This window comes from Bifidobacterium cebidarum (genome assembly GCF_009193305.1).
Classification (GTDB): domain Bacteria; phylum Actinomycetota; class Actinomycetes; order Actinomycetales; family Bifidobacteriaceae; genus Bifidobacterium; species Bifidobacterium cebidarum.
On the sequence record NZ_WBVS01000012.1, the window covers coordinates 1 to 57,252 of the forward strand.

The window sequence follows — 57,252 nt, forward strand, 5'->3', positions numbered from 1 at the left end:
TTCCGAACCCGGAAGCTAAGGCCTGGCACGGCGATGGTACTGCACCCGACAGGGTGTGGGAGAGTAGCACACCGCCGCATTTAACGTTGAGGAAAGCCCGATACCACGAAGGTACCGGGCCTTCCCGCTATAACGGCACAGACATGACTAGGGATTGTTCGGAGACAACATCTCCGAACAATCCCTTTTTGTTATTGCCGCCATTTGGCAGACAAAATTACGCTTATCCCTCAATCACCGAAGCGATGAAGCTGCCTGAATCTCTACCGTTTGTGCGCGGTAAACGACAGGTTGTGTGATAGGGCCTGCACGCGTTTTGCGAACCTGATTGAATCAGACTAGCGGCGAGAAGTCTGAACGTCACAGTGGTGTCACATCAGATGCATCGTTAATGAATCAATGGTCGTGCACAGCGGTAATAGTGCGGCGACAGTGCAAGGAAGGACGAGTGCGAGATGGAACTCGAAGAACTTTCGGTAGGCGAGAAAGCGGCGATGCTTTCCGGCGGCTCCGAATGGGATTCGCGCGGCAATGAGCGTGCAGGCATCCCCAGCTTTGTAATGAGCGATGGCCCCCACGGTGTGCGCCGCCAGCTCGGTGAAGGTGATCACCTCGGTTTGGGCGCATCCAAGCCGGCCACCTGTTTCCCTACCGCAGGAACGGTGGCCAATTCTTGGGATCCGGCACTTGCAGAGGAAATGGGTGAGGCGTTGGGCAAGGAAGCCCACGATCTCGATGTGAACGTGCTGCTGGGCCCGGGCCTCAACATCAAGCGCAACCCGTTGTGCGGCCGTAACTTTGAATACTATTCCGAAGACCCAATCGTGGCTGGCCGCATGGCCGCAGGCCTGATTCGAGGCATCCAGTCCAACGGCGTTTCCGCATGCCCCAAGCATTTTGCCGTCAACAGCCAGGAGCTGCGCCGTCAAGCCTCCAACAGCGTGATTGACGAGCGCACCATGCGCGAAATCTACCTGACTGGCTTCGAAATCGCCGTGCGCGAGGCCGCGCCGATGACCATCATGACCTCGTACAACGAGATCAATGGCGTTTATGCGCACGAAAACAAGCACTTGCTGCAGGATATTCTGCGCGATGAGTGGGGCTTCAACGGCATGGTCGTCTCCGACTGGGGTGGCTCCAACTCCGCCGTGGCCGCAGTCAAGGCCGGCGGATCGCTGGAAATGCCAAGTCCCGGTTATACCTCAGTGCGCGAACTCGAAGACGCGGTCAAGGCAGGCACGCTGTCTGAGGCTGATCTCAATGCTCGTGCGGCGGAAGTGGCCAAAATCGCCCGTCTGACCCGTACTGAGGGCGTCGGCCGTGACGATCTGCTGGATGATGCCATCGCTGCCGCACACCATGAAGTGGCCCGCAAGGTGGCTGAAGGCTCATCCGTATTGCTGAAGAACACCAACGCCGCACTGCCGCTGAAGCCCGGCATGCATGTGGCTGTGGTGGGCGATATGGCCAAGACCCCACGATTCCAGGGCTCTGGCTCCTCCAAGGTGAACGCCACCCGTGAAGAAAACATTGTGGATGAACTGACCGCAGCCGCCGAATCCACCGGTGTTACGGTAACCGGTTACTCTCAGGGATACGACCGCCAAGGGGCTGCCAACCAGGCGTTGCTGAATGAAGCGGTTGCTCTTGCATCGCAACCTGGTACGGATGCCGTAGTTGCCGTAATCGGCCTCGACGAGCGCAGCGAATCCGAAGGTTTGGATCGCTCCACTATGGCCATTCCACAGGTACAGAATGATTTGATTGCTGCCCTGACCGCTACAGGCAAACCGGTGATTGTGGTGCTGGTGGCCGGCTCTCCGGTGGAACTGCCGTGGTTCGATGATGTGGCGGCAATCCTATACGTAGGTCTCTCTGGCCAGGCTGGAGCTTCCGCCACCGTGCGCGCGCTCACTGGTCAGATCAACCCGTCCGGTCATTTGGCTGAAACCTGGCCGATGCGCTATGAGGATTGCCCGTCCGCCGGCTGGTATCCGGCCGTGGGCCGTGACGCCATTTATCGCGAGGGACCGTTCGTCGGCTACCGTTACTACGAAACCGCTCAGGTGCCGGTGCGTTTCCCATTCGGCTACGGTCTGAGCTATTCCAGCTTCACCTACAGCGATCTCATCGCTGACGAAACCGGCGTTCAGTTCATCGTCACCAATGATTCCGATGTGCCAGGCGCCACTGTCGCACAGCTGTACGTCGCCGGACCATCACGATCGGAAGCCGACGCCGCGGGTGTGCTGCGCCCGGTCCGTGAGCTCAAGGGCTTTGCCAAAATTGAGCTTGGCGCACACGAATCGAAGACCGTGCACATCGAATTCGACCGGTACACCTTCCGTCATTTCGATGTCACGATGAACCGCTGGGCCACCGAATCCGGCATCTGGACCTTGTCTGTGGGCACAAACGCTGAAGATTTGCCGCTGAGCACCCCATTCGCCGTCGCTGGCGATGTGGACGCGGTCACTGCCAACCCGGCGCTGGGCCACTACCTGACTGGTGATGTCAAGCACGTCACCGATGCCGAGATGACCGCACTCTTCGGTCGTGAAGTCATCGCTTCCGGCAGGCCCACGACGTTCGGCGTGAATGATCCCATCTCGAGTTGGGTGGATTCGCGAGGCTTCGCTGCACGGACCATCGCCGCAACGCTGACCAAGCGTGAAGCTTCCGTACGGCAGAAGACCGGCTCTCCGGACCTCAACACCCTGTTTATTCTCAATATGCCGCCGCGGGCGATGAGCAAGATGACGCAGGGCATGGTCGATTCGGCCATGGTGGATGCCATCGTCGCCATCGCCAACGGTCACACGTTCCGCGGGCTCGGCGGCTTGATCGCCGGATTCTTCCGCAACCAATCCGTCAACAAGCGCACTGCAAAGGAGCTCAACAATGACTGATACCAACACCACTCCCGCTGCCGGAGAGAAGAAGCTCGGCCCTATCCGCCAGTGGATCAAGGATCACCCCACCATTTGGGAATTCATCCTGTTCAACGTGCTCTCGAACATCTCCACCATTTCACGTTTCGCGGTCACGTGGATCGGTACCGCGATTTTCGTGGCAGGCCTTGGCATCACCACGCCGTTCCACTTCCTCATCTTCAACTACCCGGAATCCGGTAATGGCCTCGGTGGCTTCCTCACCTTCCTCTTCGCCGAGGTCATCGCTCAGGTGGTGAACTTCTTCGTGCAGATGAAGTGGGTGTTCAAGTCCGACTCCAGCTTCAAGGATGCCGCTTGGAAGTACGCCATTCTGGCCGTGGTCATCGTGGTGGTGAACCTTGTGCTGCCGGGCTACGTGACTTCTCTGTGCCAGGGCTGGGGCATGAATGCCGGCGTGGCCGGCACCATCGCCTCCGTGGTGAACACCTTGCTGGCCGTGGTGGTGAGCTACCCGCTGCTCAAGTTCTGGATTATGCCCAAGAACAAGTGAGGTACGTACGGCGATAATCTACGATCATTCTTTCTGACCACTCCTTCCGCTGATTGGCCGGCGACGTTGCTCCTCGAACGTCGCCGGCCAATTTTTGTGATGCGCAACTGATGAGCAGTAGTGCAAATGTGAGCCACGCCACATCGCGGAAAACGATTCATGGGGCCGGCCGTCAATAAATGGCGGAAAATCAAGGTAAAACACTATATCTAGTGATGCAGTATGCAACACGCCACTACACATAGTGGCTTGATTGCAAACCACATGGTTGTAAGATGGCATTCGCTTTCATTCACATTGCTGCCAAAAGGGGAGTTGCCATGACCGTCACCGTGTTCACCAAGCCGCATTGCCCGCAGTGCGAGGCCACCAAGCGCCAGTTCACCAAGTTGGGCGTGCCGTTTGAAACCGTGGACCTGACGGAAAACCCCTCCACCCTTGAGCAGCTGCAGGCCGCCGGCTTCCAGCAGGCTCCAGTCGTCATTACGCCGGACAACTCCTGGACCGGCTACCGCCCGGATCTTATCCGTGAAGTCGCCAAGCAGGCTGCAGCGACCGCTCCGGTGGCCGCGTGACGCTGCGTGACGCAGTCGCAGTGGTTGCGCCCTCCGGCCAGACTGAGAGTGAGCATACCGCCAGCGCACCAGAATATGCTGCACAAGGCACTCCGATAGGCGCGCTGGTTTATTTCTCCTCAGCTTCCGAAAACACTGCACGATTTGTGGCAGGATGCCGATTCCAGGACGAAGGCATCAACGTGTACCGTGTGCCGCTGAAGGCTTCCGAGCCAGCGCTGAACGTACGCGAACCGTACGTCATCATGGTGCCGACGTACGGTGGTGGCGTCATCAAGAAGGCCGTACCGATTCAAGTTAAGCGCTTCCTCAACGACCCGGAGAATCGTGCATGGATTCGCGGCGTCATCGCATCTGGTAACACGAACTTCGGTGAAGCCTACTGCGCGGCGGGCGATATCATTTCTGCAAAATGCCACGTGCCGTTCCTCTATAAATTTGAGTTGATGGGCACCCCGGAAGACACCGCCGCCGTGAAAAACGGCCTTGTGAAATTCTTCACGACCAAGTAATCGTTGTTCTCAACCGTTCCGCAACATTGCAAGGACCACAACCTAACTATGACCGATTTCACCAACACCGAACTGGCCCTCGACAACACGTCGCATGCCGCTGAGCCCACCGATCCCGCGCACGATTACCATGCGCTGAACGCGATGCTCAACCTGTATGACGCCAACGGTCAAATCCAGTTCGACAAAGACAAGGCCGCCGAGCGTGCCTATGTGACCAACCATGTGGCCGCGAACACGGTGGCCTTCCCATCAACGGCGGAGCGACTGCAGTTCCTGATCGACAACCAGTACTACAACCCCGCGGTGTTCGCCCAGTATTCGGCTGAATTCCTCGACCGTTTCTACGCACACGTGGAATCCGCCGGCTTCGAATTCGGTACCTTCCTCGGTGCCTTCAAGTTCTACACTTCGTATGCGCTGAAGACCTTCGATGGCAAGCGCTACCTCGAGGATTTCCCGCAGCGCTGCGCCGCCGTGGCGCTGGAACTCGCCGCCGGCGACGAAGCCCAGGCCATCGAATACGCCGACGAAATGCTCGCCGGCCGCTTCCAGCCCGCAACCCCCACCTTCCTGAACCTCGGCAAGGCTCAGCGCGGCGAGCCGGTCAGCTGCTTCCTGGTGCGCATCGAAGACAACATGGAGTCCATCTCCCGCGGCATCAACGCGGCCTTGCAGCTCTCCAAGCGTGGTGGTGGCGTAGCCCTGCTGTTGAGCAACCTGCGTGAGCTCGGCGCTCCGATCAAGCACATCGAAAACCAATCCAGCGGCGTGATTCCGGTCATGAAGCTGCTGGAAGACGCATTCTCCTACGCCAACCAGCTGGGTGCCCGTCAAGGTGCCGGCGCTGTCTACCTGAGTGCCCATCACCCGGATATCCTGCGATTCCTCGACACCAAGCGCGAGAACGCGGACGAGAAGATCCGCATCAAGTCCCTGGCGCTCGGTGTGGTGATTCCGGACATCACCTTCGAACTGGCCAAGCGCAAGGAGCAGATGGCCCTGTTCAGCCCCTACGATGTGGAACGCGTCTATGGCAAGCCGTTCGCCGACATCGCCATTTCCGAGCATTACGAGGAGATGGTGGCGGACGATCGCATCAAGAAGACCTACATCGACGCCCGCAAGTTCTTCACTACCATCGCCGAACTGCAGTTCGAATCCGGCTACCCATACATCGTGTTCGAGGACACAGTCAACCGCGCAAACCCGATCGAGGGCCGCGTGACCATGTCGAACCTATGCTCCGAAATCCTGCAGGTGCAGGAGCCCAGCGAATTCAACGAGGACCTGACCTACAAGTACGTCGGTCGCGACATCTCCTGCAATCTCGGCTCCCTCAACATCGCCAAAGCGATGGACGGCGGGTTGGCACACACTGTGGAGACCGCCATCCGCGCGCTTACCTCGGTGGCCGAGCACACGAGCATCAACGCCGTGCCCTCCATCCGCCGCGCCAACGAGGAAGGCCATGCCATCGGCCTTGGCCAGATGAACCTGCATGGCTTCCTGGCTCGCGAGGGCATCATGTACGGTTCCGAGGAAGGCCTCGACTTCACCGACATGTATTTCATGACCGTGGCCTACCACGCCTACCGAGCCTCCCACAAGCTCGCCGTGGAACACGGCCAGGCATTCAAGAGCTTCCCGACCTCGGATTACGCCAAGCCGGCCGGCCAGGGCAACTATTTCGACAAGTACACCGATGGCCGCCGTTCCCTTGAGCCGCGTACCGCCCGCGTGCGCGAGCTGTTCGCCAAGTTCGGCATTGCCATCCCGACCGTGGCTGATTGGCAGGCGCTGCAGGCCGACATCATCAAGGACGGCATCTACAACCAGAATCTGCAGGCCGTGCCGCCCACCGGATCGATCTCCTACATCAACCACTCCACGAGCTCGATTCATCCGATCGCATCCAAGATCGAAATCCGCAAGGAAGGCAAGATCGGGCGTGTGTATTACCCGGCGGCCTACATGACCAACGACAACCTTGAGTACTATAAGGATGCCTACGAGATCGGTTGGAAGGCCATCGTCGACACCTATGCCGAAGCCACCCAGCACGTCGATCAGGGTCTCTCGCTGACGCTGTTCTTCCCGGACACCGCCACCACCCGCGACCTCAACAAGGCCCAGATCTACGCCTGGCGCAAGGGCATCAAAACCCTCTACTACATCCGCATCCGCCAGCAGGCGCTGGAAGGCACTGAGGTGCAGGGCTGCGTCTCCTGCATGCTCTGACAGTCTGATGGAGTGTCCTCGGCGTTGCTCCTCGGTCGACGTACCTTCGTACGCCTTCCCTCGGTGCGCCTAGAGGACACACGCATCAGACCATCAGAGTCTGTTACAACGTACATTCGATAATCATCTATGACCGGCAAGCGGTGGGTTGAAGGACGTGTTGTCAGACCGTAAAGACTTGGCCAGAGCGGCCTGGAGCGTGTCGGACAACACGTCCTTCAACCCACCGCGCCCATCGTAAAAAGGAACACAACATGCCACCGATTTCTATTCCGCGTAAGCCGTTGAAGCTTATTGACCGTGTTTCCGCAATCAACTGGAACCGTTTGGAAGACGAGAAGGACCTCGAGGTCTGGGACCGTCTGACCGGCAATTTCTGGCTGCCTGAGAAGGTCCCGGTTTCCAACGACATCCCATCCTGGCAGCAGATGAGCGAAGAGGAGCACACGCTCACCATGCGCGTGTTCACCGGCCTGACCTTGCTCGACACCATCCAGGGCACGGTCGGCGCAGTCTCCCTGATTCCGGATGCGCTCACCCCGCACGAGGAAGCCGTGTACACGAACATCGCGTTCATGGAATCCGTGCACGCCAAGTCCTACTCCTCGATCTTCTCCACCCTGTGCTCCACCGAGCAGATCGACGCCGCGTTCGACTGGAGCGAACAGAACGAGTTCCTGCAGAAGAAGGCCGAGATCGTACTCGACTACTACGAGGGCGATAATCCGTACAAGCGCAAGGTGGCCTCCACACTGCTCGAATCCTTCCTCTTCTACTCCGGCTTCTACCTGCCGATGTACTTCTCCGCGCACGCCAAGCTCACCAACACCGCCGACGTGATCCGCCTCATCATCCGTGACGAGGCCGTGCATGGCTACTACATCGGCTACAAGTACCAGAAGGGCATCGCCCAGCTGACCGATGCTGAGCGCGCCGATCTGCAGGACTACACCTACGATCTGCTCAACGAGCTGTACGACAACGAAGTGGGGTACACCGAGTCCCTCTACTCCGGCGTGGGCTTGGTCGAGGACGTTGAGAAGTTCCTGCACTACAACGCCAACAAGGCGCTGATGAACCTCGGCTACTCGGCGCTCTTCCCGGCTGAGATCTGTGACGTGAACCCCGCGATCCTCGCCGCCCTGAGCCCCAACGCCGACGAAAACCACGACTTCTTCTCCGGCTCCGGCTCCTCCTACGTGATGGGCAAGGCCGAGGAAACCGACGACGACGATTGGGACTTCTGACTGTCGGTTTTTGAACACTGACTGTAGGATTTCCAACGCTGACTGTAGGGTTTTGAACGTTTTTTGTAGAAAAACCTACAGTCTTAGTTCAAATTCCTACAGTCAGTGTTGGAAATCCTACAGTCAGGTTATTGGCGGGATTATCCGAGACCCTACGGGATCAGTACGGGATCAACGCGGGATTAATGCGGTAAGAATGAACCAGTGATCCTCGGTGCGAATCGTCACTTCGCCGCCGTACTGTGCGGCGATGTGACGAATCGACTTCACACCGAACCCATGCCGTGAGGCGTCGCGCTTCGTGGTACGCAGCGCGCCCGTCGAGTCCTTCTTCAGCGTGGAATCATAGTAATTCTCCACGCGAATCACCATGAACCGCCCTTGACCATACAAGGCCAAGCGAATCAGGCGCTGCTGCTTGTCCGGTAGTTTGCTGGTCGCCTCAATCGCGTTGTCCAGCGCGTTGCCGAACAATGAGGCGATATCCATTGACGACATGCCATCCAACAGTTTGCCGTCCGCCACAGCGGTGAGCGTGATGCCCCGATCCGCACAAGTGCGCATCTTCGAGGTCAGAATCACATCCAATACCGGATTGCCGGAGTGTTGCTGCGCGCTCGCCGCAGCAACCGAAGCTTCCAACTGTTCGAATCCGGCTGCCGCATGCTCAGGGTCCACTTCCGCGCGCAAGGCTGCGATCTGATGCTTCAGATCGTGAGCCAGTCGTCCAATGGATTCGATGTTCTCCTTGGATGCCAGATATTCCTGATGCTGGCTTGCCAATTGCGCGTTGATCGAGGCCAGTTCCGCGTTCGCGGCCATGCGTCGTGCCTGCTCCTGCTGCGCGTAGAGAATCGCGAATCCGCAGAAATCCACCAATGTGCGGATGTAGAACACCTCCTGGCCCACAGTGCCGGAAAATGGCGTGTTGGTGGAGATGAAGCTCAGGTTGCTCATGGCGAACGTCGTGATGGTAATGGCCAAGGTGCCCACCGACAGCTGCCATGTGGTGCTGGTCGGCGCATCATGCGCGAAATTGCCGCGTTCCACCAGCCATGCGGCGGCGAATGCGATTGCGTACGTGCCGATGAGTATCAACGTGGTGAATGGCTCCCGCGGTGGCAGGCTGAGCCCGTATTGCAGGAATGTCACCAACTGCCAATGCAGTGAAGCGACCAATTCCGCCAGCACAAATGCGCGAGCGGTAATATACAGGCCTTCGCGATTGCCGGTGCCTGCGGCGAATCGCACGATCGCCCACATGCCGCCGAACGCCAAGAGCATGCCGATCACCCAGAACCACAGAGGCATCACACCATCGAGGTATTGGATGGCGATCATGCCCGCCAGGCCAGCTGCGCTGACCGTGGCTGTGCGCTGCCAGCTCACGCGGCGATAGATGGCCATGATGTACACCATACAGGCCAGCCATTCGCACAAGGCGGTGTAAAGGCGTGGAATATCAGGCAGCGCGTTGGTTATCATGGTGCCGTCCATTAGAGCGCACCCATGCCCATGTAGTTGGTCAGCGCGGTGAGGAACGCCTTCTTGCGCGGGCGGCTTACGCGCAGCGCCTCACCGTTCGACATCACGCAATCCTGCCCATCCACGCCGGTCACATGGCGCAGATTCACCAGATAGCAGGAGTTCGAGCGAAAGAAGTTCTGACCGGCCAGCCGTTCCTCGAAGTCCTTCAATGTGCCGGTCACCGAAAGCTTGCCGCCCTGCGTATGCACGATGATTGTGTGACGAATCGATTCGATGTACAGCACATCGGCCAGTTCCACGCGCATCTGCTTGCCGCCGGCTTCGATGAGCAGCGCCTCATCGGTGCGACGGCGCACCATATCAATCGAACGCTTGATTTCCTGCCGGAACGCGAAATAGGGGACAGGTTTCAGCAGATAGGAGAGTGCCTGCACCTCGTAGCCATTGATGGCATATTGCGGGGCGCCGGTGATGAACACGATGACCACCGAATTATCGCGCTCACGAATCCTGCGTGCCGCCGCCATGCCGTCCATGTGCTGCATTTCGATGTCCAGCAGCAGAATGTCGTACGTTGGCGTATATTTCTCTACGATTTGCTCGCCATCATCGAACACGGAAATCGTGAACTGCGTGCCGGTTTCGCTCTGATACTGATTCAGATAATCAAGCACCCTCTGACAGGCTTGCGGATCATCTTCGACCACCCCAACCCTGATATCGCGCATGACCAAACCCTCCCGTCATGGTTCCTCTGCGTGCCATCTTATCCGGTGCTCTCGGCGGACTATCGAGAAGCGGGGGCTTTATGGGAACATCTCTCGGCCTGGGGTCACTCCTGTTCGAAGGTGACGCCGTTGCGGGCGGCGCGGCGCTCGGCCTTGCGCTCTTCGGCGGCCTCGATGTGCTGGATGCGCAGTTGTCGCCAATCTTCGCGCATATCGCGGAATCGTTCGGCCAAGGTCATGTCATTATCGGCAGCATCGTGCCCGTCGTGAGCGGTATTGGCCCATCGCTCGGCGATCTGCTCCTTGGTGAGTGGAAGCCACATGGAGGATTCGCTCGGCTCGGCATCAGGCGCTGCCGCCAGTGCGTCCGCGGCGCTATCCGCGAACTTGGCCACGCCGAGCTTCAGCAACCCCAGCAGTTCGCGCAGCGTATCCGGAATCGGTTCGTCGCTCTCGCTGGCGGTTTTGGACAGTCGATCGATGCGGCGGCGAATCGCATCCGCATCTTCAGGGTTGATGTTGAGGCCGGCGATCAGTGATTGGCGAATCGTCTCATAGTCGAGATTGGCGAAGAAGTTGAGCTGCTGCAATGTCATGAAGCCTTTGAGCTCGGGGAATCGCTCAATGATATATGCCTCGCGATCGTCGGCGGCTTTGGTCCAATCGCGGGTAAGCTTCGGATCCCAGCTGGCGGTGATCGAGCCTTCGCGCATCCGGTAGTGGTACAGCACTTTCGGAATGCGCACCACTCGTGTGGCTTCGCCGATCACATTGCAGATGCGGGAGAGATCCTCGATTTTGCGGCCCACCGGGAAAGCGAAGCCAGTGTCGCGATAGGTTGCGGCCGGGGCCAGGAAAGCCCAGAAGTAACCGTCGATCTCGGCCTTGACCTGTTTTTTGATGGCTTCCACTGGAGTGAGAATCTGGACTTCGTCAAAGTCGTTGTGGCGATAGTTGGAGAGCAGGGGCCTGCCGCTTTCGGAGATAGTGTCGAACTGGAACATCACGAGGTCGGCATGGTATTCGCTCATGGCGTTGAGGCAATCCTCGACCAATGTGGGAGCAACGGTGTCATCGGAGTCAGCGAAGTAGATATAGGAGCCGGTGGCTTGTTTGATGCCGGCGTTACGCGCATCCGAGAGACCTCCGTTGGTCTTATGGATGACGGTTATGCGTGGATCTTTCGCCGCCCATGCGTCGCACATGGTGGGACAGGCGTCGGGCGATCCGTCGTCCACGAGCAGGATTTCGAGATTGCGGTAGGTTTGCGCTGTGACGCTCGCCACACAGGCGTCGAGGAACTGCTCGACCTTATAGACCGGGATGATGATGCTGACCAACGGCTCATGTTCCATGGCTCAAGCCTAACGCCGGGTCTCGCCGGTTTTCGTCGTAGCATCGCTTCGTGCTGTGAAACATACTGTGAAACGCAAGATTCGCGACACGCGCTGCGAAAACTTTCGCACCTGTGGCCTTGTTTTTGTACCTGACCCGTGTATAGTGATTCTTGGCTCAACGAAGAGAACCTTCACTGAACCGGAAAAAGTAAACGCTGAAGCTTGCAGTTCCGAGAAGCGACGTTGTGTGTCGGTGTTGTGGGTAGAAGCAAAAGGAAACAAATCCCTTTACAACGGATCGTGAGGCACGTACCTGCCTCTGAAAGGATTGAAATTATGGCAGAAGTCGTATTCGACCACGTCACTCGTATCTACCCGGGCAACGACAAGCCCTCTGTGGATGATCTGAATCTTGATATCAAGGATGGCGAGTTCCTCGTCCTCGTTGGTCCTTCTGGCTGCGGTAAGTCTACGACCCTTCGTATGCTCGCCGGCCTGGAAGAGGTCAACAAGGGCCGCATCCTCATCGGTGGCAAGGACGTCACCACGATGCAGCCGAAGGACCGCGACATCGCAATGGTGTTCCAGAACTACGCTCTGTACCCGCACATGACCGTCGCCGACAACATGGGCTTCGCCCTGAAGATCGCCGGCACCCCGAAGGAAGAGATTCGCAAGCGCGTCGAGAAGGCCGCTGAGATCCTCGACCTGACCGAGTACCTCGACCGCAAGCCGAAGGCTCTGTCCGGTGGTCAGCGTCAGCGTGTTGCCATGGGCCGTGCAATCGTTCGTGAGCCGAAGGTCTTCCTCATGGATGAGCCGCTCTCCAACCTCGATGCAAAGCTTCGTGTCCAGACCCGTACCCAGATCGCCGCTCTGCAGCGCCAGCTGGGTGTCACCACCCTGTACGTGACCCACGATCAGACCGAGGCTCTGACCATGGGCGATCGCATCGCCGTCATCAAGCTCGGCATCCTGCAGCAGGTCGGCGCTCCGACCGAGCTGTACGATCGTCCGGCCAACGTCTTCGTCGCTGGCTTCATCGGCTCCCCGTCGATGAACCTGAACACCCACCCGGTGGTCAACGGCAAGGCAAAGATCGGCGAGGACACCGTGGATCTGCCGGCTGAGGCTGTCAACAAGCTCACCGCTGAAGACAACGGCCAGATCGTGGTCGGCTTCCGTCCTGAGGACGCAAGCCTGGCTGCTTCCGACGACCCGAACGCCTTCTCTCTGAAGGTTGTGAACGTCGAGGATCTGGGCTCTGACGGTTACATCTACGGCAACATCATCACCGATGGCTCCGCCGCCGAGGCTTCCCAGGTTATGTCCGACCAGAACAAGCTCACCACGATTCGTGTGAACCCGCGTGCGCTTCCGAAGGTCGGTGCAACCGTGAAGATCAAGATCGACCCGGCCAAGATGCACCTGTTCGCTCCGTCGACCGAGCTGCGTCTGAACTAGTAGATACTTGGCGAGGTCTAACCGCTTCGTCAACCATTAAACGAGGTTATTCTCTTCCTCTCTTATGACCTCGTTGGAAAAGCCCTGCACAGCTGCGGGGCTTTTCTTTTTGCCTATGCTGTGCCGCTTCTATAATGACAACTAGCCGTTCCCACGAATTCAGTACGATGGAGTGCTATGGAAGTAACTAATCTGCCCCAGATGGATCCGCGCGCGTTGAAGGCCACATCCGTGAAGGCCGAAGACGAACACGCCAACTCCGCAGAGCCGCAGGCGCTGAAGATTACCGCCGCCAGCTCGAATCCGAAGATGTTCACACTGCCGTGGCACAAGCCGCTGGCTACCTGGCCTGAGGATTTGCTCGCCAACCTGCCGCGAGGCATTTCCCGCCACGTGGTGCGCTTCGTGCACGTGGGCGATGAAGTCTACGCCATGAAGGAAATCACACGTCAGGTCGCCGAGCGAGAGTACGAGATTCTGCGCCGGCTGCAGAAGCTCGAACTGCCGACCGTCACCCCGATCGCCGTGGTCACCGGCCGCCATGATAAGAACGGCGAGCCGCTGGAGGCCATTCTGGTGACCCGTCATCTGAAGTTCTCCCTGCCGTACCGCGCGCTGTTTGCCCGCAACCTGCAGCACGACACCGCCGAGCGACTCATCGACGCGCTCGCCGTGCTGATGGTCCGCCTGCACCTGGCCGGTTTCTACTGGGGCGATGTGTCCCTATCGAACGTGCTGTTCCTGCGCGATGCCGACGCGTTCTCCGCCTTCCTGGTGGATGCCGAAACCGGTGATCTGCAGGTGCAGCTGACCGATGGCCAGCGTGAATACGATATCGATCTGGCCCGCACGAACATCATCGGCGAACTGATGGATCTGGCTTCCGGCCGCCTGCTGCCCAGCGATGTGGACGAGATCGAGGTCGGCAACCGTTTGGTCGACCGCTATCACTCGCTGTGGAGCGCCCTGACCGATACCGACAAGTTCGGTCCGGATGAGATGTGGAAGATCGAGCAGCGTGTCAATAAGCTCAATGAGCTTGGCTTCGATGTGGACGAGCTGGAGATGAAGACCGCCGAGGATGGCAAGCGTGTGCTGGTCCGTCCGCGCGTGGTGGACGCCGGCTATGCGAACCGCAAGCTGCTGCGCCTGACTGGTCTCGATGTGCAGGAAAACCAGGCCCGCCGCCTGCTCAACGACCTCGATGCCTACCGTGCCTCCACCTGGCGTGACGGCGAGGAACTGGAGATTGTGGCCACCGACTGGATGCGTGAGGTGTACGAGCCGACCGTACGCATGATTCCGCGCGATTACCGCTCGCAGATCGAGCCGGCCCAGTTCTTCCATGAGGTGCTCGACCATCGTTGGTTCCTGGCCGAGAAGGCCGGCCATGATGTGCCGATGGCCGAGGCTGTGACCAGCTACATCGACAACGTACTGCCCAAGTACAAGCTCGATAAGAAGGACCTCGACGAGCTCAACGCCGAAGCTGATTCCGGCGTGGTGGACGACGAATACACCTACGGCGACTACGACGACGGCTACAACCCGGACGACGATCCGGATGCGGCGGTCTGGAGCCACTGAGTCATCAATACGCAAGAAGCCCTCTCAGATGAGAGGGCTTCAATCATGTGCGGTAAGCAATGCTGCACGCTTACTTCGCAGCCTCACCGGCCTTACGGCGGGCATTGGCCACGGCGTACAGGCTGATGCCGGCAGCCACCGAAGCGTTGAGCGATTCGACGGTTGAGCTGATCGGGATGCCGGCGATGGCGTCGCAAGCCTCACGCACCAGTCGGCTCAGACCGCTGCCTTCCGAACCCAGCACCACGACGAGCGGGTCGGTTTCGAAACCGGTTTCGCCGACGAGCTTATCGCCGCCGCCGTCGAGCCCCACCACGTAGTAGCCACGTTCCTTCAGGCCTTCAATCGCCTTGGTCAAGTTCACCACGCGAGCCACCGGCATGTGGGCGGCGGCGCCAGCAGACACCTTCCAGGCCGCGGCGTTCACCGAAGCGGAGCGACGTTCCGGCAGAATCACGCCGTTGGCGCCGAACGCGGCAGCCGAACGGATCACGGCGCCGAGGTTCTGCGGATCGGTCACGCCGTCCAAAGCGATGAACAGCGGGCGTGCGGCGATGCGCGCGGCTGCGGAATTCGCGGCCTCCATGGCCTTCGCCTTCTTCTCCGCGCGCTCGACCAGCTCGTGCAGCGAGGAGTACTGGTACGGCTCCACCTTCAGAATCACGCCCTGATGGTTGCCGGAACGGGCGATGCGATCCATCTCCAAGCGGTCGGCTTCCATCATGTGCAGGCCATTCGCGCCGGCGATCTTCACGATCTCGCGGGTGCGATCATCATGCTCGATGCGAGACAAGATGTACAGCGTGGAGGACGGCACGCCCACGCGCAGCGCCTCCAGCACGGAATTGCGGCCGAACACCAGATCGGACGTATCCGCGGATGCGAACTTGTCCACGCGGCGGCGGGCAGCCAGTCGCGGATCGGAGCGCAGACGGCGCTCGGCGGCCTTCTTAGCCTTGTATGCCTTGTGGTAGACACGGTCCTCGGCCTTCGGCGTGGGGCCGTATCCCTTCAACTTATTACGATGTTTTCCACCCGACCCCTTGGTCGGTCCCTTTTTGATAGCCATAGGTGCCATTCTCCCAGCACCCCGCGCCAAATGCCGGACGTGGCGCCCGCCGTGCCCTGCCGCGCCCGCGAGTACAGTATTACCAATGAAACGGCAACGCGAGATATTCGGATTATCCCCGCTGTATTGGGGTCTCTGGCTGGCCATCCTGATTCTGTGGATGGGCCGCTTCGTCACCTCATTCCTCTCCATCTACCTGGTCTCCGCGTTGCACATCAACGAGGGCGTGGTGGGCGCGGTCGTCTCCATGTACGGTTTCGGTTCCATCATCGGCTGCCTGTTCGGCGGCACGTTATCCGACCGCTTCGGACGCCAATCGATGATCATCATCGGCGAAATCGGTGCCGCCGTGGCCCTGTTCGTAGTGTCGGTACTAGTTCATCCGATAGCCCTTGGCGCAGCGCTGTTTGTGTATGGCGCGTTCGCCTCGCTGCCCAGTCCGGCCATCGCCGCCTACATTGCGGATGTGGTGCCGATTGCCCGCCAGCAGCGCGCCTATGTGCTGCAATCCTGGGCCATCAACTTCGGTTATGCGATCGGCCCTATTGTGGCGAATCAGCTGGTCAAGGTCTCGTATTCGCTGATGTTCTATGTCGAGGCCGCTGTGATGATCGGCGTCACCGGCTTGCTCGTGGTGTTCTTCCGCGAAGTCAAGCATTTGGGGATTGCTGTGCCGGGCGCAGTTGCGCAGACGACTGCGACGGTAGCCGGCAGTGGCAATGGCGAACAGGACGGTCAAGTGCGAGTCGATGCGTCGTCGGCTGGGACTAATGCCCCTTCCATGCGCGACAGCTGGCGTCGCGTGCTTACCGACCTGCCATTCCTCGGCTTCTCCATGTTGATGTTCGGCTACTTCCTCGTCTATTTCCAGAGCACGTCCGGTCTGCCCATCGCCATGACCAATCTTGGTCTGGGCCTTGGCGATTATTCGGTACTGCTTACCATCAACGGATTCATGCTGTGCGCGTTGCAGATTCCGGCGATGAAACTCTTCGCGCGCATGGGCAATTCGCGCGTGCTCGTCACCGGCCTTGCCGTGACCGTAATCGGCTATGCCGTGCAGATTGTGGCTGATTCGTGGGCGGGCTTCGCGCTCGCCGTAGTGCTGTGGACGCTGGGCGAGCTAGGGACCTTCCCGATCGCCACCACCACGGTCGCCGCAATGGCGCCGGCCTCCGCTCGTGGTACTTATCAGGGTGTGTACAACGTACTGTGGTCGCTCTCGATTGCCTTGGCGCCCATGGTCGGCGGCTGGGTGATCAGTGATTTTGGCGGGCGCGTGCTCTGGATTGCCTGCACCATCGTGCTGATTGCCGTCACCATTGGTTTACGTATGACCAAAACTTCGCGTGACCGAGCCATGATGCGCAACAGCCTTGCACAGAATCAGGCGCAGTAATAACTATGCAAGGATTGCGGCCGGGCAATCGCACATAATCAGGATTCGCAACCCCAGAAATCGGCTAGTTTTCGGAGTTGCGATACTTTGTTCTATTGTGCACGAATGTTCATTTTCCCCGCACGTTTCTTATTGAGAACCATTCGCTGCGGGGTCATAATAAAAAGCATGCAGTACGTTGAACGCATAATTACCGGTATTGATGGCAGCGAAGCGCGATTCACCGGTTACATTGCGGACAATAGCCCGGAAATAGACCCCGACCGTACGCGCACGTCGATTCTGATTCTGCCGGGCGGTGGATATGCCATGACTTCCGACCGTGAAGCTGAGCCGGTGGCGTTGCGTTTTTTGGCCGAAGGATTCAATGTATTTGTGCTGCGGTATTCGGTGCGGGCTAGCCATTATCCGGTGGCGTTGATCGAAACCGCCGAAGCGATGCGGCTCATCCGCTCGAACGCTGACGAATGGCATGTGAATCCGCGTCAAGTCGCCGTTCTTGGATTCTCGGCCGGCGGCCATTTGGCGGCGAACCTGGCTACTTCTACCGGCGATGATGACATGCGCGAGCATGGTTACGATCCGGATGAGGTGCGCCCTGATGCGCTGATGCTCGCCTATCCGGTGATCACATCCGGCGAATACGCCCATCGCGGCAGCTTCCAGTACCTGCTGGGCTCTCATGTCCAGAATCAGCAAATGCGGGACAAACTTTCCATCGAAAAGCATATTGATGCCAAGACTCCGCCGGTGTTCGTCTGGCACACGATGACGGACCCCTCTGTGCCAGTGGAGAACACGTTGATGCTTATTCAGGCATGCCGTGCCGCTGGTGTGGGCATAGAAGCGCATCTATTCCCCGAGGGGCGGCACGGTCTGTCTTTGGCGGATGAGGAGACGGCTTACCGTGGAGCTTCGGATTATCTGGTAGAAGCCGTGCAATCCTGGCCCGACTTGGCTGCGCGCTGGCTCAAGAGCCTTGAGGGGAATCGTTGAAGATCGCGCGATATTCGAGCGGAGTCTGATGGTAACGCTCGGAAAATACCTTGTAGAAATAGCTCACGCTGGCATATCCGATTCGTTCTGCAATACGAGTCACGGGCATGTCAGTGCGGCACATGCTTCGGAATGGTAATGAAACACCGGCCTCCACCGCGTACACCTCGTGCGCGGTGATGAACGGCATGGAATCTTCCATTTCTTCGCGTTTGACGCTTGAAGATGAGGAGCATGACGGCAAGCTGGCCATTGATGTGGCATAGCATTGCCGCAGCGCATGGTTCTTATTGAGAATCATGCGCTGCGGTGTGGGTGGGCGATGTCACCGGATGCTTCGGAGCCCACGCAACGCAATCGAACCGGAAAGTTCACGCACGCTGAATTCAGTTGCAAAATCCGGACTGTCGAACTCATCGCAATCGAAAAGAATGCTGCCGGCATCCTCTCCGTTGTTGACGAATACCTCCGTTATTCCATGGTCGTAAAAAACCTCGATACGATCTATGCGATTCGTTTTAGACGTGTAATTGAAGCCGTCTGTAGGAAGCCCGGTCGTGGTGAGATGAACGGCTGACCCGTCGCTGCTTAGATGAAGCGAGGCGTCTGCCGTCGTGCCATCTGGCTGCCTGCGCTGTCCTGAAACTAGTATTGTCTCAAACGAAGTGCCGGGATCCGGCCGGATATCTGCGTAATAAGCATGCGATGGTATGAGCGCGTGAGCATCAAAGTCCTGATTGCAAGAATCGCTATATTCCGGCACGGGGGAGTTCGACATTGGAATGAGATGAATCTCTTCTCCGAGTAGGAGTTCATACACCTCATCAATGGGGTGTGAGGTGAGATGCCCATCGACTACGTGCAGCTCCCTTGGAAGTCCCATTGCTCCATTGGCGTAATCGTCACGTTCGATGCGAACGCCGTACCAGTCGCATAACCATCCAATCGCGATGCGGCGATTGATGAAAGTGCCGTCAGCGCCGCGATGCTGATCCCGGAAGGATTGCACTGCATAATAGCAGGATCCGAAATCGCACCAGCCAGTGTGGGATACGACGAGTTTTGGTGAATTTTGGACACTTGTTGTCTCGAGGGTGCCGGTGTACCAGCGGATTGGCTGAAAGCGGCCGCTGTCATCATGCAGGTGCATGAGTGACCCCACGGCTACTGCTGATCTGTCAAGTGTGAATATATCTGGACACTCATAGGTATATGACTCGGCCAATCCGGTTTCGAACAGTAGCGGCCCGGTGTATTCCCAGCGGGCTTTATTCAGATTGGCGTCAGTTGCCTGGAACAATGCGAGGGTCGGCGTGCGGCTGAAATCCGCGGATTCCTGTTGAGATGCGGAGAACGGTTCGGCTCCGAACCAGTAGTTATCATCATGGGGGCGTGGCGTGGTGCCTGGAGCTCCTAATTCAGGTGCGCAGGTAGATGGCATGTTGGTTGCCACTACGATTGCTGGAGTGCCTGCAACCGCAGTGCCGTCAAATAGCGTGGTATCGATTTTCGGGTCACGAAAATCTAGTCCGGTCTCCGTTGAAGGCCGTTCAATAACGATGGTTTCGGGGCCGAATGTCAGGCCATCAGTGCTGATGGTAGTGGTTTGTGTTTCTACAACAGATTCAGGGTGCCCAAGTCGTGCCCAGTGCCGAGTGAGATAAATGCGAAGGACGTCGGCCTCATCGCCTGGCACAATGTGCCCTTTGCTGTCCGTGGTAATGGCAGAACCGGAGAATGCGCCTCCTGTGAGTGCCTTGTCCCGTGAAAGTTCAGGTTGAGGAAGTAGTGCGATCGGCAGATCGATCCAATGGATAAGGTCCTTGCTGACTGCGTGGCCCCAGTGCATATCATCCCATTGCCATCCATATGGATTGAACTGATAGAACATGTGGTATCGCCCTTGGAAACGGCATAGTCCGTTGGGGTCGTTCATCCAATGCTGTGCTGGTTCGAAATGCGCGTTTGGCCTATGGCCAGAGATGCGCGTATCCGTGGTAATGATGCGAATCCCTCGGTCGAGTAGGTCTTTACCGCCGGTGAGGTAGCCGAAATCTATTTTCAGATTGTCGGATTCCAGCACATATTTTTCTTCGGGATTGATTGCGAGAATGAGTCGTGACCGGCGCTCTGCAGCAGACATGCATACTGTAACGGCACTTGTGTCTGAGCTCAGAGGGGTCAGACGAATAGTTCCCGGGTCGCCGTCTATTCCTGAATATTCAGCAAATATCTCAATTGTGGTGTAGCCATCGGCGTTGATGGTCATGGTCATTGTGGGTTCTCCCTGGGTTGATATATGGATGCCGGATGGGTGAAAAAGGGAAATCCCATCCGGCAAGTGTTATCGTGCGAAGTGCTTCATCCAGTGGTTTCAGCAAATTCCTGGTGCTGAAGGCGTTGGACGGAAAGCATTGACTGTGACATCCAAGGACACCTGCGATTCCGTTCCGGAATCGAGCACGGTATTGCGAGAGGATCCTGAATCAATATGCACGGCGACTACGGGAATGCTATGGGTCTTCGTCGTCGCGAGGACCGCCTCTACTTGAGTAGAGAAGCATGACCCTTCATCGGTCTCCTCATCGTGGTCGTTGCCTTCGGTGGTGGCGACAATGTGATTGCTCGCAATGTAGTTTCCCGTTCCGCGGACAAGGCGAATAATGACGGGGGCAGCACCTTCTGGGCGAATGTTGATTTCATCCACGATATCGGAGATGTGGTTGCTGATTACGGAGTTCTCGTTCCCTTCGATACGGATGATGCCGTAGAGATCATCGAGCCCATTGCCATATCGCTTCATTGGAGGCCAAGGTTCGCAAGCGCGATAAATATGGTTGGATGCGATGAGGTTTTCCGAACAACCCTTCTCAAGAACAATTACGCCTGGATAGAAAGCGTGGAATCGGTTGCTGGTAATGGATGAACGGGAAACGTTCCTGAAGAAGACAGTGCTGGCTCCGCGTGGAAATACGTTGTTGGCGGTAATCAGCAGTCCGCCGAAGTTTTCCGCAAAAATGGAATATCCGCGGTATCCGGCACCGATGAGATTGTCGGTGATTTTCGACGCTTGCCCGGATCCACGTAGTTCAATGCAGTTGCCACATTCGGCAATAAAGTTGTCATGGATGCTGAGCGCGTCAGCGTCGTGAATCACGATGCCATGTTCGAGATAGACGAATCCCATGCCATTGATGCGGAACGAATCCTGTGCATCAGTGATGTAGATGCCGGTTTTGCCGTTGAGATATGTATTTTCAGGGTCGCTGTTGCCTGAATCGTCATCGATGAAATGCAATCCGTCAATGCAGAAGTTAGCGAATTCCACCGAGCTGATTCGAGGATTTCCCTTACGTGAAACCACAAAAGCCGCGCCTTCTTGCTCGGAGCTGTGATTCGTCGCTGGCAGGTCGACGAGGATTCGGCTGCCGCCGGGCCATATTTCATGGAGATTATCCCAGTCTTCCTTGGGAGTATTGAACCGAATGCTGGAGGAAACGAATCCGTGCCCGGCGCCGACTATGCGTAGATAACTGATATCGATGCGTACTTGCGTGGTGAGGTGATAGTCACCGGAAGGGATGTAGATGGTTGCGCCAGGCTTGCCTTCGCCGTTGTTATCCGTATCTATTTGGTGAGCTTTTACGTCGGCGATAATGCTGTTGATGACTTCGCCTATATCGGTATGAGGGTTGCCTACCGGCCAAGTGGTGACGTCGTAGTAGTAGCTGCCCGCCATAACATCCTCCTTGAGGTTATGTGACTGATTAATTCAAATCAGCGGTGGTGCCAATATGTGTGCTGCTGCGCATCGTTATGGTCGCCGTCCGAGACTGGTTCCCATAGTAACGAGTATTCGTTTTTATTTCAACCGATAAACATAAAAATAAACTCATCGGCAAAAATATTTATTTTTCTAGCGTGTCGGCTATATGTTAATCGGTTGACATATAAACCGAGTTAATGTATCCTGACCTTGTCAAGGATGACACAATAAGGAAGTTCTGAAGATAAGAGAAAGGTTCGATGATGAATCGTTCATACAACAAGGGCATAGCTGTAATCGCCGCGATGGCCACCATGCTCTCTATGGCGGCATGCGGCTCCGCAGGTTCAAGCGAGGACGACAAGACATTGAGCTTGCTGGTCGAGGGGGGCGGACCTGCTGAGCAAGTGGCGCGAGATACCGCTGCCGAATTCGAAAAGCAGACCGGTTACAAAATCAAGATTGATACGTCTCCGTATTCTGGCCTGTACGACAAGTTGAAAGCCGAAACCGATTCCCGGAAAGCCACGCATGATCTGGCCGTAATTGATGTGCTATGGTTCCCCGCCTTGGCTAAGGGGTTGTCTTCAGTGGATGGGGTTCTTTCCAGCTCGGATGAAGATGATCTTATGCCCCAGCTTAAGGAAGGCGGCACCATCGATGGCAAGCTGTTGGGCATCCCTACCTGGACGAATTCCAAGGTGTTGTTGTACCGTAAGGATCTTTTTGAAAATGCTGATAATCAGAAGGCTTTCAAGGAGCAATACGGCTATGATCTGAAGGTTCCCACCACTTGGGATGAATACCGCGATGCTGCGAAATTCTTCACCAAAGATGATATGTACGGTACTGCGATGATCGGCCAGACCGGTGCCGATTCAGTGACCGGATGGCTGGAGTTCGCTACTCAGGCCGGTGCCGACAATCTCGTTCTCGATGAAGATGGTAAGCCGGATCTTGAGAACAAGGCGTATAGCGACGCGCTTGAGTATATGCAGGATTTGGTCAACGACGGGTCCATCCCATCCGACTATCTCTCGCTGGGCACCAGTGAGATTTCCAACTTGTTCAATCAGGGCAAGCTGGCGATGCAGCTTACTTGGGGACACTTCTATCTTTCCTCCGCGAAGGAGCTTGGTGATAAAGTCGGTGCCGCCCCGATGATTGGCGGGTCTGCAGGTATCGGTGCCATTCCCGGCCCTTGGTATGAGGTGGTACTGAAGAACTCCAAGAAGCAGGATATCGCAAAGAAGTATCTCAAGTTCATGTATGGCAAGAACGAAGGATACATGACCGCCCTTGGCGTGGCTGCCCGAAAGAGTGTGTTTGCCAAGTATGAAGACAATCCCGAATATGCGCATGTCAAGGCATTGGAAACCACTCTTGATGCCAAGCAGACTCAGAATCGTCCTGCAACCAAGATGTGGACGCAAATCGAGACCGAGGTGCTTTCTCCAATGGTGCAAAACGTGCTTAAGGGAGCTAATGCCAAAGACGAATTGGCAACTGCTCAGAAGAGCATTCAGGATCTCGTGGGCTGAACCGCATCCTTTCGTTGATGTGCCGAAAAAGACGATTGCCGGAAACCGCATGAATCAACAGGAACGAATTGCGGTTTGCGTTCGATGAAATAGAAAAACGATTGGTTGTGATCGCCGCTGTATACGGGCGACGATCACAACCAATCTCAATCACCGTGTTCTCACACGGGAGGTGACATGGAACAGAAAACAGTCACATCGGGAGATCGCTTGAATCAATACTCCTCGGGTAACATGCGCAAAACAAAGATGTTGAGTTCCACATTCAGCAAGAAGACGCTGTGCCTATTCTTCCTGCCGGCAGGATTGTTCATGGCGGCGTTCCTGCTGTTCCCCCTATTGAAGCTCGTTTACGATAGCTTCTTCGATGTCGGAGACCGCTATGACGGCAGAACGTTTGTCGGTCTGAAAAACTATATCAAGGCTTTTACGTCACATCAGTTCCAGATGGATTCATGGAACACATTGGTTTATGTCGTCGTGGCAGTCGGCGTGGAAACGATTCTTGGCTTGGCGCTCGCCGTCATTCTGACGAATAAATACAAGGGGTTCAAGGCCATTCGAACGTTCATCCTGTCCCCGTTGATGATTGCGCCGTTGGTGGCCGGTCTGGTATGGAAATTCATGCTGAGCGGTCAGTTCGGCATTGTGAATGTGCTGCTGGTGCGAATCGGGCTTTTGCAGTCCACGGACAGCATCTTGTGGCTTTCGGACTCGCGTTTTGCCCTCATATCATGCATCATCGCCGATGTTTGGCTGACCACGCCGTTCATGATGCTGATGTTTTTGGCGGGAATCCAATCGATTCCGGATAGTCTGTATGAGTCGGCGTCCGTTGAAGGTGCGAACAAATGGCAGGTTATCATCCACATCATCATTCCTAATATCAGGGGTGTGCTCTTTAGCGCTTTGGTCATTCGTGTCATTGACGCTGCAAGAACGTTCGACATCATCTGGGCCATGACCCAGGGCGGTCCGCAGGGGTCTTCAGAGCTGTTGAGCGTGCATATTTACAAGATGCTGCAGCGGTACGGCGATGTCGGCTATGCCAGCGCCATGGCCGTCATCTTCATCGTAGTGCTTATCGCTATCACCCTTATGACTCAGCTGAAGAAGGACAAGAGGTAGACGACATGTTCCATGAGAAATTTGGTCGCAATCGGAGCGACAATCTGTGGATTATTATCATGTACGTGTTGGCGGTAGTCTTCCTACTGCTGTTCATTTTCCCCTACTTGTACATGCTGTTTTCTTCATTCAAGCCTTCGCAGGATGTGATTTCCGTTCATCCCACATTCTTCCCGAAGACTTGGTCGGTGGAGAACTACATCAAGGTGTTCCAAACTTCTGATATCGGCATGTATTTTGGCAATAGCTTTATCGCCGCGCTGGTAAGTACGCTGATCTGCCTGCTGCTGGGATCTTTGGCCTCGTATGCGATTTCCCGCACTGCGGTCTCTCGGTTTAGCAACTTCCTGCTGATTCTAGTGCTGTGCCTCAAGATGATTCCGATGTCCAGCATCGTGGTGCCGATTTATAGTCTCGTCCAGCAATTTGGGTTTTACGATTACCTGCCGGTGCTCTGCATTGTGTATGCGGGTGTGAATATGCCGTTTGTGCTGTGGATGATGATCTCCTTCTTCAAAGACGTGCCCGTGGATCTTGATGAGGCCGCAGCTGTTGATGGTGCAGGTCCGTTCACCGCATTCATCAAGGTGATTTTGCCCGTAGTGGTTCCTAGCTTGATCTCCACTGGTATTTTTACCTTCCTGTTGGCCTGGAATGATTTCCTGGTTGCGCTGCTGCTCACCAGCAGTGAAGCAAAAACCGTGCCGGTGGCCCTGTCGGAATTCCTGACTTCATACAGCCTTGATCTGGGTCCGATGACCGGAGCGGCAGTATTGTTCTCACTGCCGGTCATCGTCATCTCCTTCTTCCTGCAACGGTATCTGGTTTCCGGCATGCTGGCCGGATCGGTCAAGGGATAAGGCCTTGGGCGCTGATGGTAAATCCTCCTACGTAAGATAGCTATGAGACAACCAACCGGATGATGAGATACAAGCCGGGTATGCTACAGGTCAAGTCTGCTAGTCTTGCGGCTAATAGACTTGACCTACGGCAATGTGGACGTACGGTTGGGCATTACAGCAAGGAAAAATGATGGTTACGATAACTGATGTTGCCCGGGTGGCCGGTGTCTCGAAAAATACGGTGTCTCGCTATCTCAACAACCGTGGATATATCTCCGAACAAACGCGAAACAATATACAGAAAACGATTGATTTGTTGCATTATCAGCCTAATCAAATCGCGCGAAGCCTGTATTCGCAGAAGACACAACTCATTGGTTTCGTGATTCCTGAGATCGCTCATCCATTCTTCTCTACAATGACCTCATACATCGAAGATGAACTCAACCGTCGCGGTTATAAGATGATTCTTTGCAGCACGATGCATTCTGAGGAGAAAGAGAAAGAGTGCATCGACTTACTCATGGCCAACAAAGTGGACGGCATGATTATCGGCAGTCATTCGCTTGATATTAACTATGCCGGTATTAGCTCCCCTGTAGTTGCTCTCGATCGTTATCTAGCCAGCAGTATCCCCGTGGTGAGCGCCGACCATGTTCAGGGCGGCATGATCGCAGCTCGTGCGGTTATTGAACACGGCTGCACTAATGTGGCGCAGTTTATTGGCTATTCCAAAGTGCGGTCCCCCTCTTTTGAACGCTATCGAGTGTTTGCCGAGCAGATGCACAAGCATGGCATTCGTTGCGTGTCTTTCGAGTTGGGACTGAACCAATTTGAGATAGAGCCGTATCTCAGGATTGCCGATACATTCCTCACGGATAATCAGGACATCGATGGCATCTTTGCCTCTGATCTGATTGCACTCGCGATTCAAAAGCGCGCACTCGAAATGGGGCGGAAGATTCCGGATGACCTCTTTCTGTTCGGATATGACGGATCGTATGTCTACAAGTTCGCCAGTCCCTCATTGCCGACTGTCATACAGCCGTATGCGAAGATAGCGGAAAAAGCTGTTGATGTGCTTATCCGCAAAATCGAAGGTGAAGAGGTCGATCAGATGGAATACACGGTTCCGGTGACGGCATATCGTCCTGAGCGGGATCAGTTGTCTGCGCAAACTCAGAACGGCATTGCGGACGACACCAGCACCATCTTTCATGAGGTCGCGTTGGGCATTTGATGGATTATGCGGAAACGCATCATCATTGGCGGGGAAGCAGGCGAGGCCGTAGTGCGCGAGACGATGCGACCCCGCCTGCTTCTGATTGACGAAGACCTCATTGAGCGTTTGTTCCGCAGACAATGACTGCAGAATCCCAATTACGCAAACCGCTGATGCGCAGTATGCCGTCGGAAACGGTGGCTTCCAGTCCGTTGCGGGCGAACATATGGATTGATCCGTCAGAGCGATGAGAGGCCATCATGGAGGCTGCATCGTCAGCATTCCAATCTTGTGGGGCTGCAAGAGGCAGCTCAATGGATGCATCTTCGTTCATGCCTGCAAAGGTGTGCAGGACAACCAATGTTTGTCCCGAAGCGCGATCCGTACCATGGCGCACGATGGCTTGCCATCCCTGCGGCCTGCGATAGCTGGTAATGGGCGTGCCGTAGAAAACGCTGACTCCGTGATCGATGACGGCTGATGCGGTGCCATAGAGCGAAAGCGCCTCATCGATGGTTCTCCATTGTTCGGCAGACAGCAGACCCATATCCCCCGACAGGCACAGTCGTCCCAAGAAGCCGGATGCCAGACGATATCGTTGCTGCGCTTCTGTCAGTTCGGCTCTCATAACGGCCCAGATTTGTGATTGCCTCGGTTCGATAATGCGGTGCATATTGGCGGCGATGAGCGGAATCTCATCACATTCATGAGCGTCAGAGAAACTGGCCATTGCACCGATTTCCATGAAGCTCTGCACCAGACGATGCCCACCTGAGGAACATATCTCCACTACCACATTCGGCAGTTCCTGGCGGATTTGGCGGAAGAACGCCTGCGAGGCCTGGATCACGTCATAGAGTCCGTCTCCCAGAGTGCTTTCCGGCTTGCCCGGCGTCTCGCATCCGATACCCAACGTTTCGTTATAGTCGACCTTGATGTAATCGAATCCGTTGTCGCGAAGGAAATCGATGACGCGTTCGTGCAGATAAGCCTGGACCTCTGCGTTGCGCATATCCCAGAATCTCCGCTGGTCAGAGGTGATCGGAATGCCGTCGCGTTTCAGCAGCCATTCCTCGCGATTGAAGCACTCGGTTTCCTGCCGGCCTACGACTTCGAATTCGAACCATACGCCGGCCTTCATGCCAGCTTGATGAATTGCGTCAACTACATATTTAATGCCGTGCGGGAACGATTCCTTACTGACCTGCCATGCGCCGAACCTGGTTCCCTCTGAGAATGGCTTATTGTCGAACCAACCGGCATCCATCACCACGTATTCGACGCCGTGGCCTTTAAGCTGTTCCACCTGTGCCAGCACGCTTTGTTCGGTGGGAAGTCCCCAAGTGGAACAGAATTCATTGAAGATGATAGGTAGCCCGGCGTCGGAGCCAGGCTGCTGCTGCTCAGAGGCCGGTAGTACGAGACGTTCGCGTACATGCCCGGCTAAAGCCTGCGAAGCTTCATCCACTCCGCCGTGTACCACAGTGAGCACGCCACTGGGTGCGACGAACCGCTCTCCTGGTTGCACGGTGTGGGTCCAATGTCCGAACTCGCGGTCTGCGATGCCTCCTGAGATGGCTAGCCCGTTATCTTTGCGATACGCCTCGATTTGCCAGCTGGAAGCGTGCGTGGTTGCGGCGGCCCATGTAATGTCATGAGCGCGATCTTCCACTGCGATAAAAGGCACCCAACCTCGTACGGGGAACGAACCGACGCATCCGAACCGCAATGAATTGGCCACGTGTTCCTGCCAATCCGGTTCCAGTTGAAGATCTTCGACGCTGCGCGAGTCCAGTCGACCTTCTGCGCTCCATGTGCTGCGCATGCGGTGCACCATAAGGGTGTTTTCGGCTATACCCTCCGAAAACGGGCTTAGCGAGCCCAAAGTAAAACTCGAAAGCATCTCGAAGGTGAATGGGGCATGTGACACATTCACGACCTCGGTGTCGATGCGGACCGAATGGCTATGCGCGCCAAACGTCAGGTTGTGTGTGTATTCGAGGCCTCGCTCATCGACGAATCGTGTTGTGACAATCGTCTCGCCCAGTTTGGTGTCGGTTTCTTCCTGACTTTGGAATCGCATGGCATAAGTGGTTGGCGAGTTTCGCATAGTGCGCCCCTGGGCGTATCCACCCGCATAATCATCGCCGATGATTTTGGCTTGGATCAATGGTTCAGGCGCGCAGTCACCGCGAATCACCTGGGCCAGCGAACCTTCCGGAACTAGGAGAAGATCGACGATTCCGCTATCGATATGCTTGCGATATTGAGCGGTGATGCCATTGCGCGAAACGGTGCGCAGGATCGTGGTGTTGGCGATGGATGCTGATGTGGTGGACTCGGCTGCGGTAATCGCATCGGTCGCGGTGAGCCCAGGGTATTCGGTGGTCTGCATAGTAGGTTCCTTTGCGCATGCGATGCTCCACACGCAGCCGTCCGCGATTGCCGACGGACTCGGGCAAACCGAGCGGGGCTAGATGAACTAGCTGCGCGGTGCTGCAGTGGATTCTCGCACGATGAGTTGATCGGCGTCGTCGCCGATGTAATACGGGATTTCGGATTCGAGTGGAGTGCCTTGGCGAATTCGATTCAGGATGAGATTCGTGGCGAAAGCTCCAATGCGTTCGAAATCTTGTCTCCAAGTGGTGAGGGATGGAATCGAGAGGCTTGCGATGGGATTGTCGTCGAATCCGGCGACGCTGACATCGTCCGGTACGCGCTTGCCAACCGCATGCAGGCCGCGGATGATGCCCAATGCGATCTCGTCGTTGCCGGCGAAAATCGCGGTCACTTCATCATCCTGGCCCAGTTTGCGGCCGATGGCTTCGGCGTCTTTCGGATCCCAACTGGTGCGGTACAAAGCGGGAATGCGTGCTCCTGCATCTTCCAAAGCTTTACGCCAGCCGGATTGCCGTGTCTGGGTTTCGTCTTCCTCGGGAACCGCCACATGGAACACGGTTTTGTGCCCCAGCCGCAGCAGATGTTGGGTGACGGCGTATCCGCCACGGTCATCGTATGTGAACAGCTGGCATTGCCCTTGGCGACGATTGCCGCCAATCAGCACAACGGGCACATCCTTATTGACTGATCGTAGAATCTCATCGCAGCCGGTGCCGTAGCGAGGCTGATCGATGATGACTCCCAGTGGGTTGGCGCTGAGTGTGGATTTGATGGTCTGTCGAAGCTGATCCGGCGATTGCCGTTCGTCCAGCAGTACGACGTTTACCACGATCCCCGCGGCGGACGCAGCGGCTTCCACACCTTGGATGCAGCCGGTGACACCATACAGCAGGCGTTGGCCGGAGAACAAGGAGATGGTGTTCGAGCGGCTCGCAGCCAATCCACGTGCCAACAGTGAGGGGTGATAGTCCAGCATTGCGATGGCCTGGGCTATGCGCTCTTTCTTGTCGGCCCGTAAGTGGGCACCGTTGTTCAGATATCTGGAGACGGAGGAGACGGACACCCCGGCCAATTGAGCAACGTCGTTGATCGACGGCGATTTCTTGGCTGTTGGCCTCGTGCTCTCGTTCACGATCTCCTCCTAGGTCGGTTTGGCTGGCACACCATAGTGCTTCAACGCGTGAATACTACACTTATTATGGCCGGTATTGACCTTCTTCGCACATGTGGTCATTTCACGGCGCCTCCTGTGATGCCGCTGATGATTTTACGTTGTGCCGCCGCGAAGATAATGAGCAGCGGAAGGCTCATCAAAATGATGTAGGCGAAGATTAGATGCCAGTTATTGAGGTACAGGCCGGCGCTTGCCACATTGTAGAGGTTAAGCGGCAACGTGCTCATCTTGCCGGAGAGAATGAACAATGCGTAGAACACGTCATTCCAGATGTAAAGAATGAGCAGGATTGTTGCGGTGGCGATGGTCGGACTGAGCAGAGGCAGAATCAAGGTGAAGAATATTCGTGCTGGTTTTGCGCCATCAACTCGCATGGATTCCTCCAAGGATGGTGGAATGGTGCGGATGAAGCCAGTCACGAAGAAAATCACGGTTGACAGATAAATGCCCACATACACGCAAATCATGCCAAGTGCAGTGCCGGAAAGCCCGATCATTTTCAGTAGCATCATTACGGTGACCACTGCTGGCGGAAGAATCAATCCGGAGATACCGAGTGCATACAGGAAAGCCATTGGCTTGGTGGTCCGTCGGGCCAGAATCCAGGAGGCCATGGAACCGAAAAGAATGGCGATGAGCACTGCTGGCACAGTGACTGCGATGGAGCCGAATAGTGCAGCCACCATTTTGCCGTCTTTGATGACAGTGGCGAAGTTCTCCAACAGCATCCATTTGCGTGGCAGGGACATGTCCAGTTTCAGGGCTTCGGCTTGAGTTTTTCCGGCGGTGACGATGAGCAGCCAGAAGGGGACTGCGAGCAGGGCCAGCATCGCGATGATGACAATGGCATTATGAAGGATACGCCGCCAACGAGGAGCATTGGATTTGAACGCTTGCTGCTCTTTATGGCCGTTGTATTGTGCGGTAACGCTACTCATCAGAAGATGTTCCTTTCCCTGCGGCGCAGGAAGTAGATGACCGGCAAAGCGATGATGGCGACGAGGATGAACAGAATCATGCTCATTGTGGTGGATTGCGAATAGAGGCCTTGGCCGAAAGTGCGCCACACGAAGATGTTGAGGATTTCGGTGGAGCCACCCGGTCCGCCTTTGGTCATGGCCTGCACCATGTCGAATCCGTTCAGTGATCCGAGCAGCGAGGTGGCCACGTTAAACGTGAAGGCGGGTGCCAGCAGGGGGAATTTAATGGTCCAGAACAGCTGGTGGCCGTTGGCGCCATCGATGCGGGCGGCTTCTATAACATCTGCGTCGATGGTTTTGAGGCCTGCCAGGAAAATCAGCATGGCCAGACCCATCCACTTCCAGCCTTGGATGGCGGAGATGACGACAATGGCCCAAGTGGTGTTTCCAAGCAGCCCGGTGGTGACGTGATGCCCGATAAGCGCACTGAGCATCTGGTCCAGGGCTCCGTCGGTTTTCAGCACGGCTTGCCAAATGTAGCCTACGGCTAGGGCGGACATGATGACCGGGATGAAGAACATCACGCGGGCAAAGCGATTGAGCCGGGTGTCTTCTTCGAGCAGTACGGCGAGGAGCAGGCCGAATGTGTTCTGGAAGACGGCGATGCATACGGCGTAAATCAGTGTGGTGCGGATATCTCGCAGCAGGGTGCCGTCTTGGAATAGGGTAACAAAGTTGTCTATTCCGTTGAAATCAATGGTGGTTTTGAATGCCGACCAATCGGTGAAGGCGAATACGAAGTTCATCACCGTTGGCACGATGAAGAACACTACGAGCATCGCCCCTGCTGGGATAAGGAATCTCAGCGGATAGTTTTGTTTCATCAAAGCTTTATGAGGATTCATAGTTATTTCCCTTGAAGCGCGATATTGCCGTTGTGCTGTGTGGGTGCAGAAGTTTGCGCGGAAAGTGTTTGAGGGCTCGTGGCCGGAGCGAAGCATGGAAGATGTTTCGGGGGTGAGGATTCCCCCGAAACATCTTGATGGAGGAGTAGGAGGAGGAGAAGTTTGGTTAGAAGCCTTTGGCGCCTTGTGCCTTGGCGATCTGTGCGAACTGGTTTTGAGTCGTTTCCGCCACCTGTTCCGGGGTCGCGGTGCCATTGATCATATTGGCCAGGTTGATGTACAGATCAGGATTGGCGATTGCTGCGGACTGCATGGAAGGTGCCGAGTTCGCGATGGAGGATGCGGCATCGAGCAAGGCCTGTGGCACGCTTGCCGGGGAGTCGACGGTCTTCAGCGCTGAGACCAAGGCGCGGTCATTCACGAAGTTCTCGTAGCCGTCGGACATCCAGAAGCTGAGGAACTGGCGTGCTGCGGCTTCGCGGGTGGAATCACCGGTCTTGAAGGCCACCACTGCACTTGAGGCGCCAGGGGAGAGGGAAGAGATGTTGCCCTTGCTGGAGATGGGGAAGAATCCGAGGTTCTCATCGATGGCGGTCTTGTCGTTGTCCGCGAGGGCTGCGGCCACATTGAATTGCGCATTATTTCCAATCACCATGCCGGTTTTGCCTTCCCAGAGGGCTGCTGCTTGATCGTCCAGTGTGGCTGAACCTGCATCGGAGTTGTAGTAACCGTCGTCGATAAGCTTCTTGTAATTCTCGATGGCGGTCATGATGGTGGAGTCGGTGAACTTCTCTTTGCCTGAATTGACGCGATCCCACAGGCCATCATTGGCGGCCTCGGCCAGTTGCACCTGAACGGCCCACTGTGTGCCCCACTGGGAGCCGCCCATTTCAAAGAATGCGGAGTCGGCGGCGTTGGAATCCTTGATTTTCTTCGCTGCGGCAACCAGTTCATCCCAGCCCTTAGGGGTTTCGGTGATGCCGGCTTTCTCGAAGACCTTCTTGTTGTACCAGACTCCCATCACGTTGACCGGAGAAATCAGTGCTGCATAGCGATGGCCCTTGGTTTGGCCGAGATCGGCGACGCCGTCAATGTAGTTGTCAACCCAAGGTGCGTTGTCGAGCTGCTGCAGTTTGCCTGTGGAGACAAAACCGGCGAGCATGGAGTTGGTGGGTTCCCACGTGGCCAGATCAGGCATGTCCCCTGTGGTGATCTTGGTCTGAACGTTGTTCTCGTAGCTGTCCGGAATGATTTGCAGATCGACCTTGGCGCCGGTGGCCTTCTCGAAATCGGAGATGACCTTAACCGGGACCTTGCTGTCGGATTGGCCTACCCAGAAGGTCAGGTTCACGCCGTCAAGGTTCTTGGTGGCGTCCGGCCAGTAATCCGCCGCTGTCGTGTCCACATTATCGGCGGTGCCGCCGGCGGTCGGGTTGCCGCAGCCGGCAAGAGATAGACCGGCAACCAAGGTCATTGCTACCGCTGCTCGTATGGCCGAAGTTCGTTTCATCATGATCTCCTTTGGTCTTTCTTCTAAAGCCGGACGCTACGAGTCTCTGCCTTGAGCCTTCCGCGTCAGGTGATTGCATAATAACACAAAATTGAAAGCGCTACCAAAAATAGTTTCAGGTGAGAGTGTTTGTTGAAATTACAATGTTTTGGGGGATATATTTTGGTTTTGAACATTATTACTGGTAGCGCTACCAAAAATAATGCAGTTCGCTTTTCGGATTGTGCCGCTGGCATAGACAAGTGCATGGAGCGGTTGCGATTTATTGGCTGCGCAGCGAACGCCACTAGGCAAAACGCCATTACGCTGTGCGACGAGCAATCTACCGCGCTATGCAATAATGGCAAGGTATGCATCGGCAGCAGTTGCGTCGGTGCCCACAACCGCGCAGTTCTGTCGCCGGGAGGGAGAGATAACCCGAACGCCACCGGAACTGACTACTCCGCGGCAATACCAAGGAGAACACCATGGTTGATCGCCAGAATGATCAATCCGCATCCGCGACCGCAACGAATGAGATCGTGGAATCAGAAGAAGTCCGCGCCCAAGAGGCATTACTTGGGGATGTCGATCCCAGCCTGACGAGCGCTGAGGATGTAGCCAAAGCCCTGAATGTCGATCCGAGCCAGGGCCTGAGTGATGAGGAAGCCAAGCGCCGACTGGCCAAATTCGGGCCGAACGAACTCGCCGGCGCACCGCCCGTGCCGAAGTGGAAGAAATTCCTGACCCAGTTCCAGGATCCGCTAGTCTACCTGCTGCTTGCGGCAACTGTGATCTCAGTAATCGCATGGTTCATTGAGAAAGTCAATGCCGTGCCCGGTGCCGAAGGCGGAGAAGCGCTTCCGTTCGATGCGCTGGTCATCGTATTGATTTTGATTGTCAATGCTGTGCTCGGCTATATGCAGGAAGCCAAAGCTGAGGCGGCAGTCGAGGCGCTCGCCCAAATGACTGCTCCGCAGACCTCGGTGTTGCGCGGCGGCAAAGTGCAGCGCATCAACACCGCCGACGTGGTTCCCGGCGACATTATCGTGCTCGCCGAAGGCGATTCGGTGTCCGCCGATGGTCGTTTGGTGAACGCGGCCAGCCTGCGCATCGCAGAAGCGTCGCTGACCGGCGAATCGGTGCCGGTGGGCAAGAAGCCCGATACCTTGGCTGCGGCCAAGGCGCTCGGCGACCGCGCCAACATGATTTTCAACGGTACTTCCGTGACCCAGGGCACCGGCCGCGCCATCGTGACCGGCACCGGTATGAACACGCAGGTCGGCAAGATCGCGGACATGCTTTCCGCCACCGAAGATGAGAAGACTCCGTTGCAGAAGGAAATGGATTACGTCTCCAAGATTCTCGGCATTGCGGTGTGCATTATCGCCGTCGTGGTGCTGGTGGCGCTCGCCGTGCTTGAAGGCTTCAATGACATTCATGATGTGATTGATTCCCTGCTGCTTGCTGTTTCGTTGGCCGTGGCCGCCGTGCCGGAAGGCTTGGCCGCGATCCTCACGGTGGTACTGGCGCTCGGCGTGCAGCGCATGGCCGCCCACAACGCCATCGTCAAGAAACTGCACTCGGTGGAAACGCTGGGCTCCGCATCCGTGATCTGCTCGGATAAGACCGGCACCCTAACCCGCAACGAAATGACCGTGGAGCGCGTCGTGACGCCGAGCGGTGAAGTGCAGATCACCGGCACCGGTTACGCGCCCGAAGGACGCATGGTAATGACCGGCGGTGTGAGCCCTGACTCCGAACAGGCCAAGACCGCGGCCGATGAGGTTGTGGCCACACTACTTGCCGGCACGTTGGCCAACGATGGTGAACTGCGCCAAGACGCCAACGGTCGCTGGGAGACCGTGGGCGACCCCACCGAAGTCTCGCTGATCGTGGCGGCCCGCAAGGTCAAGGCCGATCACAAGGCGCAGCGTTACACCCGCGTGGGTGAGATTCCGTTCACTTCCGAGCGTAAGCGCATGTCCATCATCGCCAAGGATGACACCGACTCCGGGAAACTCACGGTATTCGCCAAGGGAGCTCCGGATGTGCTGCTGAGCTACTGCACCCGCATTCGCGTGGGTGGCCAGGTCAGGAAGCTCACCGAAGGCGACCGCCAAACCATCCTCGCCACCGTGGAACGCCTTTCCTCCGAGGCCTACCGCACACTCGGTCAGGCGGCCCGCCCGCTCGAAACCAGCTCGCTTGCCGATGTGCCCGGCGTTACCGTGAACGCAGCCGGTCAGGTGGCGGATATCGCCGACCAGGCCGAGGCCATCGAAACCGATCTCATCTGGAACGGCATGGTCGGCATCATCGACCCGCCACGCACCGAGGTGCGCGACTCCGTGGCCGAAGCGCATCGTGCCGGCATCCGTACGGTGATGATCACCGGCGACCATCCGCTCACCGCCGCCCGCATCGCCTCCGACCTCGGCATCATCGCCAAGGATGGCAAGGCTCTGACCGGCGACCAGCTCGACCAGCTGGGCAGCGAAGCCGAACTCGACAAGGCCACCGCCGAAGTCTCCGTCTACGCGCGTGTGGCCCCCGAGCACAAGCTCAAGATCGTCGAATCCCTGCAGCGCCAGGGCAACATCGTGGCTATGACCGGCGACGGCGTGAACGATGCCCCGGCCGTCAAGTCCGCGGACATCGGCGTGGCCATGGGCATCACCGGCACCGAAGTGACCAAGCAGAGCGCCAAGATGATTCTGGCAGACGACAACTTCTCCACCATCGTGGCCGCTGTGCGTGAAGGCCGTGTGATCTTCGACAACATCCGCAAGTTCCTGCGTTACCTGCTGAGCTCCAATGTGGGCGAAGTGTTCACCGTGTTCCTCGGTGTGGTGCTGGCCGGATTCCTCGGCATCCGCCAGCCGGAAACCGTGGGCGTCACCGTGCCGCTGCTCGCCACGCAGCTGCTGTGGATCAACCTCCTGACCGACGCCGCGCCGGCGCTCGCCATGGGCGTCGATCCGCAAACCGAGGACGTGATGGGTCGCAAGCCCCGCAAGGTGACCGATCGCGTGATTGACGCCTCCATGTGGGGCGACATCATCTACATCGGCATCATCATGGCGATTGTCACGCTTATCGGCATGGATATGCACCTGGCCGGCGGTCTGTTCACCGACCGCTCGGTGGAGGCGATCGGCCACGATGCGCAGATGACCGAAGCCCGCACCATGGGCTTCACGATTCTGGTGTTCGCGCAGCTCTTCAATGCGCTGGCCTCCCGCTCCCACCTGCAGTCCGCGTTCGTGGGCCTGTTCTCGAACAAGTGGCTGTGGGGCGCCATCGGCCTGTCCGTGGCGCTGCAGCTCGTGGTGATTTACGTGCCGTTCCTGAACTCCGCGTTCGGCACCACACCGCTTGGCCCCTTGGCATGGGTGGAGTGCATCGGCCTGGCGGCGATTGTGCTGATTGCCTCCGAGCTGCGCAAGGTTGTGCTTCGCGCCATGGCCAAGTAGTCAATAAAGCGAAGCGTACGGTAACGCAGTAAGTAGTAAAGCCAGCACATAAGAAGGGGCGGATGGGGATAATCCCCATCCGCCCCTTCTGCTATATGGCGCGAACAATCACTCAGTTAGCTGGACCAGCACCGCCATTGTCGGCGTCACTACCATTGTTATTATTGCTCTGCTGTTGCTTCTGCTGCTCTTCCAACTGCTTCTGAGCTTCCTCCTGTGCCTTCTTTTCAGCCTCTTGCTGAGCCTGCTTATCGGCATCGGCCTTCTGCTTGGCCTGCATGGATGCGTTTACATCCGACTCGGCCTTCTGCAGTGCGGAAATCGCGTTGTCCACATCCGTATCAGACGGATTGGAGCTGTTCGCGATGGTGTTGGCGTCGGTAATAGCGGTTTGCAGCGCGGTTCGAGTGTTCTCATCCGCAACGTTACCGGCGGAATTATTCAACGTGCTTTGCGCCTGAGCCACTGCCGAGCTGAGCTTGGACTTCTTCGCATCGGTATCAGCGGTTTGTTCCGAGGCGTTCACCGCCTTGATGCCACTGTTGATGGCGTCGGTCTGGTCAGTCACCGTGCTGATTTGACTCTGCATGTCCTTGGCTTGCTGCTTAAGCGCATCAGCGGAAAGTGTGGCGTCGCAGCTTGCGGTATCTGCAGGATTCTGTCCCTTTTCCACCGCGGAATTCAAAGAATCGATGGTGGTGCTGTCGGCGACCTTACCCTTGGAAACCTGGATAGCGGTCTGACCCTTAGTCACTGCAGCTGCGAGCTTCTTTTTGGCGGCGTCGTATTGCTTGGCCGCGGCCTTGCACTCCACCAATGCGGCGGCCTGGTTCACCTTGCTGCTGTTGGAATGCCACCAGAACAGTCCGCCGCCAATCAGAGCAATGACCACTACGACCACAGCTGCGATGATCGCAATCTTGCGGGTGTCTTTCTTGTTCTCGCCGCCGTTGTGACGCCCGGGTTTGTCCCCGTCGCCGGACTCATCGTCGTCGGCGAATTCCTCTAACGGGGAGATGGCCGACGGTAGTGGCTGTGCCGGCTCCTCCTCAAGTCCTGCAAGCTTCACCGGAGCGTTGGCGATCGGCTGGAATACCTGCGTGGCCTCTTCATCGGATGGAGTCCCACCGGCAGGAACTTCTGCGGAAATCGGTACTGCGGGGGGCTGATTCAGTGCGGTGTATGCCTGCGTGGGAGCCACGAATGGCGAAGTTGCCGCAGCGGTCTGCGCGGGCTGGAATACCTGCGTAGCGCCCTCAGATGCCGCCGGATTAGCCGGCTGGGGCTGCACAGGCTGCGTATAAGGCATCGCCTGAGTCGGTGCGGCTGGAACCACGGGAGCGGTGGAAGCCGGTGCGGCAGGGGCAACCGGATGGAAGCTCTGCGTGGCCTGATCCCATACGTACTGCTGCTGGCCGGGGGCGGCGGCCATTGGCTGGGCCGCCGCAGGTGCAGGCTGCGTTTGCGGGAACGGATTGAACGCCTGCGTCTCTTGACCCGCTGCAGTTGAGGCAGAGGATTGTGCCGGGCGAGTAGGCGCAGCTGCCGGTGCTGGCGCCGGCGGCTCTGTTGGTGTTTGCAGCGGCGGCACTACCGGCCGAATAGGCTCGCTGTTGTTTTGAAAATCAAATTGAAAACCACCATCGCTGTTGGTCATTGCATCTCCTTGACGTATGAACAAAGCACCGGCATGCGGTCCGGCGAATAATCATCAGATGGATCGCATCCGATCTGACTGGGATGAACAAGTGAGTGATGTATATCAGTCGTCGATATGAGCTCGATAGAAGTTCTCGTAAGAACGGCTCGGGGTCGGGCCACGCTGACCCTGATAATGCGAACCGGTACCTGCGGATCCATACGGATGCTCGGCGGGGGAGCTTAGTTGGAAGAAGCACATCTGGCCAATTTTCATGCCTGGCCACAGCTTGACCGGCAGCGTAGAAACGTTGGAAAGCTCCAGCGTGATATGCCCTTCGAAGCCAGGGTCGATAAAGCCTGCGGTGGAGTGGGTCAGAATGCCCAAACGCCCCAGCGAGCTTTTGCCCTCGAGTCGGGCGGCGATAGTCGGGTCCAGCTTCACATACTCCCAGGTGGAGCCCAGTGCGAATTCACCGGGGTGCAGAATCCATGGCTCATCAGGGCCCACTTCGAATTGCTCGGTCAGCGCACCTTGGTTTTCAGCCGGATCCACGTAGGTATAGGCGTGATTATTGAACAAGCGGAAATAACGATCCAGCCTCACGTCGATGGAAGCGGGCTGTACCATTTCAGGGGTCCACGGATCGAGTGCAATATGGCCGGCGGACTGTGCGGCGATGATATCGCGGTCGGACAGCAGCATAGAAACTCCTTGAAATACAGTATTGGCACCAAGTCTAGCGCCCAGTGCGGAAACAGCTCGATTGGCTGGGAGACCGGCTCGAAACAGAACTCTCAGGTTATTCTCAGAAAACACCAGAGTTAGACACAGAAACAGGTGATTATATAAATCATGTCAGCAAAAAGCTGAACAGGAACAGCAGCAGTTCCCGATAATTGAACCCCTTTCTTCTTCTCTCTCTCCTTTCTCTCCCCGGCGGCCCGCACCGCCGGGGTTCTTTTTTGCGCCAAACCCGCTGTCGCCTCGCAGGCTCATCCTCCGGAATGACGGCTGCGCCAGTTCCTCGGCGGTATACTGGCAGACAAGTCGGCAGAGAGGGCGTTCTTATGGGGAAGAGTAGCGAGGAATACGACTTCTTTGAGGGAGCTGAATATGAAGACGCCCCTCAATCCCAGCGCAGTCGACGGCATAGCGGCCCGCACAGTTCCGGTCGTCGTGCCGCCAAAATCAAACTTGATAGTCCAACATCAAAAATATTGAGGCGACTGGCGTTGGTCACCGGTTTGTGCGCCGTGGCTTCTTCGGCGGCCTCTGCCATACACGAAATCGCGCCATACGCCATCTCGTTCCTCGTGGAGGTGCCGGGGCGCTATATCGCCCTCACCGCAGCGGTGTGCATTGGCCTGACCCTGATGTTCGTTATTGGGGCGCGTGCCACTATGCCGCGCAATTCCACGCATGGAGGTGTGGGCGGCGGCGGCATTGTGACCATTGTGCTGGCCGGTGCGTTTCTGGTGGTCGGCGTGGCCGTAGGCGTACTGTTCCCGCAAGGCCTGATTTTGCCGGATAACGACAAGGCGCCAGTGGAAAGCGCTGCGCAAATGGAGCAGGGCATTGAGCAGGCGGCCGGGCAATGCGCGGCAGGCTGGCAGGGCTTGGATACAGGCGGCATCCCCGGTGTGAGCACTGTGCAAATGTGCGCGGAGCCTCGCGTGGCCTTTGTCTCGTTTGAATCCGAATCCATGGCGGCCGTGGGCAAGGCGCCGATCAAAGTAAAAATTGCCGAACTACTGAACCAATACTCCGACAATGAAAATGCGCAGGGCGATTGGCGGCTGCTCACCGGCAAACGTTGGATGGTGTTTGGTGAGGCCGACAAGATGACTGCCTTGCAGCAGCAGTGGGGCGGCGATATCGAGAACATCGCCGCGCCCGATGATGCCGCCGGCGCGACGAGCTCCGACTCCGGGCAGTGATTGCAGCCCCGGCTGCTGATGTGAGCGAAATCATGGGACTATTGGCATGGTCTTGCGACGTCGGCATTTATATTGGATTGGTATGAGCAACGAAGCGAATACAAACGGATTGGCGCAATCCGCATACGAGCCGTTGATTGGCCGTGAATCCAGCGAAGTGCCGGGCCATTTCGGTGATCCGTTGACGGTGGAACGTAGTGTGACCTCGCGCGGCGGCATTGATCAGCACCCCACGCATCCGTTGTTCCTCTGCCTGCATGGATGGGGCTCCAACGAAGCGGAGATGGCCGATATCATGCGCCTGATCGCTCCATATAACGATTTTGCGGCGTTGCGTGGCCCGCTTACCCTGGCTGAAGCGCCTGAAGGCTCCCGGGAACCCGGCAACTACGCATGGCTGCACGGTTCAATGCCCGTGGGCGAGGATCTTGACTATGACGCCTACGCCGCCGCACGAGCTGTGGATGCATGGGTGACGGCGAATATTCCTGCTGATCGTGCCATTGTGCCGCTTGGATTCTCCCAAGGCGGATTGGTCGCCATACATCTGCTACGCATCAATCCCGAGCGATACCGTGCGGTGATCAGCCTGTCCGGTTTCCATGCACCCGGTCAGGTGCCCGATACTGCGCCCGCCGACGATCGACTTGCCGAATTGGATATTCCGGTGTTCTATACCTATGGCAAAAACGACGGCGTCGTGCCCAAATATGAGTTGTTCGCCACCTCCGCGTGGCTCGAGGAGCATACCTGGCTCAAAACCAAGAGCTATCACGGGCTTGACCATAACGTGAGCCTTGAGGAATTCGCTGATTTGCGCCAGTGGTTGCTGGACAACGACATCACCTCCGGTGTGCTCTAGTCATAGACTGGTGGCCGTGGATACAGGGGATGCAGCTCAGAATCTTGATCAGAACCATCTGGACGAATCGCCGCGCGGTCTCATCATCATGGCCGTGGTCGGCGTTGCTGTTGGCGTGCTTTCCGGCATGTTCGGCATCGGCGGGGGCACGGTGATCGTACCGGCTCTCGTCTGGCTCGGATTGACGCAACGGCATGCGGCCGCAACATCGATGATGGCCATTGTGCCCACTGCGGTTTCCGGCGTGATTTCCTATGCTGTGGAAGGCGATGTGGATTGGATTGTGGCCGCTATCGTATTCGCCGGCATGCTGGTGGGCGGACAGATCGGCTCATGGTTGCTGTCCAAACTGCCTGAAGTGGTGCTGCGCTGGGCCTTTGTGCTGTTTCTTTTGTTTGTGATTGTGAATCAGGCGATGTCGAATCCCTCGCGTGATTCGCATATCATGCTTTCACCCGGTGTGATTGTTGGGCTGATTGCATTCGGTGTGATTGCTGGCATTCTGGCTGGTCTGCTCGGTATTGGCGGCGGCGCGATTTGCGTGCCGGCGCTGTCGATTCTGTTCGGCGCCAGTGATTTGATCGCGCGCGGCACGTCGCTGCTGGCCATGTTTCCGAACGCGATTACCACATCGGTGGCCAATGCGCGCAGGCACATGGTGCATGTGAAGGCCGCGTTGATTATCGGTATTGTGGCCGCCCTGACCGCGCCTTTGGGCACCTGGATTGCTGCCGCCGTGACGCCGCGTACCGGAGCGATTCTGTTCACCGCATATCTATGTGTGCTGCTGGGGCGTTCCTTCTGGGTGGCGCTTAAGGCTACGCGACGGTGATGTGGGTTAGATGCCGGAATCGGCATCAACCTGCCGAGGCGTGTAGCGGACAGCCCGGTGGGCTGTCTGTAGCCGAGGGGAGCGGCTGTGCCGCGACGGTGATGTGGGTTAGATGCCGGAATCGGCATCAACCTGCATCACATAGATGTTGCGCCTCAGGGTTTTGGCCTGGGCTCGGTTGATGTCGCCGGCTTCGAGCATGTCCTGGATCACACCGAGTTCGATGGCGTAGCTTTCCTTCTTGACTTCCTCGACCTGCGTAATCATGGCCGCCGTGCCGCTCATATTCGGACGTGCCTGCAGGGAAGCCTCAGCACGACGATAATCCAACAGCAGTGCTGAGCAATGCTCGGTGTTATAGGTGCTATTGCCCATCTCATCGACCAAGCGGTCAATCACATGGTGAATGGCTTCCACCTGCAATTCGCGGGTGCGCGCAAAAATCTGATCCTCGCTCACCAACGGCGTGGTGTGGCGAATCTTGGAGATCGTACGCTTCGCATAGTTGTTCACGCGACGCTGCAGCATGCGTGCACGGCCGCGAATCTGCGACACCGCATGCCCAGACGTCGGGTCAGTGGAAGTGTGGCGAAGCGTGTTCATGATCTGATCGAGCATGCGCTCGCAGGCCTCCACATTCAACTCCTGCGTGGCGGCGTCGGTTGCAGGGTGGGCCTTGATATCCGCCAAGCGGTCGCGCACGAATTCCTTTTCCCAATGCAATGCTTCGATCTGCAGACGTTCCAATCCCTGCGGATCGGAGTCGCCATTGCGCTGCTTCAAACGGCTGATGCGCTTGGTGTACAAATCAATCACCATCAGCACAGCGCGGCGGTTCTCCGGCGTAATACGGCCGGTCAGCTCTTCTACGGTATTGCGCAGCACTTCAATCGTAATCGGAACCATTTCCGCGCTTGGATCTTTGCCGCGATTCGGAGCAAGTAGCGGCAGCAGGAAGTTCGCCAGAAGCAGTGTCACGATAATCACGCCGGATGCGATGAAAATCAATTCGTCACGCATCGGGAAATCAGCTCCGCCTGCAATGGAGTACGGGATGGTGAACATCAGCGAAAGCGTAATCGTGCCCTTCGGGCCTCCGAATGTCATCACTGCGGCAGAGCGCCAGCGCTCCAAGGTCATCTTGCGGCGCTTGCCGGTATTCACATCGCGCGCGATGCGCAGCATGGCCGCCACCCAGATGAAACGCAGCGCAATCACCACGGCAGTCACCAGCAGAATAATGCCAATCAGCAGCGTGTTATTGATGCGTGGGTCAGACCAGCTGGCCGTCATCGCCTGCGGCAATTGCATACCCAACAGAATGAACACGGCGCCATTAAGTGAGAAGCTCAGCACGCCCCACACCGACGACGACACAATATTCGTGCGCGCCACATTCGGGCCTACGCCGCTGCGATCGAACCGGATGAACAGACCGGCTGCCACCACGGCCAGAATGCCGGACACCTTGAATTCCTCGGCCCCCAAATACAGCAGGAACGGCAGGAACAGCTCCATCAGAATACGCGTGGTCGTGGTCTCCCAACCCAGCGAACGCACGGTCTCAAACACCCAATTGGCGAGGGCCGCCACCACCAGGCCGAAGATCGTGCCACCGAAGAACGACACCACAAACTCGCCGGCGGCCTGCCCCACGGCGAACTCACCGGTGAACGCTGCGGCCAGTGCGAACTGGAAGCCCACGATGCCGGATGCGTCATTAAACAGTGATTCGCCTTTTAGCACGCCTCGTTGACGCTGAGTCAATGAGGCCTCTTTGCCCAGAGAACTCACAGCTACCGCATCGGTCGGTCCCAGAGCCGCGCCCAATGCCAGCGCGGACGCCAGCGTGATCGCCGGCCACACGGTATGCAGCACAAAGCCCACGGCCACCATCGTCGCAATCGCCAGGCCAATCGCCAGCGAAAGGCTCAGCTTCAAGGTTTTCAGCAGGGCTGATTTATCGATTTCGTGCGCCTCGAGATACAGCAGCGGTGCAATGAACAGCACCATGAACAGTTCAGGATTCAGTCGCGCATTCGGGAAGAACGGCAGGTAGGCCACCAGCACGCCCAGCGCGATCTGCACCAGCGGTGTGGACACCTTCGGAATAAAGCGACTGGCGAACGAACTCACTACCACAGCCGCGATAATGCATAGGATGAGTTCGAATACTGCCATGACCGTCCTCTCGTTTCTCTCTCGGCTTCGCCCAGTATAGAAAACCTGTTGCTACAACGCGTTACGCCGTCCGCCGAAGTGGATGTCGGATTCGCATGGGCGCTCGCGTAGACTCGCAGTATGGCTTTGAACGTGGCATATGAGGAAGCGATGCGGCAAGCGATGGGACTGGCGCAACAAGCTGCATCAGCAGGCGACGTGCCGGTCGGCGCGGTGGTGCTGGACGCTTCCGGCAGGATTATCGGCCGCGGCTGCAACACCCGCGAAACCCACGGCGATCCGCTGGCCCACGCCGAAATTCTCGCGATGCGCGAGGCTGCGCAATCCCGCGCCCGGCACGCCGATAATGGCGACTCCGCAGCACATACGGGCTTGGAGGCCGCACCCGCACGTGCCTGGAATCTCGCCGACTGCACATTGGTGGTGACGCTGGAACCCTGCCCGATGTGCGCGGGTGCCTGCATCCAAACGCATATCGGCACGATTGTGTTCGGCGCATGGGATGCCAAACTTGGCGCATGCGGTTCGGTATGGGATATTCCGCGCGACCCTCACATCGGTCATGCCCCCGAAGTGCACGGCGGCATACTCGAGCGGGAATGCCAAACTCTCCTCACTGATTTCTTTGCAGCTCGCCGTTAGCCAAATACTTACTTGACTCAGCCAACACGCGGCATCGAGTCAACATATTCGATTCTTTCTACCATCGAATCAGCAGTACAGAACGCGCAAACCAGCAACGTCAAAGGAGACACGAGACCTATGGCTCACAACGAAACGCTGACCTTCACCGGTACCGCGGCGGATGGCACCCAGCTCACCGCCGTCTACCTCGCCCAGCCCACCGCCAATGTGGCAATCGGCTTGATTTTCGCGGGAAGCGAGCTGCCGCGCATCGTGCACTGGGGCCGCCCGCTCGCCAACCCCGAAACCCTGCTTGATGCCTATGATGCGCTGAAACCGCAGCGCGTCTCCGGTGCGCTCGACAACACCGCATGGCCGTCCGTGCTGCCCACGCAAGCTGAAAGCTGGATCGGCGAGCCGCGCGTGGTGTTGCGCCGCGCCGGCATCGAATTGTTCCCGAAGTTCACCGTGACCGATATCGAAACCGACGGTGTGCTCGACGCATCGCTTGATGCCACCAGTGCCGACGGCTACACCGACGTGACCGGCCACACCCGCACCACCGGCCCGATTCACGTGCCGGGCGTTGTGGTCGCTGCCGAAGACAAGGAAAACGGCATCGCCATCGCATGGCGACTCGAGCTGTTCGACGGTGGCCTGGTTCGCCAGAAGGCGACCGTCACCAACCTTGGAACACCGGAAAATGCCGAGGATTCAGTGGCCGCCAACCTTGAAGTCGGCAAAATCGAACTTGGATTCCCGGTGCCTGAGCTGGCCGGCGAAATCCTCACGACCACCGGCCATCATCTGCGCGAACGCAGCCCGCAGCGTCAGCCGCTGACCATCGGCCGATTCGAAAAGCCGCAGCTCGCCGGCCGCCCGGATTTCGATGCCAGCCTGCTGCTCACCGCCGGTGTACCCGGTTTCGGCTTCGAACATGGCGAGGCCTACTCCGTGCATGTGGGCTGGAGCGGCAACTCCGTGCTTTCCGCCGAACGTCTGCCATACACGCAGGGTATCATCGGCGGTGGCGAGCTCCTGTTTGGCGGAGAAGTGACCCTGACCCCGCAGGGTGAAGATGAGGGCGAGAGCTCTTATGCGACGCCATGGTTGTTCGGCTCGTTCGGAGACGGCCTGAACGAAATCGCCGCGCGCTTCCACGCCTATGTGCGTTCCCGCCACCCGCGTCTGTTCGCCAAGGGCCGCCCGGTGATTTTGAACACGTGGGAAGCCGTCTACTTCGACCATAACTTCGATACGCTGGCCGCGCTCGCCGACAAGGCCGCGGCCTCCGGCGTGGAACGATTCGTGGTGGATGATGGCTGGTTCGGCTCCCGCCGCGACGATACCTCGGGCCTTGGCGATTGGCAGATTTCCCAGGACGTCTGGCCGGACGGCGATAAGTCGCTGAAGTCGCTTGCCGATTATGTGCACGGTAAGGGCATGCAGTTCGGCCTGTGGTTCGAGCCGGAAATGGTCAATATTGATTCCGATGTGGTGCGTGCCCATCCTGATTGGATTCTTTCGCCCACGGCCGGACGCCTGCCGATGCAGGGCCGCAGCCAGCAGGTGCTTGACCTGACCAATCCCACAGCATTCGATTACGTATTCCATGCAATGGATTCGTTGGTCGGCGAGCTCAGGATCGACTACATCAAGTGGGATCACAACAAGCTGGTAACCGAGCCCGGTTCCCGTTACTCCGGCCGCCCGGCCGTGCATGCGCAGACGCTCGCCGTATATGAGATCTTCAAAGGGTTGAAGCTCAATCATCCGGGTCTGGAAATCGAAAGCTGCTCGTCCGGCGGCGGCCGTGTGGATCTCGGCATTCTGGAATACGCCGACCGTATCTGGGCGTCCGACTGCGTGGACCCGGTGGAGCGTGCGGACATCCAGCGCTACACCTCGTTGCTGGTGCCACCTGCCATGATGGGTGAACATGTGGGTGCCAGCCCGGCCCACTCCACGCAACGCGCCACCAGCCAGGAGCTGCGCATGGCGATGGCGTTCTTCGGCCACATGGGCATCGAATGGAACCTGCTCAAGGAGCCGGAGGACGCGCTTGCCAAGCTCGCCGTGTGGGTGGCCGAGTTCAAGAAGCATCGCGACTGGTTCGCCATCGACACCTGCGTGCATGCGGACGCCAACGATCCGGCCGTGCGCTTGGACGGCATGGTGATGCCGAGCCGGGATGCCGCGATTTACCGCTTCACGCAGCTGACCACCGGGCAGACCTACCCGGCAGCTCCGGTTCGGCTCCCCGGGCTTGACCCTGACCGCCGCTACCGTGTGAGCCCGCTCGACCCGAGCCTCGACCTGACCGGCTTAGCCAATGGTCAGAGCCCGCTCGGTTGGTGGAACGGAGATGGTGTGGTGATGACCGGCGAAGCCCTGCAGCGTTACGGCATCCGTCCGCCGTCCCTTCACCCCCAGCAGGCCGTCCTGTTCAAAGCGGTAGCTCTATAGACTGTAGGATTTCCAACACTGACTGTAGGTTTTTGAACGAAATTCGTTCAAAAACCTACAGTGACCGTTGAAAAACCTACAGTCAGTGTTCAAAAACCTACAGTGAAATAGGCGGAGGGGCGAATATATGGACGATGTCGCGTCTAATGCACTGATAAATCGTCCAATACGCCGGTGAATCAGCTAATACACCGATAAATCAGCCAATATGCTTCACGATGACGCGGCTGGCAGCGGCCTTGGCCCATAGCTGCCAGTCGTGATTCACTATCGTGAATTTCACAGGCTGGGTCTGGCTATGGCGATAATACCGAATACCGTCACGCAGCGAATCAGTGCCGATTTTGGCCAAAAACGCGGATTCGCCGGCAATCATCACATGCCCAGGCATGGCGATATTCGCCACCATCGCTACCAAAGCACCCAATCGGAAGCAGGTGCGATGCACCAACTGGTTAGCCTGCGGCACCCGGGCGCGAGCGTCACGGGCAAAATCCTCAAACGTCACCGGCCTACCCACAATCGCGGAATATTGCTCGGCGATGGAATCGTCAGTCAGACATTGCGAACAGCCGATATGTCCACTCACGCAGCGCGGCCCCTCCGGATCCACCAGCACATGACCCACCAGGCCATAGCTCTTATCCGGGTAGCTCACCGGCTCGCCATGCACAGCCAATGAATAGCCCACGCCTACGCCGATTGTCACCACGGCGAACATATCCAGGCCGACGCCTGGGCCAAACCAGGAGGCGTCCACTAAGAGCGAATCAATATCATTGAACACCCCACAGGGCAGTCCGGTAGCGTTCCCGACCATTGCGCCCAAATCCGTCGGGCCGTCCCAATGCAGGAACGGCGCAAACGTCACTACGGAATCATCCACCACATGACCGCCCACAGCCACGCCGACCGCAGTGGGAGAGGGCAGGCCGGCCGCGGCAACATCATCCGAGCAGGCGGCAGTCAGCTGGGCAATCGCATCCGCCACATATTCCGGCGACTGATCCTCGCCGATCGGCAGTTCATGACGATCGGACACCACCTCGCCATGAGCGTTCACCGCGGCGGACACAATCGACGTGCCGTGCACCTTCACGCCTACGAATGTGCGCGCATTGGAGCACAGTACCAGCGAAGTCTGCGGCCGGCCGCGCCTATCCGAGCTTTCCTTCGGTATAAAACGTTCCGGCAATTTGCCGACTCGACCGGCGGTTGCGCTCGCTGGCAGCTCTTCAATCACCCCAGCGTAAATCAGATCACTGGTAATGCGGGAGAGCGCCCCCTGGCTCAGTCCCAGCATTTGCGCCAACGTGGTGCGAGCAATCGGACCATACTGTGCCACAGCCGCAGCTACGCGATGCGTATGTTCAGAACCGGAAAACCATTGTGGAATCGCATTGGAATCAGCCAACTCATGCCCCTTTGCGAAAGAATTAATTGCGTTAATCACAAAATACCGCGTTTTTACTTTCGTGCGCAAGCAGGCTCGCGCACGCTGGGAATGAAAACCCGAAATCGTTACCTTTGAGAGTGGAGGAATTGCCACTGGCATTGGAGCTAGTGGTGGAAGGAAAGACAAAGGAGTCAGCAATGCTGTCAGATTCCCTGTACCCAACTTCCAGACTGAAGCGTTTAGGCGTGCGCGTGGCCGCAACGGTGTGCGCGCTCGCTGTGGGCTTTGGCCTGGCAGGCTGCGGTTCAAGCACCGCAGGAACCGTCACTCTCGACTTCTTCCAGTTCAAGTCCGAGGCCGCAGACACGTTCAAGGCCATCGTGCAGGACTTTGAGAAGCAGAACCCGACCATCAAGGTCAACATCAACAACTCCGCCAACGCGCAGACCGATCTGCGCACCCGCTTCGTCAAGAACCGTGTGCCGGACGTCATCACCTTCAACGGCGACATCAGCTTCGGTATGTTCGCCGCATCCGGCGTCTTCTACGATTTCACCGACGAGCCGATCGTGGACGAACTCAACCCCGGCATGGTGAACATCGCCAAGAACCTGGTGCAGACCACCGACCCAGCCAAGAAGCGCCTGTACGGCCTGCCATTCGCCGGCAACGCCTCCGGCTACATCTACAACAAGGACCTCTTCAAGCAGGTCGGCCTCGATCCGGAGAACCCGCCGACCACTTGGAGTGAGTTCACTGACATGCTCAACACGTTCAAGGCCGCTGGCATCAACCCGCTGCAAGGTTCCGTGGCCGATGCTTGGACCACGCAGGCTCCGCTCGCCTCGCTCGCCGGCACCCTGGTTCCTGAAACCAAGTACACCGAGCTGAAGCAAGGCAAGACCACCTTCCAGGAACTATGGAAGACCACGGTCGAGAAAGAAGCCGAACTGTTCACCTACTCCACCGAAGACACCGGCGTCACCTATCAGCAGGGCACGCAGAGCTTCGCGCAGGGCAAGGCAGCAATCATTCCGCTGGGTACTTACGCGATTCCGCAGATTCTGCTGATCAACAAAGACATCAACCTTGGCTTTGCGCAGATGCCGGCCACCGATGATGCCAGCGAGCAGATCCTCACCGCGGGCGACGACGTGATGCTGACCATCGGTGCCAACACCAAGCACAAGGCTGAGGCGATGAAGCTCGTGGAATTCATGATGCAGAAGGAGCAGCTGGATTCCTACGCCGACGCCCAGTCCGCCATCACCCCGCTCAAGGACACCTACTTCGGCAACTCCGCGCTCGAGACCGTGCGTCCGTTCTTCGAGGAGAACCGTCTGGCCGACTTCTGCGACCACTACATCCCCTCATCCATCAACATCGGCGGCTACCTGCAGACCATGGTCACCTCCGGCAACACCGACCGATTCCTGAACCAGATGCAGACCGAATGGGACAAGGTCCAGGCCAGGACCTTCGAGTGACGAGTAGGAGAGGAGAGTAAATCATGTCTAACGCAAATAAGCCCGCCAAAAAGAAGGTGGATGCCTTCTCCAAGCGCAAGGTTGACCCGGCCTACTACTGGATGGCTGTGCCCGCCGCCATCATCTTCGCCTTCTTCCTGTACCTGCCGTTCGTGGACGGTGTGAAGTACTCCTTCACCAACTCCCAGGGCTACGGCGACTACAAGTTCATCGGTTTCAAGAACTACATCGCCCTGTTCCAAGATAATCGCGTAGGCCACGCCTACCTGTTCACGCTGCTTATCGCAGTGGCCATCACCGTGCTCATCAACGTCATCGCGTTGTTCCTCTCGGTGCTGCTGAACTCCAAGATTGCCTTCAAGAACGGCTTCCGCGCGATCTTCTTCGTGCCCTACACCCTCTCCGTGCTGGTCATCGGCTACGTGTTCAAGTACATCTTCATGAACCCGCTGCCTGAACTCGGCAAGGCGCTTGGCATCGAATGGCTGTCTACCTCGCTCTTGACCAACGAGGAGCTGAGCTGGATTCCGATCGTCTTCCTCGCCGTGTGGCAGGGTGTGGCCTACTCCGTGCTCATCTATCTCGCCGGTTTGCAGACCATTGACGACGAAATCTATGAGGCTGCCGCCATCGATGGCGTCAACGCTTGGCAGAAGTTCTGGAAGATCACCTTCCCGCTGATTGGACCGTTCTTCACCATCAACCTCGTACTCTCCATGAAGAACGCGCTCGGCACGTTCGACCAGGTGGTGGCATTGACCGATGGCGGCCCGAACTCGGCCACGGAAACGGTCACCTACCTCATCTGGAAGGGCGGCCTGACCGGTGGCGAATATGCCTACCAGACCGCTAACGCCGTGCTCTTCTTCATCGTTCTGGCCATTATCGCCTTCGTACAGCTGCGCATCTCCCGCAACCAGGAACAGATCTGATTCACGCGGGGAGAGGATTCATTATGACTACTGCAACCGTTACTTCGTCTCCTAAGTCCGGGTTCCGCAAGGACCACAACATCAACTGGTGGCTGACCGCAGCCGTGGCCGTGCTCTCGCTGACGATTCTGGTGCCGCTGTACTTCACCGTCGTCACCGCGCTGAAGACCCCGGCCGAAGCCGGCACGTTCGCCCTGCCTACCTCATGGCAGTGGGGCAACTTCGCCGACGCCTCCGCCAAAGTCAACTATCCAAAGGCTGCGCTCAACTCCGCGATCATTACGGTTGCCGCCGTGGTGCTCACGCTGCTGACCAACACCTTCGTGGCGTACGCTGTGGCCCGAAACATGGATAAGCGTTTCTTCCGCTTCCTGTACTACTTCTTCATCGCCGCCATGTTCGTGCCGTTCCCGGTCGTCATGCTGCCGATCGCCAAGCAGATGGGCTCCCTGCACTTGGACAATCAGATTGGTCTGATCATCCTGTACACCGTGCTCGGTTTGGGCACCAACCTGTTTATCGCGACTGGATTCATTCGTTCGATTCCGGTCTCCTTGGAAGAGGCGGCGCGCATCGATGGCGCTTCCACCTGGCGTATTTTCTGGACCATCATCTTCCCGCTGATGAGCCCGATCAACGCCACCATTGCCATCCTGACCGCGCTGTGGGCATGGAACGACTTCCTCCTGCCGTTGATCGTTTTGACTGACCAGTCGAACCAGACGATTCCGTTGGCCCAGTACGTCTTCAGCTCCCAGTTCGCCACCAACTATCCGATGGCCTTCTCCAGCTACTTGATGGCCATGGCCCCAATCCTCGTCGTCTACGTCTTCGCCCAAAAGTGGGTTGTTGGAGGTGTGATGAGAGGCGCCGTTAAGTAAAGGCAACTAGGTTAGTGCACAAGATGGCTCCCTCTGATGGGACCGAGCCGTTAAATAAACAGCCCGGTGGGCTGTTTATAGGTGAGGTGCTTGACGTAGTCAAGCCGTAAAACTATGGGCAAGGCCCATCCGTAATTGCAGGACGAGCTGTCAGCGAAGCTGACTGAGGGAGAGACCAAAAATCAGATTGCGGGCGGAGCCCGTCCGTAATTACTTTCCGGCACGCCCGTTAAACAGCCCGATGGGAATAAAACCATCGGGCTGTTTCAATAATTACCAAGCAGTAATAATCAATGATGATTTACCAGAAAGGCCACAACGATGACTAACGCACAGCGCATCGAAATCCCCGATTCCGTTCGTACCAACGGCGCCACCCCGAATCCATGGTGGTCCAACGCCGTGGTCTATCAGGTGTACCCGCGCTCCTTCCAGGACACTAATGGCGATGGCCTGGGCGATATCAAAGGCATCACCTCGCGCCTCGATTACTTGGCCGATCTCGGCGTAGATGTGGTCTGGCTGTCCCCGGTCTACAAGTCCCCGCAGGACGACAACGGTTACGACATCTCCGATTATCAGGACATCGATCCGCTCTTCGGCTCCCTCGAAGACATGGACGAGCTGCTGGCCGAAGCCCACAAGCGTGGTCTGAAGATCGTGATGGATCTGGTCGTGAACCACACCTCCGACGAGCACGCCTGGTTCCAGGCTTCCAAGGACAAGAACGACCCACATGCCGACTGGTACTGGTGGCGTCCGGCCCGTCCGGGCTTCGAACCCGGCACCCCGGGGGCTGAGCCGAACCAGTGGGGCTCCTACTTCGGTGGGTCCGCTTGGGAATACTGCCCGGAGCGTGGCGAATACTTCTTCCACCAGTACTCCAAGAAGCAGCCTGATTTGAACTGGGAGAACCCGGCTGTGCGTCACGCCGTGTACGACATGATGAACTGGTGGATGGATCGCGGCATCGACGGCTTCCGCATGGACGTCATCACCCAGATTTCTAAGACCATCGATAAGAATGGCAAGCTGCCGGGCGAACCGGGCTCTGAAATCGAGGATTACCCGGTTGGTCCTGAGGGCTATTCTTCCCCGTTCCCGTGGTGCTCGGACGGTCCGCGCGTGGATGAGTTCCTTGCTGAAATGCGTCGTGAAGTCTTCGAGAAGCGCGAGGGCTACATGAACGTGGGCGAGGCTCCGGGCGTGGTCCCGGCCCGCAACGAGCACATCACTGACCCAGCCAACCGCGAACTGGATATGCTGTTCCTCTTCGACCACGTTGGTGTGGACCAGAAGCCGACTTCCAAGTGGGACGTTGTGCCGTTCGAAGTCAAGAACCTGCGCGAGAAGATGGCCGGTCAGCAGGAGGCCGTAAAGAACGCCGGCTGGGCCAGCCTGTTCTTCTGCAACCATGATCAGCCACGCGTGGTCTCCCGTTGGGGCGATGACACCACCGAGGAGAACCGTGTGCTGTCCGCCAAGGCCTTCGGTCTGCTGCTCCACATGCACCGCGGCACCCCATACATCTACCAGGGCGAAGAGCTCGGTATGACTGGCGCACACTTCAAGAGCCTCGATCAGTACCGTGATCTGGAGGCTCTGAACGCCTACCGTCAACGTGTGGAAGAGGCCAAGATTCAAACTCCTGAATCGATGATGGACGCCCTCGAGCTCATCGGCCGCGATAACGCCCGTACCCCGATGCAGTGGGATGGTTCGAAGTACGCCGGCTTCACTTCGCCGGATGCCGCCACTGAACCATGGATTTCCGTGAATCCGAACCATGCGGAAATCAACGCGGCCAGCGAATTCGACGACCCGAGCTCCGTCTACTCGTTCTACAAGCAGCTCATCGCACTGCGTCACGAGAAGGCGGTGATTGCCGCCGGCGAGTGGAACCTCATCGACGCCGACGACGAGCACGTATACGCCTTCACCCGTACGCTGGGCAAGGATCGCTTGCTGGTGGTGGTCAACCTGTCTGGCCGTACGGTCGATTTGCCGCACGATGCCGCCGAACTGGCCGCAGCTGGCGTCACCGAGCCGGATGTGCTGATCAGCAACTATGACGCTAGCCACACGGTCGTATCCCTCGCCAACAACGAGCTCGACCCGTGGGAGGCCGCCGTCATCCAGCTGTAAATTGGCTGGCGGCCAGCGGTAAACCGGCCAACAGATAGGTATCTCGCCTGCGAGGGGTTGATTTCCGCCTACCGGAAGGTCTATCTCCTTTACAAGGGGTTGTATATCGCGTGAGCCCTGAGTATGAATGTTGCAATATCAGCGTTCATACTCAGGGTTTTGCGCTATAGGAACCCCTCGTAAAGCAGATAGATGTCTTTCAACATTGAAATCAACCCCTCATAAGCGAGATATCGAGATATCCAGCGTTCTTCGGCGGTCCGCCGCCTACAATTACCCACTATGGAACAAAAGGACGTTTTGAAAGCGCTGCAACGTGATCACGCAGCGGAACTGAAGCTCGCCGCCGAACGACTCAAGGGCACCGCCCGCCACACGGAAATCATTCCCTCCCCAACGTTGAGTGAAATGACGGGCCATGAGATTCTCCTGAAGCCCGAAAACCTCCAGGTCACCGGTTCGTTCAAGATTCGCGGTGCCTACAACAAGATCGCATCCCTCACCGAAGAGCAGCTTTCTCACGGCATCGTCACCGCTTCCGCCGGCAACCACGCCCAAGGTGTGGCATATGCCGCTCGCGAACGCGGTGCCAAGGCCACCATCTGCATGCCGCAGATCACCCCGCCGCTCAAGGTGGATGCCACCAAGGCCTATGGCGCCGACGTGGTGCTCTACGGTGATGTGTTCGATGAAGCCGCCGCCCATGCCGCCGAACTCGCCAAAACCGAAGGCATGATTTACGTGCCGCCGTTCGATGACTACGAGGTTATCTGCGGCCAGGGCACCATTGGCTTGGAAATCCTCGAAGATGTGCCGAACGTCACCGACGTGGTCGTGCCGCTTGGCGGCGGCGGCCTCGGCGCCGGCGTGGCGCTCGCCATCAAGACGTTCAAGCCGGAAGTGCGTGTGATCGGCGCCATTCCGGAAGGCAGCCTTGCCTGGAAGAACTCGTTCGCTGCCGGCCGCGTCACCGAAGCCGATCAGGTGGTGACCTCCGCGGAAGGCGTCGCTGTCAAGCACCCGGGCGACCTGCCGTATGCGCTGCTCAATGAATTCCTTGATGATCTCGTCACTGTTACCGAGCGAGATATCAACGAGATGATTCTGCTCATGCTCGAAAAGCACAAGCTTGTGGTCGAGGCCGCCGGTGCCGTGTCTCTGGCCGCGCTGGAGCACTTGAACCTGCGCTCCCGCAAGTTTGCTGCCGCGTCCGGCCCGCATGTGGTGGTGCCGATTATGTCCGGCGGCAACATCGATACGGTCACGATGGGTGCCGTGATTCAAAAGGGCATGATTGCCCGCGGCCGCATTATGAACTTCGAGGTCGAGCTTCCCGATACGCCGGGCCAGCTGGTTAAGGTTGCTACGCTGCTCGCCAAGGAACGTGCGAACGTGATTGCCCTTGATCACGATCAGTTCAAGGCATCCGGCCATTACACCAACGCGGTGTCGCTCGGCGTCACGGTCGAGACCAACGGCCCGGACCACATCGATCGTATCCTTGCCGCGCTCAAGGAAGCCGGCTTCCAGCCCAAGCGCATTTACTGATAACTCATTTTGCGCGTGATAGCCGCGAAAGGCTGTGGCACGATATTCCCGACATAATCAAGGCCGTTCGGCTGAGATTACGGTCGGAAACATCACGCCACAGCCCTTCGCTCTGTTCTGCGAATACTACGTTCGGCGTAGTGTCAATACGAGGCGATTATCGATTACTGTGCTGCCGCAATCGTCTCATCCACCAGTTTGGGCAGCGCCACTGCGATGTCTTCGTGAATCAGTCGCGTGGCCAGTCGGTCATACTGCGTGCGTCCCATGTTCATGATGGTGATTGGCACGCCCGCCTGCGCGGCGACCGGCACGATGCTTGCCGCCGGGTACACCTCCAATGTGGAGCCGATAACCCACAGTTCGTCAGCCTTGGTGGCACGGTCGTACGACTTCTCCATCGCGCCGTCCGGCAGCGCTTCGCCGAAATACACCACATCCGTTTTGATGATGCCGTTGCATGGCATATCGCCGTGGTACTTGAGCTTGCGATGGCAGTGCGGATCAGGTTCCTCATCCAGCCGCGCCATGATGTCCGCGGTGTTGTACTTCTGGTGGCACTTCATGCAATGCGAAGTACCGATGGTGCCGTGCAGGTTGACAATGATGTCTGGGCTATTGCCTGCCTTCTCGTGCAATGCATCGAAATTCTGCGTAGCCAGCAAGGTGAGCATGCCGGCCTTCTCGAGTTTGACTAGTGCCTTATGTGCGGCGCCCGGTTGTGCATTCCATACCGGTGACTCTTTCTGCCAACGCCAGGAGTATTCGCGATCCTCCTTGTTGGCCATAAACAAGTCGATGTCATAGACGCTGGTTTGCTCAGGGTGCTTGGTCCAAACACCATCCGGTCCGCGGAAGTCAGGAATGCCGGCAGAAGTCGAGATGCCAGCGCCGGTCAATACTGCGATTTTCTTAGTCATGACTACAGGTATACCCGGTTTCGATGAACGGGAGGTGATGGATTCGGACGCGATACTTCCTGAATTGACGAGAATGTGTCTCATATTTCTGGATTTGTTCAATCCAAGGACACGTTGAAGGCGTATGTTGTGCGTAGCAGAGCGTTGGAAGATTAAAATGGCTCTGTGCGACACGCCGAGGGAGGCGCGCTATGATGCCGTTTCCCAGAGTCTTTCGCGCCCTGATTTGCGTTTGTTTTGGTTGTCGTGTAAGTTATTCACCTGTTGCCGCTCGGCACGGCGGGTTCCGGTTCCTGATGGTTCGGGGGTTGGCTTGCTGGTGTGGTGGTGGTTTGAGAACTCAAGAGCGTGTTTGTACTACTTCTTTATAGTCAATGATTGCCAGCTTGCTGCCAGCCTGGCCGGTTTGGTCGGGTGCCCTAGCGGGTTGAATGGCGGTGAGGTTT

42 protein-coding genes and 1 rRNA gene are annotated in these 57,252 nt (G+C 57.5%); 26 read left to right on the forward strand and 17 right to left on the reverse strand.

What is annotated here, in order from left to right; all coding sequences use genetic code 11:
- From rrf to nrdF, 7 genes are all read left to right on the forward strand, one after another.
- Nucleotides 1–80 (forward strand): 5S ribosomal RNA (gene rrf / locus F7D08_RS09985); the annotation flags it as partial.
- Nucleotides 81–455: 375 nt separating this feature from the next.
- The gene (gluB, locus tag F7D08_RS09025; RefSeq protein ID WP_152210309.1) at nt 456–2,912 is read left to right on the forward strand and encodes a beta-glucosidase GluB; all 2,457 of its coding nucleotides are present in this window, start codon (nt 456–458) and stop codon (nt 2,910–2,912) included.
- Nucleotides 2,905–3,447, forward strand: a complete 543-nt coding sequence (locus tag F7D08_RS09030) for a GtrA family protein (protein ID WP_152210310.1) — start codon at nt 2,905–2,907, stop codon at nt 3,445–3,447. The genes gluB and F7D08_RS09030 overlap by 8 nt, the downstream gene beginning before the upstream one ends.
- Nucleotides 3,448–3,767: 320 nt before the next feature.
- Nucleotides 3,768–4,022 (forward strand): glutaredoxin family protein, encoded by a 255-nt coding sequence (locus F7D08_RS09035; protein ID WP_193316284.1) that lies wholly within the window; start codon nt 3,768–3,770, stop codon nt 4,020–4,022.
- Nucleotides 4,023–4,042: 20 nt separating this feature from the next.
- Nucleotides 4,043–4,534, forward strand: a complete 492-nt coding sequence (gene nrdI, locus F7D08_RS09040; RefSeq protein ID WP_226803470.1) for a class Ib ribonucleoside-diphosphate reductase assembly flavoprotein NrdI — start codon at nt 4,043–4,045, stop codon at nt 4,532–4,534.
- 48 nt (nt 4,535–4,582) lie between these two features.
- Complete coding sequence (nrdE, locus tag F7D08_RS09045) at nt 4,583–6,775, forward strand: class 1b ribonucleoside-diphosphate reductase subunit alpha (protein ID WP_152210312.1); 2,193 nt, start codon at nt 4,583–4,585, stop codon at nt 6,773–6,775.
- Between the two features lie 254 nt (nt 6,776–7,029).
- Nucleotides 7,030–8,022 carry a class 1b ribonucleoside-diphosphate reductase subunit beta gene (nrdF, locus tag F7D08_RS09050; protein ID WP_152210313.1) on the forward strand — a complete coding sequence of 331 codons (993 nt, stop codon included), beginning with the start codon at nt 7,030–7,032 and terminating at the stop codon, nt 8,020–8,022.
- A 171-nt stretch (nt 8,023–8,193) separates the two neighbouring features.
- Here nrdF and F7D08_RS09055 read toward each other — a convergent pair whose 3' ends face one another.
- From F7D08_RS09055 to F7D08_RS09065, 3 genes are all read right to left on the reverse strand, one after another.
- Nucleotides 8,194–9,507, reverse strand: a complete 1,314-nt coding sequence (locus tag F7D08_RS09055; RefSeq protein ID WP_226803461.1) for a sensor histidine kinase — start codon at nt 9,505–9,507, stop codon at nt 8,194–8,196.
- An 11-nt stretch (nt 9,508–9,518) separates the two neighbouring features.
- Entirely contained in the window at nt 9,519–10,238 is a 720-nt protein-coding gene (locus F7D08_RS09060) for a LytR/AlgR family response regulator transcription factor (RefSeq protein ID WP_152210315.1), read from the reverse strand.
- A 104-nt stretch (nt 10,239–10,342) separates the two neighbouring features.
- A complete protein-coding gene (locus F7D08_RS09065) occupies nt 10,343–11,593 on the reverse strand; it encodes a glycosyltransferase family 2 protein (protein WP_193316285.1) in 1,251 nt (416 codons plus the stop codon).
- A 318-nt stretch (nt 11,594–11,911) separates the two neighbouring features.
- Here F7D08_RS09065 and F7D08_RS09070 point away from each other — a divergent pair, with 318 nt between their 5' ends.
- On the forward strand, nt 11,912–13,039 hold the full coding sequence (locus F7D08_RS09070; RefSeq protein WP_034535199.1) for an ABC transporter ATP-binding protein: 1,128 nt from the start codon (nt 11,912–11,914) through the stop codon (nt 13,037–13,039).
- 177 nt (nt 13,040–13,216) lie between these two features.
- Nucleotides 13,217–14,626: a DUF4032 domain-containing protein gene (locus F7D08_RS09075; RefSeq protein WP_152210316.1), complete on the forward strand. Its 1,410-nt coding sequence runs from the start codon at nt 13,217–13,219 to the stop codon at nt 14,624–14,626.
- 70 nt (nt 14,627–14,696) lie between these two features.
- Here the strand turns inward: F7D08_RS09075 and rlmB are convergent, their stop codons facing one another.
- Nucleotides 14,697–15,695: a 23S rRNA (guanosine(2251)-2'-O)-methyltransferase RlmB gene (gene rlmB, locus F7D08_RS09080; protein WP_152210317.1), complete on the reverse strand. Its 999-nt coding sequence runs from the start codon at nt 15,693–15,695 to the stop codon at nt 14,697–14,699.
- An 85-nt stretch (nt 15,696–15,780) separates the two neighbouring features.
- Between rlmB and F7D08_RS09085 the strand changes: the two genes are divergently transcribed.
- Together F7D08_RS09085 and F7D08_RS09090 are read left to right on the forward strand one after the other, a co-directional pair.
- Nucleotides 15,781–17,094, forward strand: a complete 1,314-nt coding sequence (locus F7D08_RS09085) for an MFS transporter (protein WP_152210318.1) — start codon at nt 15,781–15,783, stop codon at nt 17,092–17,094.
- Nucleotides 17,095–17,262: 168 nt separating this feature from the next.
- Nucleotides 17,263–18,090, forward strand: a complete 828-nt coding sequence (locus F7D08_RS09090; RefSeq protein WP_193316286.1) for an alpha/beta hydrolase — start codon at nt 17,263–17,265, stop codon at nt 18,088–18,090.
- On the opposite strand, the gene F7D08_RS09095 is transcribed toward F7D08_RS09090, so the two are convergent.
- The 3 genes from F7D08_RS09095 to F7D08_RS09105 all read right to left on the reverse strand — a co-directional run bounded on the left by F7D08_RS09095 (nt 18,065) and on the right by F7D08_RS09105 (nt 21,829).
- The gene (locus F7D08_RS09095) at nt 18,065–18,280 is read right to left on the reverse strand and encodes a helix-turn-helix domain-containing protein (protein ID WP_193316287.1); all 216 of its coding nucleotides are present in this window, start codon (nt 18,278–18,280) and stop codon (nt 18,065–18,067) included. The genes F7D08_RS09090 and F7D08_RS09095 overlap by 26 nt on opposite strands.
- Nucleotides 18,281–18,415: 135 nt before the next feature.
- Nucleotides 18,416–20,365, reverse strand: a complete 1,950-nt coding sequence (locus F7D08_RS09100; RefSeq protein WP_152210320.1) for a glycoside hydrolase family protein — start codon at nt 20,363–20,365, stop codon at nt 18,416–18,418.
- A 99-nt stretch (nt 20,366–20,464) separates the two neighbouring features.
- Complete coding sequence (locus F7D08_RS09105; RefSeq protein WP_152210321.1) at nt 20,465–21,829, reverse strand: NosD domain-containing protein; 1,365 nt, start codon at nt 21,827–21,829, stop codon at nt 20,465–20,467.
- Between the two features lie 287 nt (nt 21,830–22,116).
- On the opposite strand from F7D08_RS09105, the gene F7D08_RS09110 reads away from it, so the two are divergent.
- From F7D08_RS09110 to F7D08_RS09125, 4 genes are all read left to right on the forward strand, one after another.
- Nucleotides 22,117–23,397, forward strand: coding sequence for an ABC transporter substrate-binding protein (locus tag F7D08_RS09110; protein ID WP_226803462.1), 1,281 nt, complete (start codon nt 22,117–22,119; stop codon nt 23,395–23,397).
- Nucleotides 23,398–23,574: 177 nt separating this feature from the next.
- The gene (locus F7D08_RS09115) at nt 23,575–24,525 is read left to right on the forward strand and encodes a carbohydrate ABC transporter permease (RefSeq protein ID WP_226803463.1); all 951 of its coding nucleotides are present in this window, start codon (nt 23,575–23,577) and stop codon (nt 24,523–24,525) included.
- A 5-nt stretch (nt 24,526–24,530) separates the two neighbouring features.
- Nucleotides 24,531–25,385: a carbohydrate ABC transporter permease gene (locus F7D08_RS09120; protein WP_152210322.1), complete on the forward strand. Its 855-nt coding sequence runs from the start codon at nt 24,531–24,533 to the stop codon at nt 25,383–25,385.
- Nucleotides 25,386–25,554: 169 nt separating this feature from the next.
- Entirely contained in the window at nt 25,555–26,607 is a 1,053-nt protein-coding gene (locus F7D08_RS09125) for a LacI family DNA-binding transcriptional regulator (RefSeq protein ID WP_226803464.1), read from the forward strand.
- Between the two features lie 97 nt (nt 26,608–26,704).
- Here F7D08_RS09125 and F7D08_RS09130 read toward each other — a convergent pair whose 3' ends face one another.
- From F7D08_RS09130 to F7D08_RS09150, 5 genes are all read right to left on the reverse strand, one after another.
- Nucleotides 26,705–28,984 (reverse strand): glycoside hydrolase family 36 protein, encoded by a 2,280-nt coding sequence (locus tag F7D08_RS09130; RefSeq protein WP_226803465.1) that lies wholly within the window; start codon nt 28,982–28,984, stop codon nt 26,705–26,707.
- 87 nt (nt 28,985–29,071) lie between these two features.
- Nucleotides 29,072–30,121 carry a LacI family DNA-binding transcriptional regulator gene (locus tag F7D08_RS09135; RefSeq protein WP_226803466.1) on the reverse strand — a complete coding sequence of 350 codons (1,050 nt, stop codon included), beginning with the start codon at nt 30,119–30,121 and terminating at the stop codon, nt 29,072–29,074.
- 98 nt (nt 30,122–30,219) lie between these two features.
- On the reverse strand, nt 30,220–31,101 hold the full coding sequence (locus F7D08_RS09140) for a carbohydrate ABC transporter permease (RefSeq protein ID WP_152210324.1): 882 nt from the start codon (nt 31,099–31,101) through the stop codon (nt 30,220–30,222).
- Complete coding sequence (locus F7D08_RS09145) at nt 31,101–31,967, reverse strand: carbohydrate ABC transporter permease (RefSeq protein WP_226803467.1); 867 nt, start codon at nt 31,965–31,967, stop codon at nt 31,101–31,103. The genes F7D08_RS09140 and F7D08_RS09145 overlap by 1 nt, the downstream gene beginning before the upstream one ends.
- Nucleotides 31,968–32,154: 187 nt before the next feature.
- Nucleotides 32,155–33,501, reverse strand: coding sequence for an ABC transporter substrate-binding protein (locus F7D08_RS09150; protein WP_226803468.1), 1,347 nt, complete (start codon nt 33,499–33,501; stop codon nt 32,155–32,157).
- A gap of 464 nt (nt 33,502–33,965) precedes the next feature.
- Here F7D08_RS09150 and F7D08_RS09155 point away from each other — a divergent pair, with 464 nt between their 5' ends.
- Nucleotides 33,966–36,953, forward strand: coding sequence for a cation-translocating P-type ATPase (locus F7D08_RS09155; RefSeq protein ID WP_152210326.1), 2,988 nt, complete (start codon nt 33,966–33,968; stop codon nt 36,951–36,953).
- A gap of 112 nt (nt 36,954–37,065) precedes the next feature.
- Here F7D08_RS09155 and F7D08_RS09160 read toward each other — a convergent pair whose 3' ends face one another.
- Together F7D08_RS09160 and dcd are read right to left on the reverse strand one after the other, a co-directional pair.
- Complete coding sequence (locus F7D08_RS09160) at nt 37,066–38,610, reverse strand: FIVAR domain-containing protein (protein WP_152210327.1); 1,545 nt, start codon at nt 38,608–38,610, stop codon at nt 37,066–37,068.
- 105 nt (nt 38,611–38,715) lie between these two features.
- Nucleotides 38,716–39,297, reverse strand: coding sequence for a dCTP deaminase (dcd, locus tag F7D08_RS09165; RefSeq protein ID WP_152210328.1), 582 nt, complete (start codon nt 39,295–39,297; stop codon nt 38,716–38,718).
- 365 nt (nt 39,298–39,662) lie between these two features.
- Between dcd and F7D08_RS09170 the strand changes: the two genes are divergently transcribed.
- The 3 genes from F7D08_RS09170 to F7D08_RS09180 all read left to right on the forward strand — a co-directional run bounded on the left by F7D08_RS09170 (nt 39,663) and on the right by F7D08_RS09180 (nt 42,226).
- Nucleotides 39,663–40,532 carry a hypothetical protein gene (locus F7D08_RS09170; protein WP_152210329.1) on the forward strand — a complete coding sequence of 290 codons (870 nt, stop codon included), beginning with the start codon at nt 39,663–39,665 and terminating at the stop codon, nt 40,530–40,532.
- A gap of 82 nt (nt 40,533–40,614) precedes the next feature.
- The gene (locus F7D08_RS09175) at nt 40,615–41,394 is read left to right on the forward strand and encodes an alpha/beta hydrolase (protein ID WP_152210330.1); all 780 of its coding nucleotides are present in this window, start codon (nt 40,615–40,617) and stop codon (nt 41,392–41,394) included.
- A gap of 16 nt (nt 41,395–41,410) precedes the next feature.
- Nucleotides 41,411–42,226, forward strand: a complete 816-nt coding sequence (locus tag F7D08_RS09180) for a sulfite exporter TauE/SafE family protein (protein WP_226803469.1) — start codon at nt 41,411–41,413, stop codon at nt 42,224–42,226.
- Between the two features lie 108 nt (nt 42,227–42,334).
- Here the strand turns inward: F7D08_RS09180 and F7D08_RS09185 are convergent, their stop codons facing one another.
- On the reverse strand, nt 42,335–44,407 hold the full coding sequence (locus tag F7D08_RS09185; protein ID WP_152210331.1) for a Na+/H+ antiporter: 2,073 nt from the start codon (nt 44,405–44,407) through the stop codon (nt 42,335–42,337).
- A gap of 120 nt (nt 44,408–44,527) precedes the next feature.
- Between F7D08_RS09185 and F7D08_RS09190 the strand changes: the two genes are divergently transcribed.
- Entirely contained in the window at nt 44,528–45,049 is a 522-nt protein-coding gene (locus F7D08_RS09190) for a nucleoside deaminase (RefSeq protein ID WP_152210332.1), read from the forward strand.
- 120 nt (nt 45,050–45,169) lie between these two features.
- On the forward strand, nt 45,170–47,497 hold the full coding sequence (locus tag F7D08_RS09195; protein WP_152210333.1) for an alpha-galactosidase: 2,328 nt from the start codon (nt 45,170–45,172) through the stop codon (nt 47,495–47,497).
- A 199-nt stretch (nt 47,498–47,696) separates the two neighbouring features.
- On the opposite strand, the gene F7D08_RS09200 is transcribed toward F7D08_RS09195, so the two are convergent.
- Complete coding sequence (locus F7D08_RS09200) at nt 47,697–48,911, reverse strand: ROK family protein (RefSeq protein ID WP_152210334.1); 1,215 nt, start codon at nt 48,909–48,911, stop codon at nt 47,697–47,699.
- Nucleotides 48,912–49,090: 179 nt separating this feature from the next.
- Between F7D08_RS09200 and F7D08_RS09205 the strand changes: the two genes are divergently transcribed.
- The 5 genes from F7D08_RS09205 (at nt 49,091) to ilvA (ending at nt 55,886) form a co-directional block, all read left to right on the forward strand.
- Complete coding sequence (locus F7D08_RS09205; RefSeq protein WP_152210335.1) at nt 49,091–50,380, forward strand: ABC transporter substrate-binding protein; 1,290 nt, start codon at nt 49,091–49,093, stop codon at nt 50,378–50,380.
- Between the two features lie 23 nt (nt 50,381–50,403).
- Nucleotides 50,404–51,312: a carbohydrate ABC transporter permease gene (locus F7D08_RS09210; RefSeq protein WP_152210336.1), complete on the forward strand. Its 909-nt coding sequence runs from the start codon at nt 50,404–50,406 to the stop codon at nt 51,310–51,312.
- Nucleotides 51,313–51,335: 23 nt separating this feature from the next.
- A complete protein-coding gene (locus F7D08_RS09215; protein WP_152210337.1) occupies nt 51,336–52,193 on the forward strand; it encodes a carbohydrate ABC transporter permease in 858 nt (285 codons plus the stop codon).
- A 321-nt stretch (nt 52,194–52,514) separates the two neighbouring features.
- Nucleotides 52,515–54,338, forward strand: coding sequence for a glycoside hydrolase family 13 protein (locus F7D08_RS09220; RefSeq protein WP_152210338.1), 1,824 nt, complete (start codon nt 52,515–52,517; stop codon nt 54,336–54,338).
- Nucleotides 54,339–54,620: 282 nt separating this feature from the next.
- On the forward strand, nt 54,621–55,886 hold the full coding sequence (gene ilvA, locus F7D08_RS09225) for a threonine ammonia-lyase (protein ID WP_152210339.1): 1,266 nt from the start codon (nt 54,621–54,623) through the stop codon (nt 55,884–55,886).
- Nucleotides 55,887–56,050: 164 nt separating this feature from the next.
- Here ilvA and F7D08_RS09230 read toward each other — a convergent pair whose 3' ends face one another.
- Nucleotides 56,051–56,806 (reverse strand): Sir2 family NAD-dependent protein deacetylase, encoded by a 756-nt coding sequence (locus tag F7D08_RS09230; RefSeq protein WP_152210340.1) that lies wholly within the window; start codon nt 56,804–56,806, stop codon nt 56,051–56,053.
- Nucleotides 56,807–57,252: the final 446 nt, after the last annotated feature.

What these genes read in the sequence shown, in the direction of transcription:
- F7D08_RS09185 (WP_152210331.1), bottom strand. Translation starts at nt 44,407, where the DNA reads ATGGCAGTATTCGAACTCATCCTATGCATTATCGCGGCTGTGGTAGTG.
- F7D08_RS09230 (WP_152210340.1), bottom strand. Translation starts at nt 56,806, where the DNA reads ATGACTAAGAAAATCGCAGTATTGACCGGCGCTGGCATCTCGACTTCT.
- F7D08_RS09060 (WP_152210315.1), bottom strand. Translation starts at nt 10,238, where the DNA reads ATGCGCGATATCAGGGTTGGGGTGGTCGAAGATGATCCGCAAGCCTGT.
- F7D08_RS09190 (WP_152210332.1), top strand. Translation starts at nt 44,528, where the DNA reads ATGGCTTTGAACGTGGCATATGAGGAAGCGATGCGGCAAGCGATGGGA.
- F7D08_RS09210 (WP_152210336.1), top strand. Translation starts at nt 50,404, where the DNA reads ATGTCTAACGCAAATAAGCCCGCCAAAAAGAAGGTGGATGCCTTCTCC.
- F7D08_RS09145 (WP_226803467.1), bottom strand. Translation starts at nt 31,967, where the DNA reads ATGAAACAAAACTATCCGCTGAGATTCCTTATCCCAGCAGGGGCGATG.
- F7D08_RS09105 (WP_152210321.1), bottom strand. Translation starts at nt 21,829, where the DNA reads ATGGCGGGCAGCTACTACTACGACGTCACCACTTGGCCGGTAGGCAAC.
- F7D08_RS09085 (WP_152210318.1), top strand. Translation starts at nt 15,781, where the DNA reads ATGAAACGGCAACGCGAGATATTCGGATTATCCCCGCTGTATTGGGGT.
- F7D08_RS09070 (WP_034535199.1), top strand. Translation starts at nt 11,912, where the DNA reads ATGGCAGAAGTCGTATTCGACCACGTCACTCGTATCTACCCGGGCAAC.
- F7D08_RS09125 (WP_226803464.1), top strand. Translation starts at nt 25,555, where the DNA reads ATGATGGTTACGATAACTGATGTTGCCCGGGTGGCCGGTGTCTCGAAA.
- F7D08_RS09035 (WP_193316284.1), top strand. Translation starts at nt 3,768, where the DNA reads ATGACCGTCACCGTGTTCACCAAGCCGCATTGCCCGCAGTGCGAGGCC.
- gluB (WP_152210309.1), top strand. Translation starts at nt 456, where the DNA reads ATGGAACTCGAAGAACTTTCGGTAGGCGAGAAAGCGGCGATGCTTTCC.
- F7D08_RS09075 (WP_152210316.1), top strand. Translation starts at nt 13,217, where the DNA reads ATGGAAGTAACTAATCTGCCCCAGATGGATCCGCGCGCGTTGAAGGCC.
- F7D08_RS09175 (WP_152210330.1), top strand. Translation starts at nt 40,615, where the DNA reads ATGAGCAACGAAGCGAATACAAACGGATTGGCGCAATCCGCATACGAG.
- F7D08_RS09150 (WP_226803468.1), bottom strand. Translation starts at nt 33,501, where the DNA reads ATGATGAAACGAACTTCGGCCATACGAGCAGCGGTAGCAATGACCTTG.
- F7D08_RS09170 (WP_152210329.1), top strand. Translation starts at nt 39,663, where the DNA reads ATGGGGAAGAGTAGCGAGGAATACGACTTCTTTGAGGGAGCTGAATAT.
- F7D08_RS09100 (WP_152210320.1), bottom strand. Translation starts at nt 20,365, where the DNA reads ATGACCATGACCATCAACGCCGATGGCTACACCACAATTGAGATATTT.
- dcd (WP_152210328.1), bottom strand. Translation starts at nt 39,297, where the DNA reads ATGCTGCTGTCCGACCGCGATATCATCGCCGCACAGTCCGCCGGCCAT.
- ilvA (WP_152210339.1), top strand. Translation starts at nt 54,621, where the DNA reads ATGGAACAAAAGGACGTTTTGAAAGCGCTGCAACGTGATCACGCAGCG.
- nrdF (WP_152210313.1), top strand. Translation starts at nt 7,030, where the DNA reads ATGCCACCGATTTCTATTCCGCGTAAGCCGTTGAAGCTTATTGACCGT.
- F7D08_RS09030 (WP_152210310.1), top strand. Translation starts at nt 2,905, where the DNA reads ATGACTGATACCAACACCACTCCCGCTGCCGGAGAGAAGAAGCTCGGC.
- F7D08_RS09110 (WP_226803462.1), top strand. Translation starts at nt 22,117, where the DNA reads ATGATGAATCGTTCATACAACAAGGGCATAGCTGTAATCGCCGCGATG.
- F7D08_RS09205 (WP_152210335.1), top strand. Translation starts at nt 49,091, where the DNA reads ATGCTGTCAGATTCCCTGTACCCAACTTCCAGACTGAAGCGTTTAGGC.
- F7D08_RS09220 (WP_152210338.1), top strand. Translation starts at nt 52,515, where the DNA reads ATGACTAACGCACAGCGCATCGAAATCCCCGATTCCGTTCGTACCAAC.
- F7D08_RS09130 (WP_226803465.1), bottom strand. Translation starts at nt 28,984, where the DNA reads ATGCAGACCACCGAATACCCTGGGCTCACCGCGACCGATGCGATTACC.
- F7D08_RS09120 (WP_152210322.1), top strand. Translation starts at nt 24,531, where the DNA reads ATGTTCCATGAGAAATTTGGTCGCAATCGGAGCGACAATCTGTGGATT.
- F7D08_RS09115 (WP_226803463.1), top strand. Translation starts at nt 23,575, where the DNA reads ATGGAACAGAAAACAGTCACATCGGGAGATCGCTTGAATCAATACTCC.
- rlmB (WP_152210317.1), bottom strand. Translation starts at nt 15,695, where the DNA reads ATGGCTATCAAAAAGGGACCGACCAAGGGGTCGGGTGGAAAACATCGT.
- nrdE (WP_152210312.1), top strand. Translation starts at nt 4,583, where the DNA reads ATGACCGATTTCACCAACACCGAACTGGCCCTCGACAACACGTCGCAT.
- F7D08_RS09140 (WP_152210324.1), bottom strand. Translation starts at nt 31,101, where the DNA reads ATGAGTAGCGTTACCGCACAATACAACGGCCATAAAGAGCAGCAAGCG.
- F7D08_RS09055 (WP_226803461.1), bottom strand. Translation starts at nt 9,507, where the DNA reads ATGATAACCAACGCGCTGCCTGATATTCCACGCCTTTACACCGCCTTG.
- F7D08_RS09095 (WP_193316287.1), bottom strand. Translation starts at nt 18,280, where the DNA reads ATGCCGTTCATCACCGCGCACGAGGTGTACGCGGTGGAGGCCGGTGTT.
- F7D08_RS09215 (WP_152210337.1), top strand. Translation starts at nt 51,336, where the DNA reads ATGACTACTGCAACCGTTACTTCGTCTCCTAAGTCCGGGTTCCGCAAG.
- F7D08_RS09065 (WP_193316285.1), bottom strand. Translation starts at nt 11,593, where the DNA reads ATGGAACATGAGCCGTTGGTCAGCATCATCATCCCGGTCTATAAGGTC.
- F7D08_RS09195 (WP_152210333.1), top strand. Translation starts at nt 45,170, where the DNA reads ATGGCTCACAACGAAACGCTGACCTTCACCGGTACCGCGGCGGATGGC.
- F7D08_RS09155 (WP_152210326.1), top strand. Translation starts at nt 33,966, where the DNA reads ATGGTTGATCGCCAGAATGATCAATCCGCATCCGCGACCGCAACGAAT.
- F7D08_RS09090 (WP_193316286.1), top strand. Translation starts at nt 17,263, where the DNA reads ATGCAGTACGTTGAACGCATAATTACCGGTATTGATGGCAGCGAAGCG.
- F7D08_RS09160 (WP_152210327.1), bottom strand. Translation starts at nt 38,610, where the DNA reads ATGACCAACAGCGATGGTGGTTTTCAATTTGATTTTCAAAACAACAGC.